The organism is Parasaccharibacter apium (assembly GCF_002917995.1).
In the GTDB taxonomy this organism is placed as follows: Bacteria; Pseudomonadota; Alphaproteobacteria; order Acetobacterales; family Acetobacteraceae; genus Bombella; species Bombella apis.
Window position 1 is genome coordinate 230686 of the sequence record NZ_LMYH01000003.1, and the last position, 56888, is coordinate 287573.

The 56888-nt window shown below is 59.1% G+C and carries 52 protein-coding genes and 2 tRNA genes (1 of these 54 running past the window's edge); 26 read left to right on the forward strand and 28 right to left on the reverse strand.

All coding sequences use genetic code 11. From position 1 onward, the window contains the following. On the reverse strand, positions 1-284 hold the 5' end (the start) of the coding sequence (gene flgG / locus ASO19_RS01740) for a flagellar basal-body rod protein FlgG (protein WP_043558144.1). 505 nt of this gene lie to the left of the window's left edge; only the first 284 of its 789 coding nucleotides appear in the window; its start codon is at positions 282-284; its stop codon lies beyond the left edge, outside the window. Between the two features lie 256 nt (positions 285-540). Here flgG and flgF point away from each other — a divergent pair, with 256 nt between their 5' ends. The 8 genes from flgF (at position 541) to ASO19_RS01780 (ending at position 8988) form a co-directional block, all read left to right on the forward strand. After that, positions 541-1296 carry a flagellar basal-body rod protein FlgF gene (gene flgF / locus ASO19_RS01745; protein ID WP_103765254.1) on the forward strand — a complete coding sequence of 252 codons (756 nt, stop codon included), beginning with the start codon at positions 541-543 and terminating at the stop codon, positions 1294-1296. Between the two features lie 162 nt (positions 1297-1458). Next, on the forward strand, positions 1459-3006 hold the full coding sequence (flgK, locus tag ASO19_RS01750; RefSeq protein WP_103765255.1) for a flagellar hook-associated protein FlgK: 1548 nt from the start codon (positions 1459-1461) through the stop codon (positions 3004-3006). Positions 3007-3106: 100 nt separating this feature from the next. Further along, on the forward strand, positions 3107-4192 hold the full coding sequence (locus ASO19_RS01755; protein ID WP_043558137.1) for a hypothetical protein: 1086 nt from the start codon (positions 3107-3109) through the stop codon (positions 4190-4192). Between the two features lie 225 nt (positions 4193-4417). Next, positions 4418-5392, forward strand: a complete 975-nt coding sequence (locus ASO19_RS01760; protein ID WP_081563408.1) for a thiamine pyrophosphate-dependent dehydrogenase E1 component subunit alpha — start codon at positions 4418-4420, stop codon at positions 5390-5392. Between the two features lie 26 nt (positions 5393-5418). After that, positions 5419-6423, forward strand: coding sequence for an alpha-ketoacid dehydrogenase subunit beta (locus tag ASO19_RS01765; protein WP_043558134.1), 1005 nt, complete (start codon positions 5419-5421; stop codon positions 6421-6423). Positions 6424-6462: 39 nt separating this feature from the next. Next, positions 6463-6894: a GlcG/HbpS family heme-binding protein gene (locus tag ASO19_RS01770; protein WP_103765289.1), complete on the forward strand. Its 432-nt coding sequence runs from the start codon at positions 6463-6465 to the stop codon at positions 6892-6894. Positions 6895-7104: 210 nt separating this feature from the next. Then, complete coding sequence (locus ASO19_RS01775) at positions 7105-7983, forward strand: glycosyltransferase (protein WP_103765256.1); 879 nt, start codon at positions 7105-7107, stop codon at positions 7981-7983. Positions 7984-8034: 51 nt separating this feature from the next. Beyond that, positions 8035-8988: a glycosyltransferase family 8 protein gene (locus ASO19_RS01780; RefSeq protein WP_081562798.1), complete on the forward strand. Its 954-nt coding sequence runs from the start codon at positions 8035-8037 to the stop codon at positions 8986-8988. Positions 8989-9075: 87 nt separating this feature from the next. Here the strand turns inward: ASO19_RS01780 and ASO19_RS01785 are convergent, their stop codons facing one another. The 5 genes from ASO19_RS01785 to ASO19_RS01805 all read right to left on the reverse strand — a co-directional run bounded on the left by ASO19_RS01785 (position 9076) and on the right by ASO19_RS01805 (position 13358). Then, positions 9076-10038, reverse strand: a complete 963-nt coding sequence (locus ASO19_RS01785) for a flagellin (protein WP_043558127.1) — start codon at positions 10036-10038, stop codon at positions 9076-9078. A gap of 130 nt (positions 10039-10168) precedes the next feature. Beyond that, on the reverse strand, positions 10169-10732 hold the full coding sequence (locus tag ASO19_RS01790) for a hypothetical protein (RefSeq protein WP_043558125.1): 564 nt from the start codon (positions 10730-10732) through the stop codon (positions 10169-10171). Continuing rightward, positions 10716-11948 carry a flagellar motor switch protein FliM gene (gene fliM / locus ASO19_RS01795; RefSeq protein ID WP_103765257.1) on the reverse strand — a complete coding sequence of 411 codons (1233 nt, stop codon included), beginning with the start codon at positions 11946-11948 and terminating at the stop codon, positions 10716-10718. The genes ASO19_RS01790 and fliM overlap by 17 nt, the downstream gene beginning before the upstream one ends. Before the next feature lie 16 nt (positions 11949-11964). Further along, positions 11965-12489: a flagellar basal body-associated FliL family protein gene (locus ASO19_RS01800; RefSeq protein WP_081562799.1), complete on the reverse strand. Its 525-nt coding sequence runs from the start codon at positions 12487-12489 to the stop codon at positions 11965-11967. Positions 12490-12506: 17 nt separating this feature from the next. Beyond that, positions 12507-13358 (reverse strand): response regulator transcription factor, encoded by an 852-nt coding sequence (locus ASO19_RS01805; RefSeq protein ID WP_166651581.1) that lies wholly within the window; start codon positions 13356-13358, stop codon positions 12507-12509. Positions 13359-13615: 257 nt separating this feature from the next. Here ASO19_RS01805 and ASO19_RS01810 point away from each other — a divergent pair, with 257 nt between their 5' ends. From ASO19_RS01810 to ASO19_RS01820, 3 genes are all read left to right on the forward strand, one after another. Beyond that, entirely contained in the window at positions 13616-14203 is a 588-nt protein-coding gene (locus ASO19_RS01810) for an NAD(P)H-dependent oxidoreductase (protein WP_043558122.1), read from the forward strand. A 46-nt stretch (positions 14204-14249) separates the two neighbouring features. Next, complete coding sequence (locus ASO19_RS01815) at positions 14250-15206, forward strand: AraC family transcriptional regulator (RefSeq protein ID WP_103765258.1); 957 nt, start codon at positions 14250-14252, stop codon at positions 15204-15206. Between the two features lie 102 nt (positions 15207-15308). Continuing rightward, positions 15309-16376 carry an NAD(P)-dependent alcohol dehydrogenase gene (locus tag ASO19_RS01820; RefSeq protein ID WP_103765259.1) on the forward strand — a complete coding sequence of 356 codons (1068 nt, stop codon included), beginning with the start codon at positions 15309-15311 and terminating at the stop codon, positions 16374-16376. Positions 16377-16419: 43 nt separating this feature from the next. Here the strand turns inward: ASO19_RS01820 and ASO19_RS01825 are convergent, their stop codons facing one another. Further along, entirely contained in the window at positions 16420-18957 is a 2538-nt protein-coding gene (locus tag ASO19_RS01825) for an excinuclease ABC subunit UvrA (protein ID WP_103765290.1), read from the reverse strand. Positions 18958-19110: 153 nt separating this feature from the next. Between ASO19_RS01825 and ASO19_RS01830 the strand changes: the two genes are divergently transcribed. Further along, positions 19111-19590 (forward strand): hypothetical protein, encoded by a 480-nt coding sequence (locus tag ASO19_RS01830; RefSeq protein ID WP_086442156.1) that lies wholly within the window; start codon positions 19111-19113, stop codon positions 19588-19590. A gap of 70 nt (positions 19591-19660) precedes the next feature. Here ASO19_RS01830 and ASO19_RS01835 read toward each other — a convergent pair. Continuing rightward, positions 19661-19746: transfer RNA gene (locus tag ASO19_RS01835), tRNA-Tyr, on the reverse strand. Between the two features lie 75 nt (positions 19747-19821). Between ASO19_RS01835 and rlmB the strand changes: the two genes are divergently transcribed. Further along, positions 19822-20625: a 23S rRNA (guanosine(2251)-2'-O)-methyltransferase RlmB gene (gene rlmB / locus ASO19_RS01840; protein ID WP_081562805.1), complete on the forward strand. Its 804-nt coding sequence runs from the start codon at positions 19822-19824 to the stop codon at positions 20623-20625. Positions 20626-20697: 72 nt separating this feature from the next. Here the strand turns inward: rlmB and ASO19_RS01845 are convergent, their stop codons facing one another. Then, positions 20698-21783, reverse strand: a complete 1086-nt coding sequence (locus tag ASO19_RS01845; protein WP_103765260.1) for an alkene reductase — start codon at positions 21781-21783, stop codon at positions 20698-20700. Positions 21784-21943: 160 nt separating this feature from the next. Between ASO19_RS01845 and ASO19_RS01850 the strand changes: the two genes are divergently transcribed. Then, positions 21944-22270, forward strand: coding sequence for an ArsR/SmtB family transcription factor (locus tag ASO19_RS01850; RefSeq protein WP_103765261.1), 327 nt, complete (start codon positions 21944-21946; stop codon positions 22268-22270). A 23-nt stretch (positions 22271-22293) separates the two neighbouring features. Here ASO19_RS01850 and ASO19_RS01855 read toward each other — a convergent pair whose 3' ends face one another. Continuing rightward, positions 22294-22719 (reverse strand): DUF6476 family protein, encoded by a 426-nt coding sequence (locus tag ASO19_RS01855; protein WP_232086369.1) that lies wholly within the window; start codon positions 22717-22719, stop codon positions 22294-22296. On the opposite strand from ASO19_RS01855, the gene ASO19_RS01860 reads away from it, so the two are divergent. Next, positions 22703-23704 carry an RluA family pseudouridine synthase gene (locus ASO19_RS01860; RefSeq protein WP_081562808.1) on the forward strand — a complete coding sequence of 334 codons (1002 nt, stop codon included), beginning with the start codon at positions 22703-22705 and terminating at the stop codon, positions 23702-23704. The two genes, ASO19_RS01855 and ASO19_RS01860, sit on opposite strands and share 17 nt — an antisense overlap. A 227-nt stretch (positions 23705-23931) precedes the next feature. Next, the gene (rpoH, locus tag ASO19_RS01865; protein WP_043558106.1) at positions 23932-24855 is read left to right on the forward strand and encodes an RNA polymerase sigma factor RpoH; all 924 of its coding nucleotides are present in this window, start codon (positions 23932-23934) and stop codon (positions 24853-24855) included. A gap of 152 nt (positions 24856-25007) precedes the next feature. Here the strand turns inward: rpoH and ASO19_RS01870 are convergent, their stop codons facing one another. Next, positions 25008-26201, reverse strand: coding sequence for a phosphoglycerate kinase (locus tag ASO19_RS01870; RefSeq protein WP_043558103.1), 1194 nt, complete (start codon positions 26199-26201; stop codon positions 25008-25010). A 2-nt stretch (positions 26202-26203) separates the two neighbouring features. Beyond that, the gene (gap, locus tag ASO19_RS01875; protein ID WP_103765262.1) at positions 26204-27226 is read right to left on the reverse strand and encodes a type I glyceraldehyde-3-phosphate dehydrogenase; all 1023 of its coding nucleotides are present in this window, start codon (positions 27224-27226) and stop codon (positions 26204-26206) included. Positions 27227-27369: 143 nt separating this feature from the next. On the opposite strand from gap, the gene ASO19_RS01880 reads away from it, so the two are divergent. Further along, positions 27370-27843, forward strand: a complete 474-nt coding sequence (locus ASO19_RS01880) for a hypothetical protein (RefSeq protein WP_081562809.1) — start codon at positions 27370-27372, stop codon at positions 27841-27843. Further along, entirely contained in the window at positions 27833-29383 is a 1551-nt protein-coding gene (locus ASO19_RS01885) for a glycosyltransferase family 2 protein (protein WP_103765263.1), read from the forward strand. Before ASO19_RS01880 ends, ASO19_RS01885 begins: the two co-directional genes overlap by 11 nt. A gap of 21 nt (positions 29384-29404) precedes the next feature. On the opposite strand, the gene ASO19_RS01890 is transcribed toward ASO19_RS01885, so the two are convergent. From ASO19_RS01890 to hpnH, 6 genes are all read right to left on the reverse strand, one after another. Continuing rightward, positions 29405-30385 carry a hypothetical protein gene (locus ASO19_RS01890; RefSeq protein ID WP_143539921.1) on the reverse strand — a complete coding sequence of 327 codons (981 nt, stop codon included), beginning with the start codon at positions 30383-30385 and terminating at the stop codon, positions 29405-29407. Between the two features lie 172 nt (positions 30386-30557). After that, positions 30558-30920 carry an arsenate reductase gene (locus tag ASO19_RS01895; RefSeq protein WP_043558089.1) on the reverse strand — a complete coding sequence of 121 codons (363 nt, stop codon included), beginning with the start codon at positions 30918-30920 and terminating at the stop codon, positions 30558-30560. A gap of 93 nt (positions 30921-31013) precedes the next feature. Continuing rightward, a tRNA-Thr gene (locus ASO19_RS01900) sits at positions 31014-31088 on the reverse strand. Between the two features lie 56 nt (positions 31089-31144). After that, positions 31145-31558 carry an RNA polymerase-binding protein DksA gene (gene dksA / locus ASO19_RS01905; protein WP_043558086.1) on the reverse strand — a complete coding sequence of 138 codons (414 nt, stop codon included), beginning with the start codon at positions 31556-31558 and terminating at the stop codon, positions 31145-31147. Between the two features lie 286 nt (positions 31559-31844). Continuing rightward, positions 31845-33137: a hemolysin family protein gene (locus ASO19_RS01910; RefSeq protein ID WP_043558084.1), complete on the reverse strand. Its 1293-nt coding sequence runs from the start codon at positions 33135-33137 to the stop codon at positions 31845-31847. Positions 33138-33202: 65 nt separating this feature from the next. Continuing rightward, positions 33203-34402, reverse strand: coding sequence for an adenosyl-hopene transferase HpnH (gene hpnH / locus ASO19_RS01915; protein ID WP_043558082.1), 1200 nt, complete (start codon positions 34400-34402; stop codon positions 33203-33205). A gap of 357 nt (positions 34403-34759) precedes the next feature. Here hpnH and ASO19_RS01920 point away from each other — a divergent pair, with 357 nt between their 5' ends. The 4 genes from ASO19_RS01920 to hpnK all read left to right on the forward strand — a co-directional run bounded on the left by ASO19_RS01920 (position 34760) and on the right by hpnK (position 39267). Continuing rightward, positions 34760-35416: an ABC transporter substrate-binding protein gene (locus ASO19_RS01920; protein WP_181005180.1), complete on the forward strand. Its 657-nt coding sequence runs from the start codon at positions 34760-34762 to the stop codon at positions 35414-35416. A gap of 172 nt (positions 35417-35588) precedes the next feature. Continuing rightward, positions 35589-36764 (forward strand): bacteriohopanetetrol glucosamine biosynthesis glycosyltransferase HpnI, encoded by a 1176-nt coding sequence (gene hpnI / locus ASO19_RS01925; protein WP_103765264.1) that lies wholly within the window; start codon positions 35589-35591, stop codon positions 36762-36764. Positions 36765-36847: 83 nt separating this feature from the next. Further along, the gene (gene hpnJ, locus ASO19_RS01930) at positions 36848-38272 is read left to right on the forward strand and encodes a hopanoid biosynthesis associated radical SAM protein HpnJ (RefSeq protein WP_043558074.1); all 1425 of its coding nucleotides are present in this window, start codon (positions 36848-36850) and stop codon (positions 38270-38272) included. 158 nt (positions 38273-38430) lie between these two features. After that, a complete protein-coding gene (hpnK, locus tag ASO19_RS01935; RefSeq protein WP_103765265.1) occupies positions 38431-39267 on the forward strand; it encodes a hopanoid biosynthesis-associated protein HpnK in 837 nt (278 codons plus the stop codon). Between the two features lie 81 nt (positions 39268-39348). Here hpnK and ASO19_RS01940 read toward each other — a convergent pair whose 3' ends face one another. Then, entirely contained in the window at positions 39349-40335 is a 987-nt protein-coding gene (locus ASO19_RS01940) for an adenosine kinase (RefSeq protein ID WP_103765266.1), read from the reverse strand. 251 nt (positions 40336-40586) lie between these two features. Between ASO19_RS01940 and ASO19_RS01945 the strand changes: the two genes are divergently transcribed. After that, positions 40587-41087 (forward strand): bactofilin family protein, encoded by a 501-nt coding sequence (locus tag ASO19_RS01945; RefSeq protein WP_258036086.1) that lies wholly within the window; start codon positions 40587-40589, stop codon positions 41085-41087. A gap of 94 nt (positions 41088-41181) precedes the next feature. Here the strand turns inward: ASO19_RS01945 and ASO19_RS01950 are convergent, their stop codons facing one another. The 6 genes from ASO19_RS01950 to tsaE form a co-directional block, all read right to left on the reverse strand. Then, the gene (locus ASO19_RS01950) at positions 41182-41868 is read right to left on the reverse strand and encodes a GcrA family cell cycle regulator (protein ID WP_103765291.1); all 687 of its coding nucleotides are present in this window, start codon (positions 41866-41868) and stop codon (positions 41182-41184) included. Positions 41869-42014: 146 nt separating this feature from the next. Further along, entirely contained in the window at positions 42015-43205 is a 1191-nt protein-coding gene (rnd, locus tag ASO19_RS01955; RefSeq protein ID WP_103765268.1) for a ribonuclease D, read from the reverse strand. Between the two features lie 121 nt (positions 43206-43326). Further along, positions 43327-43656 (reverse strand): thioredoxin TrxA, encoded by a 330-nt coding sequence (trxA, locus tag ASO19_RS01960; protein WP_043558061.1) that lies wholly within the window; start codon positions 43654-43656, stop codon positions 43327-43329. Positions 43657-43899: 243 nt separating this feature from the next. Continuing rightward, a complete protein-coding gene (gene addA / locus ASO19_RS01965; protein ID WP_103765269.1) occupies positions 43900-47613 on the reverse strand; it encodes a double-strand break repair helicase AddA in 3714 nt (1237 codons plus the stop codon). A gap of 2 nt (positions 47614-47615) precedes the next feature. Beyond that, the gene (addB, locus tag ASO19_RS01970; RefSeq protein ID WP_103765270.1) at positions 47616-50687 is read right to left on the reverse strand and encodes a double-strand break repair protein AddB; all 3072 of its coding nucleotides are present in this window, start codon (positions 50685-50687) and stop codon (positions 47616-47618) included. Next, on the reverse strand, positions 50687-51157 hold the full coding sequence (gene tsaE / locus ASO19_RS01975; protein ID WP_043558472.1) for a tRNA (adenosine(37)-N6)-threonylcarbamoyltransferase complex ATPase subunit type 1 TsaE: 471 nt from the start codon (positions 51155-51157) through the stop codon (positions 50687-50689). The genes addB and tsaE overlap by 1 nt, the downstream gene beginning before the upstream one ends. 189 nt (positions 51158-51346) lie before the next feature. On the opposite strand from tsaE, the gene ASO19_RS01980 reads away from it, so the two are divergent. After that, entirely contained in the window at positions 51347-52375 is a 1029-nt protein-coding gene (locus tag ASO19_RS01980; RefSeq protein ID WP_043558469.1) for an NAD(P)/FAD-dependent oxidoreductase, read from the forward strand. A gap of 87 nt (positions 52376-52462) precedes the next feature. Here ASO19_RS01980 and ASO19_RS01985 read toward each other — a convergent pair whose 3' ends face one another. After that, on the reverse strand, positions 52463-52756 hold the full coding sequence (locus tag ASO19_RS01985) for a putative quinol monooxygenase (RefSeq protein WP_043558466.1): 294 nt from the start codon (positions 52754-52756) through the stop codon (positions 52463-52465). A 217-nt stretch (positions 52757-52973) separates the two neighbouring features. Between ASO19_RS01985 and ASO19_RS01990 the strand changes: the two genes are divergently transcribed. Continuing rightward, positions 52974-53225: a helix-turn-helix domain-containing protein gene (locus ASO19_RS01990; RefSeq protein WP_103765271.1), complete on the forward strand. Its 252-nt coding sequence runs from the start codon at positions 52974-52976 to the stop codon at positions 53223-53225. Then, positions 53212-53955 carry a helix-turn-helix domain-containing protein gene (locus tag ASO19_RS01995; RefSeq protein WP_219811867.1) on the forward strand — a complete coding sequence of 248 codons (744 nt, stop codon included), beginning with the start codon at positions 53212-53214 and terminating at the stop codon, positions 53953-53955. Before ASO19_RS01990 ends, ASO19_RS01995 begins: the two co-directional genes overlap by 14 nt. On the opposite strand, the gene ASO19_RS02000 is transcribed toward ASO19_RS01995, so the two are convergent. Next, positions 53944-54876, reverse strand: coding sequence for a Dam family site-specific DNA-(adenine-N6)-methyltransferase (locus ASO19_RS02000; protein ID WP_103765272.1), 933 nt, complete (start codon positions 54874-54876; stop codon positions 53944-53946). The genes ASO19_RS01995 and ASO19_RS02000 overlap by 12 nt on opposite strands. 82 nt (positions 54877-54958) lie before the next feature. Continuing rightward, positions 54959-56779 (reverse strand): translational GTPase TypA, encoded by a 1821-nt coding sequence (gene typA / locus ASO19_RS02005; protein WP_043558056.1) that lies wholly within the window; start codon positions 56777-56779, stop codon positions 54959-54961. Positions 56780-56888: the final 109 nt, after the last annotated feature.

Here is a 56888-nt window from a genome sequence, read left to right on the forward strand (position 1 = left end):
TCCAGCGCATTGCCGGTCTGGGACAGGGTTCCCTGCTCGTTGATGCGGTAAATGGCCGCCGTACGCACACCAAGCCCCACCTGAGCCCCGGCAGGCACACGGTACCCCGTGTCGGAACTCATCGTCCCGACACGACGCAGGTCCTGATAGATGAGGTCCTGGAATTCAGCCCGGCGGCGCTTGTACCCGGTTGTCGTCATGTTGGCGATGTTGTGGGAGATGGTCTCCACATTGGTGGACTGGGCCTGCATGCCCGTTGATGCAACATCCAATGATCTCAGCATAAATGAACATCCTCACGACTTGCCACAACCCACGCTCCCAGAAACGCAAGGCCACCCTGATGATGGCAGGCACCGAAACATTTTGACTGTGCCCTCCCATAAACCGACACGAAAAACATTATCAAGGTTAATTATCAGAATATGATATGAATTGAGCCGTTTGTTAATGTTCAATCCCTATATTCTCTTCCAATAACCATGAACAAATGACATTATAACAAAACCTACCATGATATAGCCTTGAGGACAGTCTCCCATGGATGTGACCGGTTATCTCGCCCTTTCACGCATTGATGCGCTGACACGGGGGCTTGAGGTTACGGCCAACAATCTGGCCAACAGCAGCACGGATGGCTTCAAGGAACAGCGGGTTCTTTTCTCCGACTATCTGTCCCGCCAGAAGGGCGATCAGCTGGCCAATGGCGAGAAGACGCTCTCCTACAACCAGGACAGATCCACCTATCTGGACACGCTACAGGGTGAGCTGCGCCAGACGGGAAATCCGCTGGACCTCGCCATAAACGGGCCGGGCTATTTCATGGTCCGCAGCCAGCAGGGAATCCGGCTGACCCGCAACGGCCAGTTCCACCGCAGTGCAGATGGCACTCTTGTCGATTCCCTGGGCAATGCCCTGCTGGACGACCAGCGCCAGCCCATTACCCTGACCCCTGATGATCAGGTGCTGCCCCTTGGCATCGGCTCTGATGGCATCATCTCGACAGAAAAAGGTGACATCACCCGCCTCGGCCTCTCGACAGTCGATAACCCCAATACACTCCATGCTGAGGGGAACCATCTTTTCAGGCCAGCCAACGAGAATGACCTCCGGGCCGTTCCTGCCCAGGAAATCCGGCAGGGAATGCTGGAATCCAGCAATGTGAACCCCGTGGAGGAAACCACGGCGATGATAAAAACCCAGCGGGAATATGATCTCAACTTCCAGCTGCTCCAGACCGAATTCACCCGCCGTCTGAACGCCATCGACAAGATTGCGACGGAAGTCACAGCCTAGCTGTTTTTGATCCAGATCAAGGACAAATCATCAAATACAGGCTTTCCATTTAACTTCCTGTAAACTCATGACCTTAGGATGGCCTTAGGGTGAGGTCGCCGGACCGTCATCCAGACCTGTCTGGCCTCGGCCAGTCCCTCATTCCGGAGAAAGACTGAAACCATGGATCTTGGCCTGTCCCTCAATATCGCCACGTCCGGCCTCAAGACGATTGAGAACGAACTCTCAACAGCCTCCAACAATGTCACGAACGCATCCACCCCGGGCTATGTGTCAGAGACTGCCAACACATCCTCAACGGTCGTCTCCGGCACTGGAGTCGGTGCGACTTCAGCGGCCAACCAGCTGAACATTTCCCAGCCTCTTCAGGATGCGCTCTACCAGCAGAATGCCCGTGTCTCCGGCCTGACGGCCACCAGCAACTCCCTTGCGGCCGTCTCTGCCGTACAGGGAACGACGACAGGCTCTGATGGAGCCAATACCATCGGCACGCTGACCAACAACCTCCAGAATGTCAGTACGGCCTTCATCAGCCTCTCCAACACACCGCAGAACAGTGCTTCGCAGCAGGGCGTGGTCTCGGCTGCGCAGACCCTTGTCAGCAACATCCATACCCTCTCTTCGGTCTATCAGGCCCAGCGCCAGGGCGCACAGGATGCCATCACCAGCACGGTCTCCGGCATCAATACGGACCTGACAACCATTGGCCAGATCTCACAGCAGATCATGCTGGCACGCAGCTCCCACGCTGACACGGCAGACCTCGCCAACAAGCGCCTTGAAGCCATGCAGAGCCTTTCCAGCAAGCTGGGTGTTACCTTTACCGAAAAACCGAATGGCGACATGCTGGTCAGCACGCAGGACGGCACACGCCTGCCAACCCGCCCGGATCAGGCCGGATTGCCCAACGGACAGTTCCAGGCGCCCACGGCAACATGGCCCCTCTCCACGAAGTCCCCTGCCACACTGACACCAAGCATGTATCACGCCACCGATGGCAGCGATCAGGGTGTTGCCGGTATCATGTTGGCCGGAAAAGACATCACCTCCCACCTGACCGATGGCACGCTGGGTGCCAACCTGACCCTGCGGGACCAGAGCTATCCACAGATGCAGGCGCAGCTCGATTCCTTCTCATACACGCTGATAAACCGCTTCAAGGCGGCCGGAGTGCCCCTCTTCACCAATGGCGGGACGCAGCCCCTCTCCAGCGATCCAACCAAAACAGCACCAGCAGGGCTGGTCGGGCTCTCCTCCAGGATTGCCGTCTCCACGGACTATCAGCAGACTCCGTCCCTGCTGACAGCCAACAGCGATGGTGGACAGACCAGCGCCCTCGCCAATGCCGTGCTGAACAAAGCCATGGGCAGCGCCAGCGCCAGCACATCCGGCTCCCTGGCGGCACCCTCCACCTCTCTCGGGCCAGATGGCACACAGGCCACGGGCTATGACGGCACGCAAGGGCTTACACAGCTGGCAACCTCCCTCACCAGCAGCCAGGCCGGGGTGATCAGCCAGAACAGCAGTGACCTCTCCACGGCAACATCCATCAAGACATCCCTCACGACAAAGGTTGCCGATGTCTCTGGTGTGGATGTCAACAGCCAGATGTCCGCCATCGTGTCCCTGAAAAACTCTTACGCAGCCAATGCCAAGGTCGTCTCCATGGTGCAGTCCATGTTCAGCACGCTGCTGGATGCCGTCCACTGACGGACTGCCCCCACATGGCCGCCTGCCCGGCAATGAAACCGGGCAGGCCCTACCCTGACCTGCCCCCCTCACCCTACAGACCATCACAGGAGTGCCACCCATGAGCATGAATGTCAGCCAATATGGCGCCGCCGGTGCAAACCTGATCCTCAACACAGGCATCAGGCAGATTGAATCCGAGCAGACAGACATTGCGTGGCAGACCTCACAGGGGACGACATCGTCCAGCATTTCCGGGTTGGGCAGTGACCGGCAGACCATCCTGTCCCTCAGCCCGAAACTGGCCGAGCTGACGGGCTATCAGAGCAACCTGTCTTCGGTACAGAACCGCCTCTCTCTCAGCTCCACAGCCCTCAAGCAGGTCACTGATCTGGCACAGTCCCTCAACTCCCAACTGCTGAGCATGCTCTCCTCTGAGGGCGGAGAAAAAGCATCCACCACAACCGCAGCTGACAGCGCCCGGACAGGGCTGGGCAGCCTGGGAACGATCCTCAACACATCCGATGGCAGCAGCTTCATCTTTGCTGGACAGAACACATCCACAGCGCCCGTCACCTCCCCCTCAACACTGAATGACAGCACGCTGGCCCATACCATCTCCCAGATCGTTTCCGGCCTGAAGGACGGCAACAGCGGGACAGTCTTCAGCCAGGCCACCGCCGCCAGTGCGGACAACAGTGCCAGCATGAGCGTCTTCTCTCAGGCTCTGTCACAACCTGCCGAACAGGCAGGGGCTCTTCAGGCTTCCGCCATCATCGGGCCGGACGGCTCCACCGTCCAGACCGGCCCGGTCGCCACACAGGGCGGGCAGGCCAGCAGCACGTCCACCGGCTCCCCCATCCGGGACCTCATGCGGGACATGATGATCATGACGTCCATGAAGGGAATGGACACGACCACACCCGGCTTCACCAATCTCGTCCGCCAGCTGCATACCTCACTGGGAACAACAGCCAACCAGCTCATCGACATGAACACCAGCGTCGGCGTGACGCAGAACACCCTGACACGCCAGCAGGGCATCTATTCCAGCCTTCAGCTGATGGTGAAAGAACAGCTCTCCAACGGCCTGAACGTCAATCTGGCCGAGGTGGCCACACGCTCCTCGGACCTCAGCCTCCAGCTGAAGGCCTCCTTCTCGCTCATCGCCGACATGAAGAACATGTCTCTGGCGGACTATCTCTGACCGTACCTTCCAGCACGATACCAGCCTGATAACGGGCCGTCTTCCACCGGGAGGCGGCCCGTTCTTTATCCCAGCCTGTACGGAACGCCCCTCCATTTATGGAAAATAAGGCAAGCTTTGCGCAGGATCCTTCTACCGCTGCGCCATGATGGAACCCTAGAAAAAGACTGTAACGCCAGACCAGACGAGGCGTTGAACCGCATCAAGGTCACTATGGAGACAGTCATGCAACATACTGGAAAAACAGACATATCCCATGACATCCTTCTGTCCGCCTACCGGCGCATGAAGACGATCCGTACGTTCGAGAACCGTCTGCATGAGGACTTCAAGGCTGGCATCGTCCCGGGCTTCACCCATCTCTATGCGGGACAGGAAGCAGTAGCCGTCGGCATTTGCAGCCATCTGACCGATCAGGACCAGATCGCCAGCACCCATCGTGGCCACGGCCACTGCATCGCCAAAGGTGTCGATGTCATGGCCATGATGAAGGAAATTCACGGGCGGCAGGGCGGCATCTGCAAGGGCAAGGGCGGCTCCATGCACATTGCCGACCTGAGCAAGGGCATGCTGGGGGCCAATGGCATCCTTGGGGCCGGGGCTCCACTGGCCTGTGGTGCCGCCCTCGCCGACAGGCTGGAGGGCAAGGGCCATGTTGCCGTCGTCTTCGGTGGTGATGGCGGCGTGAATGAAGGAGCCGTGCTAGAGAGCATGAATCTGGCCAGCGTCTGGAAGCTGCCCCTGATGTTCGTCGTGGAGAACAACGGTTATGCCCAGTCCACACCACAGCACAGGACAACCTCCGTCAGCAGCTATGAGGACCGGGCCAGAGGCTTCGGCATGCCTGCCGTCACGGTGGACGGGCTGGATTTCTTCGCCGTCTACCGTGCTGCCGGGGAGCTTATCGCCAGAATGCGGGCCAGAGGCGGACCTGTTCTTCTGGAATGCCGGACCGTCCGTTTCTACGGCCATTTTGAGGGAGATACCCAGCGTTACCGCCCTGCCGGAGACGTGAAGAACGCCTGGGAGGAACGGGACTGCCTGCGCCGCTTCGCCCAGACATCAGGCCTCAGCCCGGCGGAACTGGAAGCAGTGGACCGGGACGTGGAGCAGCTGGTCGATGCTTCCGTTCAGGAAGCCCTCAAGGCCCCGCACCCTGCCCTGAATGAACTCCATGACGGCGTGTACGTCTCCTACTGAACCCATCATCTGAAGGAAAATCTGTCATGACCAGACATGTCTCGCTGAAATCAGCCATCAACGAAGCTCTGGATCAGGAAATGGCCAGAGACCCGAAACTGCTCATCTTCGGGCAGGACACCGCCGGTGGTGTCGATGCTGGGGGAGAAACGGATACATGGGGTGGCGTGCTTGGTGTCACCAGGGGGCTCTATACCCGCTATGGTGACCGGGTGATTGATGCACCCCCCACCGAGATGGCCTATGTCGGGGCTGCCGTCGGGGCCGCCCTCTCCGGCTTCCCCGTCGTGGCGGAAGTCCCGTTCATCGACTTCATGGGCGTCTGCTTCGACCAGCTGCTGAACCAGGCTGCCAAGATGCGCTACATGTTCGGCGGCACGGCCGAAATCCCGCTTGTCGTCCGCACGATGGTCGGGGCAGGCATCAATGGTGCGGCGCAGCACTCCCAGATGCTGACGGCCATGTTCACCCACATTCCGGGCCTGAAGGTCGTCTGCCCCAGCACGCCGCATGATGCCAAGGGGCTGATGATCGAGGCCATCCGGGACCGGGGCCCCGTGATCTTCTGCGAGCCGAAATATCTCTATGAGACGACCGGCCCCGTTGCCGAGGCTCCTTACGCCATTCCCTTCGGGCAGGCCCATCTCGCCAGGGAAGGACATGACGTCTCCATCGTCACCTACGGGCCCATGGTCCCCCGGGCACTGGAGGCCGCCACCCGGCTGGCGGAAACGGGAATCGAGGCCGATGTCATAGACCTGCGGACTCTCTCCCCGCTGGACATTGCCACGGTCCTGAAGTCCGTACAGAAAACAGGTCGGCTTGTAGCGGCTGATGAGGCCCATCCCCGCTGCAACATGGCCACCGACATCGTGGCGCAGGTCACCGGGCAGTGCTTCACCAGCCTGAAAGCCGCCCCGCAGATGGTCAGTGCCCCACACACGCCCGTGCCCTTCTCGCCCGTGCTGGAGAAAGCCTACATCCCCGGTGCGGAGCAGATCATGGCCGCCGTGACCCGGATCATGGCATGAACAGGCATGGGAACAGTCAAAAGCAAGGAGTCCTCAGAAATGACTACCAGACACCATGTCTCACAGGCCACCATCACCTGTGAGGCCGCCAACAGCCTCGTGCAGGCTGTCCTCAAAGAAGGAGCTGCACAGAAGATTCCCGTTTCTGTCGCCATCATGGATGCAGGCGGGCATCTCCAGGCCTTTGCCCGCCATGATGGAACAGCCTTCCTGACGGTCGAGATCGCCATCGACAAAGCATGGACGGCCTGCTCCTTCGGTCAGCCGACCCATGTCTGGAACCAGCTCGTGCAGAACCCCCACATGGCCCCCCTCGCCAGCAGACCCCACCTTGTGGCCGTAGGCGGTGGATGCCCCATTTTTGCCGGGGGGCAGCTGATCGGCGGCATTGGCGTCTCCGGCGGTACCTACGAGCAGGACCGGGCCCTGGCTGAAAAGGCCCTGAACAGTCTGGGATTCGAGGTCGCCTGAAAACCACTTCCATCCCTGCCAGACAGGCCATCTCTCCAACCGGAGGGATGGCCTGTCTGGCTGTTGCACGGCCAGGACAGCCCAAACCATCACAACGGCCTCTTTTCTCCCTCATGCATATTGGTTAATAAATAACCTACAAACTTTCTTTAAGAAAATCAGAATGTTCATGGACGTACAATCACTTTCAGCGGATCGGACGGCCCTTTCATGAAGGCCCACCTCACTGTTGCGACGGGCCTGGATGAAAACAACCTCATTCCTGCTCTGGTCACCATACAGTCCACCATCAGCAATGCGCAGGACAAGTCCCGCCTGTCTTTTGCCCTCTTCCATACGGGACTCGATGACCATGTGAAACAGCTGGTAAAAGGGCTGCTCAACTCGTATGGCGTCGCTTTCTCCCTCATCAACATGCCCGGCATCCTTTCCGGCTTCACCTACAAAGACACCATCTGCACCCACCGTCTTTATCCCCTGCTCATTCCCCAATATTTCACATCACGAAATTTCGTACTCAGCATCGGGGCAGGTTCACTCATCCGGGGGGACATTCTGTCCCTTCTGTCCGATTTCCCTACCGGAGCAAAGATCGGGGCTGTCCGCTGCATGTATCATGCCCTCATGGACCAGCCCGACTCCGGGCCTGTCAGGTCGGAGCGCCATTTCAGCCGCAACCTGCTTCTCTTCAACCGGCAGGCCATCTCCCCGGAGGAAGGGCAGGCCTGCATCCAGCTGCTGGACGAAGAATGGCCGGGACGGGACGAAACCATCCTTAACTACCTCTTCCGCCACGCACTGCACCTGTTCCCGCAGTCATGGAATCTCCAGATGCCGCTCTTCCAGCAGCCGGATGCGGCCTTCATCCCTTCCATACGGACAGCCATTACCTCCGCCCGCAACAACATGAACCTCGGCCAGTTCGCCAGCCATCTCGACCCTGATGACATGACAGCAGCCCTGGAGCAGACCAACATCCACGCCCGGGATTACAGAAAGATCGCAGCCTCCCTCATGCGTCAGATACAGGACAGGATGCCACCTCTCCTCTTCGACCCCATATGGACCGCCTTGCAGAACATTACATGATCCCTGCCACTGTCCGACCCATCCCCTGACGCACGCAAGTTGTCCCACATCATGCAGACCATTCCCATCGTCATGTCGCTGAATCAGGCGTATGTCGTCCCCGCCATCGCCACGATACGGTCCGTTCTCAACTCGATATCCGACAGGAACCGCATAGAATTCGTCATCTTCCACAAGGAGCTCTCACCAGCTGCCATCAGGATCATGACCACTCTGGTGAACGATTCGGGGGGACGGATCACCTTCATCAACGTGCAGGAGCATTTTGCAGGCCATAACCTGAAAAAAGAAGAAATGTACCATGCGCTGCTCATACCGGGACTGATGGCAGGGCATGATTTTGTCTTTTTCCTTGATGCCGACATGATCGTGACGGGCGATCTGCTGTCTCTCATCCACGCCATGCCCGCAGACAAGAAAATAGGGGCTGTCCGCTGCTTCTTCCGCAACACCATCCTGCCTCCCAACGTACCCCGCCCCCTGCATGATCAGACACTCAGGACTGGCCTGAAGGACACAAGCCGGTATTTCAATGCCGGTCTCATGCTCTTCAACATGAAAGCCATAAGACCAGAGGATGGCAGACGCTGCCTCCAGCTCATCTCCCGCAGATGGAAGGGCCATGCCGAAAGCATCCTCAATGTCGTTTTCCATGATTCCGTGCAGTTTTTTTCAGTCCGCTGGAATTACGCCATGACGCACATCGCCAAGGATGTTGTCCCCTTCCAGCCGGAGATACGGAAAGATGTCGAAGAGAGCAGACTGGACATCCAGGTCCAGCATTTCCTTTTCCTCTCCAAGCCGTGGCTACCCAAGGCCGAGCACGCCCTCTTCCTGAAGGAAGGAGACTGCCCGGAATTCAGATACCATGTGCAGAATTACAAAAACGCTCTGGCTGCCGTCATGAAGGATATTTCTCATGTGGCACCCCGCCTTCTGTGCGGGGCCTCATGGGAGATGACGGAACGCCATCTGGACCCCGAGGAGAAAGCCCTTCTGGCATAAAAAAAAACGCCACCGTAAAAATACGGTGGCGTCTGGCACATGGTCGCCCGAAGGCTCCGGCCCAACAACAGGGCCGGATACTTCCCCTTACTGGAACAGGGACAGAATGTTCTGGGACTGACCGTTGGCAATGGAGAGGGACTTGATGCCCAGGGACTGCTTGGTCTGCAGGGATGTCAGCTTGGCAGACTCGGCAGACATGTCAGCATCCGTCAGAGCGCCGGAAGCAGCTGTCAGGGAGTCGGAAGACTTCTGACCATAGGAGCTCATGGAGTCGATGGTCTGCTGGTTGGAACCGAGATCAGACGTGACGTTCGTCATGGCAACGATGGCCTTCTGAACACGCCCGATCATGTCGGCAACAGCCTTCTTCGGATCGCTGGAGCTGTCAGCCAGGGAAGCACCCGTGGCGCTGGCGTTCAGGAAGACGTTGGAGGTCGGGTCAGAACCGGCCACACCATTCGTTGTCAGGCCCAGAACGTCGGTCAGGGTCGCACCCTTGGCACCTGTCGTGGCGGAAACGAGGGCGCCATAGCCGGTCAGTGTCTGTGTATCACCCTGGAGACCCGTAACGAAGGTCAGGCTGCTGGCCGTGATGCCCAGACCATCGGCTGTACCACCTGTCGTACCACCGGCCAGCAGGTTGATCCCCTTGGTCGTGGCGTTACGGGCGATGGTGTCAATGCTCTTCATGTAACCTGTCAGCTCCTTGTCGAGCTGGCCGAGGGAAGAAGAGTTGCCCAGGTTGTTACCGACAGTGGTCACAGCGTTCTGGACGTTCTGAAGGATGTTGATGATGCTGTTGGCAGCAGAGTTTGTGGAGCTGACAATCTGGGAAGCGTAGCTCAGGCCATCATTGACAGCGCTCTGGCCGGCAATGTCACCACCGATCTGGGAGGAAATGCCAAAAGCAGCCGGATTGTCGGAAGCATTGGCGACCTTCTTGCCGGTGGAGACGGCATTTTCCGTCTTGGCCAGATCGCCCTGTGTGGTGTTCAGTGTTTCCAGAGCAACCATGGAAGACTGGTTGGTATTGATGGAAAGACTCATGGTCTTCTCTCCTTGCACATCTGTATAGAAACCAACGAACTCATCGTTGACAGATGGATAGAAACACAGAACCCTTACATGTTTCTTACAGAGGACATTTCAAAATGACAGGCATGGCAAAATGCCTGCCTTAACCATCGGCCTCATTCTGCCTCATATAAGGCCTTGGGCTACGCAGGCGGCCCGGAACAGGCATGACAATCTCATCGGAGAAATGCGGGGCAGAATCACCTTCAGCCGGGGCAGGCCCGGCGGCGGCCCTGCTCTGTTCCAGCGCCTTCTTCTGCATTTCCAGCTGTTCTTCCAGCTGTTGCAGCATGGCCTGTGCCGACTCCACGGCCTGGTTCAACCCGGCCTCCTGCTTTTCCGACCGCTCCAGAACACCAGAAAGCGAATCGGCAGTCTCCTGCGTCATCTTCTGCTGGTCCATCAGGTCCTCTTCAGCATTGCGGGCACGCTCCAGCAGGACAGACAGGCGCCTGTCCCCCTGGGTGACCTCATGCCGGACCCGCTCGAACATATGGTTCATCTGTTCTGTCGAAGCATCAAGCGTGGCCACCATCTCATTCAGTGCCGTATAGGAATCCCGGATGACCCCAAGCCGCCGGACAATGAGACGGGAGCTGACAATCCCGGCTATCAGGACGACCATCAGAAGAATCTCGATGATGAGCTGGCTATTTTTCAGAAGCATGATGTCCCCTCTGCTCTGCTGACTGCTGATCCACCGAAGCAGAACCAAGAGACGCCAGCAGTTCCGGCGTCAGATCTTCCTCCAGCGGGATGAGGCGCTGGTCTATCCGAACAGCCTGCATCCGATGCAGCCGCCCCAGCGTGCCCTCAAAAATTGGCGTTCCGTCACATTCCATCCGCACACGATGCGGCGCTTCGCCCTTGCTGGGCAGATGGAGGACACTACCTTCCTTCAGCTCCAGAATCTGGGAAAGCGGGAAAGACGCCGTCTCAAACACGGTGGAAACGGTCACGCTCGTTTCCATGATTTCGGAAATGAGATGATTCTCCCATATGGAGTCATTGCCGAAATTGTCCCCCATGAACTGCTGGGAGAGTTTCTCTCTTACCGGTTCCAGCGTGGCATAGGGAATGACGATATCCATGTCCCCGCTCCTGTCGCCCATATCAATATGGAAACGGGCCGCAATGGCCGCATTGGAGGGCCGGGCAATCACCGCCAGGCTGGAGCTGATCTCCAGCCGCTCGAAAGAGAGATCCACCTTGCCCACTGGCGCAAAAGCCTCGGAGAGATCCGCCAGCGTAATGACAATCAACTTCTCTATGAGGGCTCTCTCCAGAGCAGTGTGGGGCCGATTCTCTATGATCTTGGGTCCACCACCGCGCTCTCCGCCCATCAGGATGTCCACAATGGAATAGGACAGCGACGAATCCACAACAACCAGACCATAATTGCGCCACTGCTCTGCCCGGAAGACGGAAAACAGGGAGGAAGACGGCACTTCTCCCATATAGTCCCCAAAACGCAGGGACCGCATGTTCTCCATGGTGATGTCGACATTGTCGTTGGTAAAACCACGCAGGGTCGAAGAAAGGAAACGCACCAGCCGGTCAAACACGTTCTCCAGCATGGGCATACGCTCATAGGCCACAAAACCGGCCTTGATGATGCGCTCCATCCCGCTCTCTTCCCGCATGGCAGAACCGGAAAATGCATTGCCGAGCATGGCATCAATGGCAGACTGGTCCAGCGCATGGCCATCCGCCTCACCATTATCCCCCCCATGCGCAGCGACCCCGGAGGAGGATGTTCCTTCCTCTTCCGGGGCTTCAGTCCGTGCAGCATTGTCTTCTGTATCCGGGCCGGGCTGTTCCGCTCCCTGCCCTTCTGTCAGGTCAGGCTGGTCAGCCTGTGCCTGCTCCTCTTCATCCGCCATTGGGTCCAAATCCACCTTACTGGGTTAGAAGTTCCGTAATGTAAATGTTCGTGACATTCAGCGGGGCAAACGCCACACGCAGGCGCCTCAGCAGGGCCTCACGCAGGCGATAGAAGCCACTGCCATGCAGGTCCTGCGGGCGGCTTTCGTGCAGATAGGTCTGGAAAATGTCCTGCACCTCGGGAATACGCCCCTGAAGAGCTGCCAGTGTCTCAGCTCCCTCCACCTCGACACTGGCTGTCATCTTTACATAGACCGTCCGCCCGGCCCCGTTATCCAGATTGGCCGTGGCAGAGGGAACCGACAGAAGGAGGCGATGTGAGCCCGCCTCCCCGCCTTCCGCTGCGGCAACCTTGGGGGCAGGCTTCCCGCCACCGCCGAATGGTGGAAGGTGGGCCTGCCAGGCACCCACGCCCCCACCTATCAGCAGCAGAGGCACGGCAGCCATGATGGCCATTTTCTTCCTGGACATGCCCTTCCTGCCATCAGCCGAAGCGGCTGTACCATCACCTCCGGCGTCTGGACTGGTCTCATCACTCATGACGCTGCGCTCCGTTATCAGTCCTGATGAACCGGCTGTCTGGCGGCTTTCTCCACAGTGCGACGGCTTTCCGCCTCGCCTGCCATGGCTGTCACACCCAGACCCGCCGATACGGGCATGCTGGCCTCACGGATGGCCTGCTGGACAGGGTTGCACTCATCCTCGGCACGGGCACCCAGCGGCAGGAAGGCTTCCTCATTCAGCCGATACCCCATGCCCCAGCTCGTGATGAAGGGCTTCTGGATACCTCTTGCCCGCAGCTTCTGACGGATGCGGCAGACCATGACATCGATGGTCTTGCTGATGGGCTTCTCCCGCCCGGCATACAGGGTGGACAGGATGGCGGCCTTGTTCAGCAGGCTACCCCGACGACGCACCATGAGGGACATGATGTCATATTCACCCTGTGTCAGCGGCAGGAGGTCATCATCCACCAGCACCTCACGGGTGTCTTCCTTCACCGTCAGACGGCCGACCGTGATGATCTGGCTGGTCACGCCATGATCCATGACACGCCGGACAATCGCCTTCAGCCGGGCCAGCAGTTCTACCGGCCCTACCGTGATGGGCACGCAGTCATCAGCACCAGCGGCAAGGGCCTCGGCCACGTTGTGGGCTGTCAGATTCCGGGCAATGACCAGAATCGGCAGGCTGAAGCGGTTGTTGCGAATCGTTCTGATCAGAAGCGGATCCGGGTTGGTCTGCTGGATGACGGCCACATCGGACTGATCATTGCGCAGGGCGCTCAGCACGCCTTCCCTGCCAGAAATGCGCAGAAAGATTCCTCCTTCAGAAACCGCTTCAGAAAGAGTGGAGCAAGGCCGTCCGTCCATATTCTTTGGACTATCACCAACGCAGATCAACCTCATGGAAGTTTTCCTTTTCTTCATCGTTTCGTACTCCTCATTATCAAGACATAATGCTAACGCGACATTAAAATATCCTTCCATCTTTTAAATGCAATCAAAATATTCCTTTAAATTCGTTAAAATGCTGCCACAAAGCCCATGAGATTATGGCAATTCCATGGCCTTTTACAAAGCACTAAAGGCCATTTTCTCCCCTTGACACCAGCGGTTCCGATTAATGAACTGGACATCTTCACAACCCTCATGAAAGTCCCCCAATGACCCACATCCACCTCATCAACGGGGCGAAACCTTTTGCCCACTCTGCCGGAAAACTGAACCAGACCCTCCAGAATCTTGCCGCAACCTGCCTTCAGGAACACGGTTTGTCCGTCAGCCAGACCGTCATTGATGAAGGCTATGATGTCGAAAGCGAGATCCGGGCGATCCAGAAAGCGGACATCGTCATCTACCAGTTTCCGGGATGGTGGATGGGCACGCCGTGGCCTCTGAAAAAATATATGGATGAGGTTTTCACACAGGCACATGGCCTTTTTTACAGCAATGATGGCCGCAGCCGACACGATCCCTCAAAGCGTTATGGCTCTGGTGGCCTGCTACAGGGCAAACGCTTCATGGTATCCACCACGTGGAATGCCCCACTTGAAGCCTTCGAAGACAGGGACCAGTTCTTCGGCGGCGGTGGCATTGATGCCGTGCTTTTCCCGTTCTATCGGGCCCATGCCTTTCTCGGCATGGACCGCCTGCCCACCTTTCTGGCAACGGATGTCATGAAGAACCCGGATGTCCCAGCCATGGAGGCTGCCTACCGGCGGCATATCGAGCAGGTCATCATCATGGCCTGACCGGCTCCACGGATCAGGAACAACCGGCACAGAGAAAGACTGCACCATGCCACAGGACCGACTCGCCGCCCTCCAGGCGGCTGTCAGCCGCCACTGCCCGGAAAAAGTCACCCATACGGCTTTCGACTTCCTGACCCTCTATCGCACCGGGACCGTGACCGATCCCGTTCTGGTCGTTTACGAACCCCGCATCTACATCGTCGTGCAGGGGCAGAAAATCCTTCACCTCCATGACCAGCCCCTGCCCTATGGCGAGGGCGAATATCTGATCTCCACACTGGACCTGCCCGTTTCCGGCCAGATCACCAGGGCCTCGGCGGAAAGACCCTATCTGGCCCTGTGCATCAGCTTCTCCTCCACGGAGATGGAGCAGCTCCTCCGGGAGAGCCAGTCCGCCCTCAGCCGTCAGGCCCGGAAACTGACCCTCCGAAAAGAGAACAGCTCTCCCATATCCGCCATGGGAGTGAGCCGGATCACCGACGACCTGCTGGATGCCCTGCTGCGCCTGGTCGGGCTGCTCGCCCGGAATAGCGACCAGAAATTTCTGGCGCAGCTCTACAAGAAGGAGCTCCTCTATCTCTTTCTTCATGGCCAACAAGGCCATGTCCTTCAGGAAACGGCCCACCTCCAGAGTGACCTCTCCCGCATCAACAGGGCCATCATCCATCTGCGCCACCATTTTCAGGAACGGTTCGAGATCGGCACGCTGGTGAAGATCGCCGGGATGGGCCAGTCCAGCTTCTACAAACGCTTCGGAGAGCTGACAGGCATGACGCCCCTCCAGTACCGCACGAAGCTGCGCCTGCAGGAAGCACGCCGCCTCATGGTGCATGAAGAGATGAGCGCTGCCAGCGCAGGCTTTCAGGTAGGATATGACAGTCCCTCCCAGTTCAGCCGTGAGTACAGGAAAACCTTCGCCCGCCCGCCCCAGGCCGACCTCCAGCACATCCGCCGCATGGGCGTGGATGCCTATACGGCCCAGCATGAAGATGTGTGGTTCTGAAGCAGACCTGCCATCCCTCCTGAAATATTTAACAGAAGATTAACGTTCCATAGGCTCGCAGCTGGCCCGTTCAATCGCCGCTCTTCAGGGAAGGATGATCCCATGCGCACCATTGGCTTTGCCTGCACCTCTGCCGAGGCCCCTCTCGCCCCCCTCCATTTTGACCGCCGCAATCCCCGCCCCAATGACGTGGTGATGGAGGTCCTCTATTGCGGGGTCTGTCACTCCGACCTGCACTGGGTGCGCAATGACTGGGGCCATACGCCCTATCCGGCCATTCCCGGCCAAGAGATCATCGGCCGCGTGCTGGAGGTCGGCCCGGAGGTGACCCGCCACAGGGCCGGGGACATCGCTGCCGTCGGCTGCATGGTGGACAGCTGCATGACATGTGACCAGTGCCGCAAAGGTGAGGAACAGTATTGCCGGGAGGGCAGGAAATATCCCATCGGCATGAATGGGGTCTATGGTGGCATTGATGCCGTGGACGGAACTCCCAACATGGGCGGCTATTCCAAGCACCTCGTCGCCCGGCAGGAATTCGTCCTGAAAGTGCCAGCAGGGCTGGATGCCTCCAGGGCGGCACCGCTGCTCTGTGCTGGCCTCACCACATGGTCCCCCCTGCGGACATGGCGTGCCGGGCCCGGATCACGGGTTGCCGTCATCGGCCTTGGCGGGCTGGGCCAGATGGCCGTGAAGCTGGCTTCCGCACTCGGGGCGGAAGTCACCGTCCTTTCACGCAGCGGGAAGAAAAAACAGGAAGCCCTCGCCCTGGGGGCAGACAGCTTCCTCGCCTCTGGCGATGAAAAGGCCATGCAGGAAGCGGCCAGCCGTTTTGACCTCATCATCGACACCATACCGGTGGAGCATGACATCAACCCCTACCTGTCCCTGCTGGATGTGGACGGCACGATCTCCCTTGTCGGGCAGGTCGGCCCCATACCGGCACTCTCAACCCTGCCGCTGGTCTATGGCCGCCGCAACATCACCAGCTCGCTCGCCGGAGGCATCCGTGAAACGCAGGAGCTTCTGGACTTCTGTGCCCGCAAAAACATCCTGCCCGATACGAAGACCATCGCCATGCAGGACATCAACGAGGCCTTCCGCCAGCTGGAACAGGGCGACACGCACTACCGCTTCGTGATCGACATGACCACACTGAAGACCGACTGACCGACCACCCCCGCCGGGACCGAACCCCGGCGGGGCCACCCCGTCACGCTCCGGCCAGCACCTCCCGCAAATATGGCCCTGTCCGGCTTTCAGGGTTCCTGACCACCTCCTCCGGCGGGCCGGAGGCAATGATCCTGCCGCCCTTTTCCCCGCTGCCGGGGCCAATATCGATCACCCAGTCACTCGCCGCCGCCACACGCATGTTATGTTCGGTCACAACCACGCTGTGCCCCTGCTCCACCAATGTCTGGAGCTGGCCCAGCAGCCTGTCCGTATCAGAAGGATGCAGGCCAGTCGTGGGTTCATCCAGAACATACAGCATGGGGGCGGGCCGCCGCTTCTGCAGTTCCGTTGCCAGCTTGAGCCGCTGCGCCTCACCGCCGGACAGTTCCGGTGCAGGCTGGCCAAGACGGAGATAGCCAAGGCCGGACTGCTCCAGCGTTTCCAGCCCGCGGGCCAGTGCCCCTTCTCCAGCAAAGAAGGTACAGGCCTCCTCCACGGTCATGGCCAGCACGTCGGCAATGTTCTTCTCCCGCAGCGTGATGGCCAGCACCTCATCCCTGTAGCGTGCCCCATGACAGACCGGACAGGGAGCCTCCACACCGGGCATGAAGAGCAGACCGACCGAGACCGTCCCCAGCCCCTCGCAATACGGGCACCGTCCCTTGGCCACATTGAAGCTGAAGCAGCTTTCATCCAGCTTCGCCCTGCGGGCGGCCTCCGTTGCGGCGAAGAGCCTGCGTATCTGGTCAAAAATGCCCGTATAGGTCGCCAGATTGGAGCGTGACGTCCGCCCGATGGGCTTCTGCGTGATGATGGCCAGACGCCGGACATGCTCCAGCCCTGCCACGATACGCCCTTCCGGCTGGGCCTCCACGGCCTCGTCCGCCAGAGGCGTGGTGTCGTCACCATCCTGCGGTTCGTCCGCTTCCTCGACCTTCTGGCCCAGCGCATGCCCCAGAAGGCTCACCAGAGCCTGACTGACCAGACTGGACTTGCCGGAACCGGAAACACCCGTCACGCTCACCAGAACACCCAGTGGCAGCTTCAGGGACAGGTCCTTCATGTTCCGCCATGTGATGCCCTCAAGCTGGAGCCACCGCTCCACCTGTCGGCCAGGACCACGCTCCAGAGGCGGCGGAGCAAAGAGATAAGGCCTTGTGCGGGAGGCCTCTACCTGCCGCAGGCCATCCGGCGGGCCACTGTAAAGAACCTGCCCGCCATGGCTGCCCGCACCGGGGCCGATATCCACCAGCCAGTCCGCCCGCCGCATGACGACAGGATCATGCTCCACGACCAGCAGGGAGTTTCCGGCCCGAGGCAAACGGGCCAGCACGTTCAGCAGGGCCTCGATATCCGCCGGATGCAATCCGGCGGCGGGTTCATCCAGCACGTAGGCCACGCCAAACAGGGCGGAATGGACCTGCGTCCCCAGCCGCAGACGCTGATATTCGCCGGGGGAAAGACTGTCCACGGTCCGGTCCGTCTGAAGATAGCCCAGCCCCAGCTCCAGCAGTATCTCCAGCCGCCGGAGCAGGGCCGTGCCGATTTCCTCAATCACACGCCCCTGCGCATCATCCCGCCGCTCTCCTGCCAGCTGGTCTTTCAGCACGGCATGAAGCCGTTCCAGCGGCAGGTGGAACAGGGCCGCAATATCCTGCCCCGCAAACGTCACGGCCAAGGCTTCAGGCTTCAGACGGGCACCGTGACAGACCGGGCAGCGTGTCGCCTGCATGAAGGTCGCCGCACGGGCACGCATCTTCGCACTCTTTGAGCCGTGAAAACTCTGCATCACATGGCGGCGTGCGCTGGCGAAGGTGCCCTGATAGGTCGCCGGCTCCCCCCGCTTCATGGCCGCCTGACTCTCGGCATAGTTCAGGCCCCGGTAGATCGGTTCTGTCGGGGTTTCATCCGTGTACAGAATCCAGTCCCGTGTTTCCCTGGGCAGGTCCTGCCACGGCGTGTCCAGATCGACCCCACGCATCATGAGGATGTCCCGCAGGTTCTGCCCCTGCCACGCACCGGGCCATGCGGCCACGGCCTTTTCCCGCAGGGTCAGCGTCGGGTCGGGCACCATCTTTTCTTCCACGACATCATAGAGCCATCCCGTGCCCTGACAGCGTGAACAGGCCCCCTGCGGCGTATTGGCGGAGAAATCGTCACTCTCCAGCATGGGCGCACCAGCCGGATACGTCCCTGCCCGGGAATAGAGCATACGCAGCAGATTGGAGAGGGTCGTCACGCTGCCCACGGACGACCGGCTGCTCGTGCCCGCCTGCTGCTGAAGGGCAATGACGGGCGGCAGCCCTGCGATGCTGCGGATTTTCGGTGGAGGCAGCTGATGGAACAGCCGCCGTGCATAGGGAGCGACCGTCTCCAGATACCGCCGCTGCGCCTCGGCATAGAGCGTCCCGAACGCCAGAGACGACTTGCCCGACCCGGACACACCGGTAAACACCACCAGACAGCCCCGTGGCACCTCCAGCGAGACATCCTTCAGGTTATGCTCCTGTGCGCCTTCCACACGGATCATGTCCACTGATTTCCAGTCGTGAGAAGGCTGATTATCCGATGACACCATGGCCGTGCGCTCCTTCTGACCAGCTCCAGACATAACAATCAGAGCTGGTCGCTATCATGAAAAAAATACTAACATGACCATACGCAGCAAAATAGTTGGGGCCAACACACCCCTCTACCGAACTTTTTGAAACAGGCAACAGCATAACAGATCATGAACCAGATAACAGATAAAGCTGAATTACCCGATGATAAATGCCTTGTTCTTGGAGGAGATCTGACAGAAGCTGTCTGGACAAGCAATGGCCAGCCCATTCTTCTGGAAGACCTGCCCATAACGGACCAGCTCCGCACCAGACTAGACAAATGGATACGCCTTACCGATGATTTTGAATATTACCTGCCCAAAAAAGACCGCACCCCTTTTGACCTGAAAGGTTTTGCAGCTACCGGTCTAACCATTGCCAAAGACCTGAAAGGTGAACTCCCAGACTGGACCATACTCTATTGCGATGAATGGCTCTGGCAGAACCGGGATGATCTTTTTCTAGCGGACGATGACTGCCGCTATGAAGTAACAAAAGATACCCCAGCACAACCCCGCACACCACGCAAAGCCCCCGGCAGAAAGGGGTCGATCCATAGCTCTGAGCACCAAATAAACCGAGAGTTGCAAACTCCCAGAAGGGAATAATTTTTTGGGGCCTCGAAAAAGAAAAGCCGCCCTGTTTCTGGGGCGGCACTGCGCTTTTTCTGATTACCTGTGGTGGAGGGGGTTGGATTCGAACCAACGTAGGCGTACGCCAGCGGATTTACAGTCCGCCCCCTTTAGCCACTCGGGCACCCCTCCGAACTCAGGATGTGCGTGTGATAATATGCATTTACTGCTATGTCAATGCGAGCCAGAAAGATTATACAAAGACTTATGGCTAGAAAATCATCCTCCCGCCGTGTGGCCCTGCCCGAGGCGCAGAATCTCTCCCGCAACCGCTCCCGCCGCAGCACGACCCGGCACGGTGCCCCCGCCACGGGCAAGGGCTACTGGATCTACGGCCAGCACGCCGTGGAGGCCGCCCTGCTCAACCCTGCACGGGTCATCTACAGCCTTCTGGCGACAAAGGAAGCCGCCGACTCCCTGCCCGAGACGGCCCATCAGCCCCGCATCGTCAGCCGGGAAGAGCTGGATGCCCTCTGCGGGAAAGACGCCGTGCATCAGGGCGTCTGCCTGAATGTCGAACCACTGGAAAATCCCGCCATCGTGGATGTCATCGACCGCCCCGGCCCCATTCTGGTGCTGGATCAGGTCACGGACCCCCGCAACATCGGGGCCATCCTGCGCTCGGCCGCCGCCTTCGGGGCCGCTGCCCTTCTGGTGCAGGACCGCCATACACCTGATGAAACCGGCACCATGGCCAAAGCGGCCTCCGGCGGGCTGGATGTCGTGCCCATCATCCGGGAGACCAACATTTCCCGTGCCCTACAGGGCCTTCAAAAAGCCGGGTTCTGGGTCGTGGGGCTGGATGCAGGCGGCACAAGGCTGGACCGCAACCAGCTCGGCGACCGTCGTGTGGCTCTGGTTCTGGGGGCCGAAGGGGCCGGCCTGCGCCGCCTGACACGGGAAACCTGCGATGAAATCGCCTCCATCCACATGTCCGGCCCGATGGAGAGCCTGAACGTCTCCAACGCCTCCGCCGTTGCCCTGTACGAGCTGACCCGCCCGCTGGACTGATCCCAGACACAAAAACGGGGTGGGACCGGAGAACCCGGTCACCACCCCGCTCTCAAGCGATACTATCGGCCATCACTTGGCGAACGGATAATCCGTATAGCCCTTGGCTCCAATCGGGCCATACCATGTCGCCATGTCATCATCCTGAAGCGGCAGATCGTCCTTCAGGCGGCGCACGAGGTCCGGGTTGGCAATATAGGCACGACCAAAGCTTATGGCGTCAGCCCTGCCATCCGCCACGGCCTTCAGGGCCTCATCCCGTGTATATTCCTGATTCAGCACCAACGGACGGGTAAAGACCTTACGGATTTCCGGTGACAATTTCGGCTGTTCCGTAGCCCCAGCAAATGTGAAGGTGCTGGACGGGTTGGACTCACGGAGTTCCAACCACGCCACGCCCAGATCATTCAGCATCTTTGCCGCCGGGATGAAGACGGCCTCCGGGTTGCTATCAATCGTGCCCTGCACTTCCCCATTCGGAGAAAGACGGACGCCGACATGTTCGGCCCCAACTTCCTTGATGACAGCTTCCGTCACCTCACGCAGCAGGCGCAGACGATTCTCAACAGACCCGCCGTAAGCGTCCGTCCGGTGATTGGTGCCATCCCGCAGGAACTCATCCAGCAGATAGCCATTGGCAGAATGAATCTGCACACCATCAAAACCGGCCTTCATCGCATTGCGGGCCGCATGGGCATAGCTTTCCACAATCCCCGGAATCTCATCCAGACGCAGCGCACGGGCTTCCTCATAAGGGGCCTTGCCCTCATAAGTATGAATATGCCCCGGTGCCGTTGAGGGAGACGGTGCCACTGGCTGCTCGCCTGTAACGGAGGAATGAACCATCCGCCCCATGTGCCAGAGCTGGCAGACAATCTTGCCGCCCTTTTCATGCACGGCATCGGTAACGGCCTTCCAGCCCTTCACCTGCTCCTCATTCCAGATACCCGTGGCATAGGCCCAGCCAAGCCCCTGACGGGAAATGCCCACCGCCTCGGAGATGATCAGACCGGCACTGGCCCGCTGAGCGTAGTACTCTGCCATGATGGGTGTCGGTACGGCATCTTTGCCTGCCCGTGCCCGTGTGAGCGGTGCCATGACGACACGGTTGGCCGCCTTGATGGACCCGAAGGAGATGGGATCGAAAAGTGTTGGCATGGTGTTTTCTCCTGAAAAACATGACCAGACAGATGACGGAGACAGGGACACATGGTGTCACCGCCCGTTCTTCTCAAACGCTAACACTTCCTTTTTGTTCTATCAACATAGAACAATGAAACCTTGACAAACGGCCCCCCGACTCCCGATACACGATCTCATGGCTGCGCTGTATCATCACCCCGCCCCGGAAGACATCACCCTCCTGCTCCTTCTGCGGGCCGTGGCGGACCCTGTCCGTCTGGGCATCATCTGCCACCTGCACGGCCTGAAGGAAGCCAACTGCACGACCCTTCTGCGTGGCAGGCCAAAATCAAGCATGTCGCACCATTTTCAGGTCCTGCGGGAGGCCGGCATCCTGCATACCCGTGTGGAAGGGGTCCAGCACCGCAACACGCTCCGTCTTGACGTGCTGGAGGACCGCTTCCCCGGCCTGATGGCCTCTATCCTGCGGGAATGTCCGACAGAGTTTCCAGAGAAAGACTGACCCTCCAACGAAGGCCGTCCCCATCAATGAGCGGCAGGCCCCGTCAGGTCCAGCTCCGCCACAAGGCGGGCCTGCTCCGGCTGCCAGAGCAGGATGCGGGCATCGCCCTGCCCTGTCTTGAGCGTGACGGCCAGAAGGCCATCAGGGCGGGCCGTGACGGCCATGACCTGCTCATCCGCCTGCCTGGGCAGTTTCAGCAGGGCTGGCCCTGCCAGAGAAGCAGGCCCTGCCGCTGCCCGTGAAAGCTCGGAAGCCGCCGGAGCGGGTGAAGCCGAAGAGTGGTTCATCATCCGATGAATGATGATCCCCACCAGCAGGACCGTCCCCAGAATAATCATCACCCCCATGATGATGACAGCCGCCACCAGAGCCCTGGGCGTGCGTGGCGGGTTCGACTCGCTGTTTTGTCCCGGCTCGACTAGATTGGGGGCCATGTCCGACTCACTCATCTCCGATTCTCTCCCTGCGGATGCGCCCGCTCTCTTCTCATTCACCATCACGCCCGAGCAGACAGGGCAGCGGGCCGACCGTATGCTGGCAGACGCCATCGGTACCCTCTCCCGCTCCCGTGTCAAAGCCCTGATTGAGACGGGCCACCTTACCTGCAACGGCACGCCCCGGCGAGACCCCGCCTTCGCCCTGCGAGAGGGAATGACGCTGGAGCTGCGCCTGCCCCCGCCAGAACCGGCCCGCCCGCAGGCCGAAAGCATCCCGCTGGACATCCTCTTTGAGGACAGGGACCTCATCGTGCTGGACAAACCAGCCGGGCTGGTCGTCCACCCCGCCCCCGGCAATGAAACAGGTACACTCGTCAATGCCCTTCTTGGCCATTGCGGGCCGGACTTTGAAGGGATTGGCGGGGAAAAACGCCCCGGCATCGTCCATCGGCTGGACAAGGACACATCCGGCGTGATGGTCGTTGCAAAAACCCCCCTCGCCCATGAAGCCCTGTCCGAAGCCTTTGCGACCCGCACGATGGAACGGGCCTATCTCGCCCTGGCGTGGGGCCTCCTTCCGCCTTCAGGCGAGTTTGAAGGGGCGATCGGACGGGATAAGCGGGACCGCAAGCGCATGGCCGTCGTCCCTAATGGCGGCAAACACGCCCTGACACGCTTCACGACGAAAGAAACTTTTCATGCGGGGGTATCGCTCGTGGAGTGCCGGCTGGCCACGGGACGGACGCATCAGATCCGTGTCCACCTGTCCCATAATGGCCACCCCCTGCTGGGCGACCCGGTCTATCTGCGTCGTGTCCCGGCAGCGGCCCGCAAACTGCCCGTGAACGTGCGCCATCAGGCTCTCGACTTCCCCCGTCAGGCCCTTCATGCCGCCACTCTGGGTTTTACCCACCCACGAACAAAGGAAGAACTGCTTTTTTCCGCCCCTCTCCCTGATGATCTCCAGACCCTGATTGAAGCTCTCTCGGAAGGGTGAAGCACCTGACTTTTTATTAAGTTTGACTCTCGGCAGGAATCAATTAAAGAATAATAGGACGAAAAAAGTCCTATAAAGAATGGACATGTCTCTATTGCCTTATTTGCGATGGAGATACGGCCTGACCGGCGTTAAGATGCAGGCGCTGGTCTCATCGTTCCTGTAAGGGATAGGCTGGTATGATCTGCCCGCCTCTTCCCCAGTCGGGTGCAAGGAGTCGAAGTCGCATGAAGTCTCCCTCAACTCTTCCCGCCATCGGCCCGGAGACCAACCTTTCCCGTTATCTTCAGGAAATCCGGCGGTTCCCCCTTCTCACCTCCGAGCAGGAACTCGCTCTTGCCCGCCGCTGGCGTGACAAACACGACAGCACGGCGGCTCATGAACTGGTAACATCCCACCTGCGCCTTGTTGCCAAGATTGCCATGAGTTACCGGGGCTATGGCCTGCCTGTCAGCGAACTGATCAGCGAGGGCAATATCGGCATGATGCAGGCTGTCCGCCGTTTTGACCCGGAGCGAGGCTTCCGGCTGGCGACCTATGCCATGTGGTGGATCAGGGCAGCCATTCAGGAGTACATCCTGCACAGCTGGTCTCTGGTGAAAATGGGCACGACCGCTGCCCAGAAGAAGCTCTTCTTCAACCTCCGCCGCCTGAAAGGGCAGATGCAGGCTTATGAGGAAGGCGACCTGCAGCCAGAGCAGATTGATCATATTGCCAAAACACTGGGCGTGCCGGAGCAGGATGTCATCTCCATGAACCGCCGCCTTACGGCACCTGACCATAGCCTGAACGCCCCGCTCCGTGCAGATGGCGAGCAGGAATGGCAGGACTGGCTTGTGGACCAGAACGAGAATCAGGAAGATACACTGGCCGAAAGCGAGGACATGAGCGGGCGCAAGGCTCTGCTTGCCGAAGCCATGCAGACGCTCAATGACCGTGAGCGCCACATTCTGACAGAACGCCGCCTGAAGGAAGACCCCTCCACGCTGGAAGAACTCTCCCATCATTACGGTGTCTCCCGTGAGCGCATCCGTCAGATTGAAGCCCGTGCCATGGAAAAATTGCAGAAAGCCATGGCCTCCGCCGTCAAGGAACGCCGCAGGGAACAGGGCTTCTCCGAAGAAGAGGTGGCCGAAAAAGTCAAAGCCTGATCCCCACCTCCTCCTTCAGAACTGCACTGAACAGAACGCAGCGGGGCCATACCCTGGCTGCGTTTTTTCATGCAACAGGAAGAAACAGTAGACACAAAAAAGGCGGCGTCCCGAAGGACACCGCCTCTTCCGTAAAACCAGCGAAACCGATCTTACTTGGCGCGCAGCACCTCAACACCCGGAAGGGTCTTACCCTCCAGCCATTCGAGGAAGGCACCGCCAGCCGTGGAGACATAGCTCATACGGTCAGCCACGCCAGCGTGACGCAGGGCAGAAACGGTGTCACCACCGCCAGCCACTGTCAGCAGCTTGCCTTCTTCGGTCAGCTTGGCAGCGGCACGGGCCACTTCCACGGTTGCCTTGTCGAAAGGCTCGATCTCGAAAGCACCCAGCGGACCGTTCCAGACAAGAGTCTTCAGGTCAGCAAGATGTTTGGAGATCAGCTCAGCTGTCTTCGGGCCAGCATCAAGGATCATGGTGTCTTCCGGCACCTTGTCCACCGGCACAACCTCGGAGGCGGCACCTGCCTTGAACTCACGGGCCACGACGGCATCCACCGGCAGGACCAGCTTGCAGCCTTTTTCCTTGGCGCGGGCGGCAATCTTGCGAGCCGTCTCATGCATGTCGGATTCCTGGAGGGACTTGCCAACCTTCACGCCTTCAGCAGCGAGGAAGGTGTTGGCCATGGCCCCACCAATGAACAGAACATCCACCTTGTCCAGCACGTTGCCGATCAGGTCCAGCTTCGTGGAAATCTTGGACCCGCCAATCACGGCGCCGACAGGGCGCTTCGGGCTTTCCAGCGCAGCGGAAAGAGCCTTCAGCTCAGCTTCCATCAGGCGACCAGCATAGGCCGGCAGCAGATGGGCCACGCCCTCTGTGGAAGCATGGGCACGGTGGGCAGCAGAGAAAGCATCATCCACATAGATATCCCCGTTGGCAGCCAGTGCCTTGGAGAATTCGGGATCGTTCTTCTCTTCCTCAGCGTGGAAACGTGTATTCTCCAGCAGGAGAACCCCGCCATCCTTCAGCGCATCCACAGCCTCTTTGGCCTTGGGGCCCACGCAGTCCGCAGCGAAGGCGACCGGGCGGCCAAGCAGCTCACCCAGACGTTTGCCAACCGGTGCCAGCGACATCTCGGGAACGACCTTGCCCTTGGGCCGGTCGAAGTGGCTGAGAAGGATGACCTTGGCCCCCTTCTCAGTCAGCTCACGGATGGTCGGCAGCACACGCTCGATACGGGTCGTATCGGTAATGGCACCCTCATGCATGGGGACATTCAGGTCAGCGCGGAGAAGTACGCGTTTGCCACGTACCTCCGCCTTATCAAGCGTGCGAAAAGCCATGATCAGAGTTTCCCGAACAGAGATGCCGTGTCGGACATACGGTTGGAGAAGCCCCACTCATTGTCGTACCAGGCACAGATACGGACCAGCTCACCACCATCAACCAGCGCTGTCTGCGTGGCATCAAAGGTGGAGGAGAACGGAACGTGGTTGAAGTCATGGCTCACCAGCGGCTCCGTGTTGTAGCCGAGGATGCCCTTCAGGCGGCCTTCGGAAGCCTCACGGATGGCCTCGTTGACTTCCTCGACGGAGGACGGCTTGCGCTTCGGCACGAAGTCCAGGGAGACGAGGGAGACGTTCGGCGTCGGCACGCGGATGGCCGTGCCGTCCAGCTTGCCCTTGAGCTGCGGCAGAACCAGACCAACGGCACGGGCAGCACCCGTGGATGTCGGAATGATGTTGACAGCAGCGGCACGGGCACGACGGGGATCCTTGTGCAGCGTGTCGATGGTGCGCTGGTCACCTGTGTAGGAGTGGACGGTCACCATGTAACCACGCTCGATGCCGAACTTTTCATCCAGCACGGAAGCAACCGGGGAGAGACAGTTCGTCGTGCAGGAAGCGTTGGAGACGATCTGCATGCCCGGCTTCAGGGCGTCGTTGTTCACGCCGTACACGATCGTGGCGTCGGCATCCTTGCCCGGAGCAGAAACCAGCACATGCTTGGCACCAGCCTTCAGCAGGGCAGAAGCCTTGTCACGGGCCGTGAAGAGGCCTGTGCATTCCATGGCCACATCAACACCCTGGAGCGGAATCTCTTCCGGGTTGCGCTGGGCTGTCACCTTGATCGGACCGATGGTGCGGCCCTGGTGGGTCTTGATGAGCAGATCACCATTGACGACCTCGACCTCAGCCGGCAGACGACCATGAACGGTATCGTACTTCAGAAGGTGAGCGTTGGCCTCCACGGAGCCGAGATCGTTGATCAGAACCGGCTCGACGTCAGTGCGCCCGCTTTCGATGATGCCACGAAGAACCAGACGCCCGATACGTCCGAACCCGTTGATTGCAATTTTAACGGCCATTGGTCGCTTCCTCCGTAATTGGTAGCTAAAGGACTCCTTATCCATAGCACCACTGCCAGAGAGCAACAGAGGGAAAATGAAGTTTTTGAAGCAGCCCTGCTTCCCTCTTGCGTCATGCCCGGCTTCCTGTAACCTGTTGTTTTATGATGGCTCTCTCTGTCCCCCGCTCTCTTCTGCGATTCCGCTCCACTGCCCTGCTTCTGCTGACGGCGTCCCTCTGCGGCTGCAATCCCATCGATCAACGCACGTTCGATGCGCAGGCTGGCAGGCCTCCCAGAACGGCCACCCCGGCCCTGCCTGCTCCCGCCCCGGAAAAACCGGCCTTTCTCCAGATTGCTGGCGGCACGCCAGAACGGGATTACGGGCCAGCGGTGGAGAAAGCCACCAAACTTGCACTGGGCCGCAAGAGCAACATTCTGTTCATCATCCAGGGCATGGCTCCCATGCAGCAGACGCCTGAGGCCGAGAGGCAGTCCCTCCAGCAGCTGACAGAGACGCTCGTCAACCCGGTCGCCAGCCATGTTCTGGCAGCCGGTGCCCGCCCCATCCAGCTGGAGATGAAAGTCGGCTCCAGCCCGACCGTCCAGAACAACATGGTCCGTATTTATGTCCGATAGGCACCCCCGTCTCACATGTGCCGTCCTTCTCAAGCAGGCAGACCATACCCTGCCGGGGTGGCTGGCATGGCACCTGGCCCTCGGGATTGAGCATATCGCCATCATTGATGCTGGCGCTTTTGATAATGTGCGGCAGATTGTCCAGAGTCTCCAGCAGGACTGGCCCCTCTCATGGCACCCGGTGGAGCTCCGGGAAGAGCTGAGCCCGGAAGGACGGCGCCTTGAGCTGACCCGGCAGGCCATCACCCACCTCCGGCAGATCACCCAGAACATGCCTCGGGACGTCCAGGAGGAAGCGGAGGGCGACACCATTCCCGTAGAGGACTGGATCATCATTCTGGATGCGGATGAATATCTGTCTCCTACTCGCGAACTGGCACGCCTGTTCCCCCCATCCACGGATGAAATCGCTGCCATGGCCATACATTGGCGGATTTATGGCAGCGCCGGGCATGTTCAGCCTCCTCCGGGGCATGTGGTGGCCAACCATCTCTGGCACGCCATGCCCTCTTTTGCCGATCACCGGTTCGTCCGGCTCATGGCCCGGCTGGACCAGCTGCCCACCCCAGCCAGACTGACCGATGCGCATATGCTGGGCCTGCTGCCGGAGCAGATCATCCGGGCAGATGGAGAGCCCTACCAGCCCGACAGGGAAACCCTTCCAGAAAAACCCTGGGCCGGTGGCTGCATCCAGCATTACATCTGCGCACTGGCCCATGGTGAGGACGAACTGCCTCCACCCATGCGGGCCCACTACAACCGCAACGAGCAGGTCACCCCTCCACAGGAACGTGACCTCCGGGCCATGCGCGTGCTCTCCAACCGGATGCGGGAAAGCACACTGAAGGCGGGGCTCTCCCGTTTGCAGAAGCTCGTGGAGCCGCAGCTTGAAGAAGCACGTCTGCATTATCAGGAAGATGCCACAGCACTGGGCATCCGGGACCTTGTGCAGCACGGAACCTTCCAGTACGAGCGGATACGCCCCTCCACCCAGAGTGGCCTGCTGCTGAACAACCAGTTTTCAGCCCGCTATGAAGCCGGACAGACCGTCCTTCTCCGCTTCCCTGAGGGCAGACTCCTGACGGGGGACCAGTCGGACCACCACGAACCACTCATCGGATTCTGGCTGAAGAGCACTCCGCATCTTCTCACTCTCCATGAGCAGGACAGGTCATCCTTCACACTTGGAGATGCACCCTGCCCGTTTGGCATGGCCAGCCTGCGCATCACCTTCAACACACAGAGGCAGGCCATCCATCTGCCACACGAAACAGGCCATGCCAACATGCCGCTGGAGCTGATACCGACCAGCACAGCGCCTGCCTGCCTCTTCACACCGCTACCCCCCGTTGATGAGCCGGAGGGCCTGAGCGTGCACGGGCTGCTCACATGGCTTGCCGGGCACCCCGGCCTTCCACCACATGACCTGGCACGGGCACTGCTTCTGCTATCTCCGGATTCTGCTCAACATTTGCACAATCTGGCTCCCATGCTGGGGGAATTTCTTCCATTACGGCCCCGGCCTGAATTCCTGCCCTGAGGCCCCACAGGAAAGGGGGGCTCAGCCCCCCTGAAAAAGATGGTGCAGGCCCCACAGGCTGGCTGCAACCAGCCCCCCGCCGAGACACAGCCCTGCCAGAAACAGAAAAAGTGGTGATGGGGAACTGGTCTCCCCGGGACGCTCTGCCAGGGCAGCAAGACTGGCCCGCAAGGCTGCCAGCTCTTCCTGATGTGCCCGCTCTTCATCCTGATGCTGCCGCACCACGCTGCTCTGCTGCCTTATGAAGGTCGCCGCCTCCACAGTCGTCCGGAAAAAACAGTCGACCATATGCGGCAGAATGGCAGAAGGCAGCCCATCATCTGCTGCGGCATCATAGACCAGAACACGATAGGCCGGACAGTGCAGCAGCGCCTTCATGAACATGGCGGACTCCGTCTCCACCGCCTGTGCACCGGCAATGACCAGAAAAACGATATCCTCTTCCACCCCATGCAGAGACTGACCCGCTGCCCCATCACCCTGCACGGCACGGAATGTCACGTTCCGTTCTGTCCAGAAACCACCAAGGGCCTGCTCCATGCTCTTCAGCCGGTCCACCCCGACACCAATACCCAGCAGCAGCATCCGCGCCCCTTCACGGGTTGGAAAGCTGCGCCGCTGGGGCGGCGTCCCTCGCAGAAACTGCAACAGCTCTTCCCGCTGCCTGTCGGCCTTCTCTTCTGCATCCCGCCCGACGGCCAGAACCTCAAAACGGGGCATGACCTGTCCCTGATGCAGATGCGCCCTCAACAGGCCGCAGACACGCACACGTTCTCCCGCATGAAGCCCGTCTCCCTCCAGCAGGGAAGGGGAGATGTCCAGCAGAATGGCCGTGCCCGTCTTTTCATCCAGCAGGGGCGTACTTTCCCGACGGCGCCAATGGTCCGGCCGCACCTCCCCAATCACCCCTCTGACAGTAACGGGCATCTGCCAGTCTTCAAAACGGGCGCATATCTCCGAAAGGCGGCGTCGGAACAGGAGCTGTACCTGCTCGGGCGCCATGACAGGAAAACCCTTTTCCGGCCTCACCGAAGGAGCCACAGAGGACCGCCGTGAAAACACCTCCATAACTGCACCTCCTTCTCAAAAATAAAGGCCCCGAAACTGGAGCCTTCTCTATCATCTCATGAACGGAACGGCGAAGAGCCTTCCCTGCATGCCTGAAAAACCATGGTCAGGCTGTCGGAGCGAACAGCCCTTCATAAAGCTCGGGCCGGAACCCCACCGTAACGGTCTTTCCGCTCTCAAGCACGGGGCGACGCACCAGGGTTGGATGCTCCAGCATCAGCGCCACGGCACGGGCTTGTGTCAGGTCCTGCTTCTGTGCCTCATCAAGACGGCGAAATGTCAGGCTGGAACGATTGAGCAGCTTCTCCCACCCTACAGCCTCAACCCAACCTTCCAGCAGGGCAGCTGTCAGCCCGTCCTTGCGAACATCATGATAGCGGACGGGAATCCCCCGGTCCTCGAGCCACTTCATGGCCTTCTTCACCGTAGAACAGGTCTTGATCCCGTACAGGACAACCGTATCAACCATAATGACCGTGCCTCTCCAGCAAGGAAACAGAAGACATCATATTATCAGGAGAAAACAGGAGACAGATAAGAGGCTTCATCAAAAACTGAAGAATGGTGCTGCTGGCGAGGATTGAACTCGCGACCTCTCCCTTACCAAGGGAGTGCTCTACCACTGAGCTACAGCAGCACTGCTGTCCCATGGCGGGTTAACTAACCTGTTCGCCCCCGCCATGCAACCCCTAATCAGTCGTCCCGATAAATCTTTTCGTGCCGCTCGTGCCGTTCCTGCGCCTCCAGCGACAGGGTGGCAATCGGACGGGCCTCCAGACGCTGGAGCCCTATCGGCTCACCCGTTTCCTCACAGTAACCGTAAGAACCATCCTCAATCCGGGCCAGAGCCATGTCGATCTTGATGATGAGTTTGCGGGCACGGTCCCGGGTCCGCAGCTCGAAAGCCCGGTCCGTCTCCACGGTGGCACGGTCTGTCAGATCAGCCTCACGTATCCCACCCTCGGAAAGGCTGGCCAGAGTTTCCCCCGCCTCCTTGAGAAGGTCCATCCGCCAATGCAGCAGCTTCTGCCGGAAATAGGCAAGCTGCCGTTCATTCATGAACTCTTCATCATCGGAAGGGCGATAGTCAGGTGAAAGCGTGATCATGCAGAACTCCCTCTCGCAGAGCTTCCCTCACCTCACCGCTCCAAAGCGAGACGGGCAGAGAAGTCGGATGCCCGGGTTATATCGACCCCACCAGATAACGCCAAGACAGAGAACCGCTTTTTTTTAAATGGATACTCCCTGTCATCCCCAGAATATTGACAGATTCCTCCTTCCCCTATTTTATGAAATATAATTCACAAGAGATATTCATTGTGAATTTACAAAAATTATACTTGTAATTTAATCCATGTTAACTGATTTTCCCCAGCATATTAAGGGGGATTTTTCAGTTCTTCGCCAAGGCCCAACGGCTGGCCCGGACCCGCAGAACACGCCGCCGCTCCATTTCCAGCACCTCAAAAAGCCAGCCAGAGAAAACCACCTTGTCCCCCTTGGCAGGCACCCGACGCAACAGGGCCATGAGAGCCCCTCCCAGAGTATGATAACGGCCATCATCCGGTGGTACGGCGATATCCAGACGGACACAGACATCATCAATCGGCATGGTGCCATCAAGGATATATTCCTCCTTGCCACCGGATTCAGAATTTTTCTGTGCGGCCACGTCCAGCGCCTCATCACCAATAATGGCCTCGAACACATCAGAGGGGGTCACGATCCCTTCGAAAGAGCCATACTCATCAAAGACAAACACGATCCCGAGGGAAATCCCCTTGAGGCGCTCGATCATCCCCTGTGCGGTCAGACTGTCCGGAATGGCAGGCGGGGTCCGCAATACAGCGTCCACGGACAGGGGCAGACCCAGCAGAAGCCTGTCCATCACATCCTTGGCCAGCATGACACCGACAGGATGGTCCACATCACCATCACAGACCACAATGCGCCCGTAAGATGACTGGCGCAGTTTCCTGGCCAGTGTTTCCTCATCAGCATTGCGATCGACCCAGAACAGCTCGTTGCGAGGAGTCATGATGGCCCGGACGGGGCGATCCGCCAGACGGAGCAGACGCTCGATGATGGCCCGCTCCTCCGTTTCCAGTATTCCGGCCTGCATCCCCTCCTGGAGGACAGCCTTCAGCTCTTCCTCCGTCACCGTCACACGGGGCATGGAGCCGAGGCCGATCAGCCGCAGGACCATGTCCGTCGTTTTGCTCAGCAGCCAGACGACCGGCCTCGTACACCAGGCCAGCACCACCAGGGTGGATGAAAGATGGATGGCAATGGTTTCCGGGCGCCGCAGGGCTATCTGCTTCGGCACAAGCTCACCAAAGACGAGCATGGCAAAAGTGATCGCCGCCACGACACTGATGATGGCCAGCTCCCCCGCAAAAGGCTGTGGAATGGCCAGATGTTCAAAAAAATGCTGAACTCCCTCCTCCAGCTGGCTGCCCCCGAAGGCACCTTCCAGAATGGAGACAAGGGTCATGCCGATCTGCACTGTCGGCAGGAAATTCTGAGGGTTTTCAGCCAGCTTCAACGCCCGCTCCGCACCGGCAACCTTTTTCTGTGCCAGATTGGAGAGCCGGGCCCGCTTGGCCGAAATAAGCGCAAGCTCCCCCGTGGCGAAAACGCCATTAAGGAAAATCAGAAGAACAATTGTCAGGACAGGAATCATCATGAGGCCATCCTGCCCTGATCTGCCCCATGCCACAAGGACAGTCAGGGCAGGAAGACAGGGGTGCCTTACTTGGCAGCCGGAGCCGCCGGGCCTTCCATACGGCCATTGATGCGGACACGCGGCCCACGAGCCGGCTTCTTGCCGCTTTTGGCTTCTTCGCCTTCGATACGCTCAAGCTGGCGGGCCACTTCATCATCGTAGCCATAAGAGGCCGGACGCTGGTTGGCCAGAGAGATTTCCGGAGCCATCGGCTTTTCCGTCTCCGGTCCCTGAAGAGCCACCTTGATGAAGTGCAGCGGGCGGCGGACCGCGTCCATCACGGCCGTGGACTCGTACCCGGAATGGACCATGCAGTCGGCGCATTTTTCATAAGCACCTGTGCCGTACTGGTCCCAGGCCGTGTCGTCCATCAGCTCCTTGAAGGTCTTGGCATAGCCTTCACCCAGCAGGTAGCAGGGGCGCTGCCAGCCAAACACGGTACGCAGCGGCTTGCCCCACGGCGTGCAGTGATAGGTCTCGTTCCCGGCCAGGAAGTTCAGGAACAGCGGGGACTGCGTGAACCGCCATTTGTGGCCCTTGCCAAGGCGGAAGATATCACGGAACAGCGTCTTGGTCTTCTGGCGGTTCAGGAAGTGTTCCTGATCCGGCGCACGCTCATAGGCGTAACCCGGAGCCGTCATCACGCCATCCACGCCCAGCTTCATGACCTCATCAAAAAAGGCAGCCACACGCTCGGGCTTCACACCATCAAAAAGGGTGCAGTTGATGGAAACACGGAAGCCCTTGGATTTGGCAAGCTTGATGGCCTTGACCGCACGCTCGTACACGCCTTCCTGACAGACGGACGAATCGTGCATCTGCTGGTCACCGTCCAGATGGACATCCCATGAGAAGAAAGGAGACGGCTTGTAGTCGTCGATCTTCTTCTCCAGCAGAAGGGCGTTGGTGCAGAGATAGACATACTTCTTGCGGGCCACCAGACCTTCAATGATCTGCGGCATCTCCTTGTGCAGCAGCGGCTCGCCACCGGCCACGGCGATCACAGGGGCGCCCGCCTCGGTATCAGCATCCATGCACTCCTGATAGCTCATGCGCTGATTGAGGATCTTTGCGGGGTAATCAATCTTGCCACAACCTGCGCAAGCCAGATTGCAGCGGAACAGCGGCTCAAGCATCAGCACCAGCGGATAGCGCTTGCGTCCTGTCAGGTGCTGCTTGAGAACGTACCGTCCAACTCGGACAGCCTGCATCAATGGTACGGCCATTATAATCCTCTGATCATTCTCTCCATCGGGGCTGCATCACGGTATCAGGACACCCGTGCCCAGCCATGGAACATCCCTCCATGACCGGGACCCACCACGAAACCTGCCGGTTCCTTCGCAGAAGCAGCCGGGAATTGCAAGCACAAGAGAAGCTCCCTCCCCTGGTTGTCACAGGCTCCCGGCACCACATGCACCCGCTATAACGCCGACAGACTCGTTCATTCAATGATAATGCGCTATACTGCCGCCCCGACTGTAGCAGATTCACCACAGTGACGCGGCATCCTACAGGGACCCCGTGCCAAGAGTCTCATGGCCTCTTGCATGGACAGGAACATAGGAGGAAAGAACATGCACATGAAACGTTGTCTTATGTTTTCCATCAGCATGATGGCCTTGCTGGCAGGCGTCCCCGCCGCCATCGCCCCTATCTCCGCCCATGCGGCCGGGCGCACCCCCGCCGCCGCCCCGGCAGGGGCAGCCACACCACAGGCCCCGATCAGTGGCCTCTACAAAGCACTTGAGCAGTCCGAACAGTCCGGGGCTGGCATCGGCAAGCGCAGCGCCATGATCGCCCCGCTGGTTGACCAGGCCTTCGACATGGATGCCATCCTCAAGCGTTCGGTCGGCCTGCATTATGACCAGCTCTCCGCTGATGAACGCAGTGCCCTCATCAATGCTTTCAAACGGTTCACCGTGGCCCGCTATGCCTCCACGTTCAAGCCTGGGACGAATGCCGTTTTCACTGTCAGCCAGACTACGGAAGAAGATGGACGCACCATCGTCCACACGACCATCGGCAACAGGAATGACTCCGCCGAATCAGCCACACCCATTGACTATGTGATGGTCAAAGGCCCGAATGGCTGGCGCATCGTGGACATCCTGCTGGATGGCCATATCAGCCAGGTTGCCGCCCAGCGTTCCGACTTCAAGACCATTTTCAGCCAGAGTGGCGCCAATGGCCTGGCTCGTACGCTGACAAAGAAAGCGGATGATTTTCTACAAGACTAAAACCGGATTGCATGGCTTTTTCCTTTCCAGCTCTCTCTGACAACGTATCAGGCCATCAGAAACGTCATGACATGGCTGGCAGAGCTGTTCTGCCAGCCAGGCAGACGACCATGATGCCCCTCTGCGGAGCTCTTCCACACCAGTTCCATCATTCCTGCGGACACTCCTGCTGATGCCCTCACTGCTTGCGATCGCCTCTGCCGTAAGCGGCATCTTTTCACTGGCTGGGCATCTCCAGGGGGCCATCGGCACCGGGCTGCTGCACCGTTTCCGCCGGACAGCCCATATTCCCGATGAAACATTGAGCCCCCTGCACCATGATGGCACCCTGCCAGCCGTAACCATCATGAAACCCCTTCACGGGGACGAGCCGCTGCTGGAAGAGGCTCTGGAAAGTTTCTTCAGGCAGGATTATCCGGCGCCCCATCAGATCGTCTTCGGCCTTCAGGATGAACACGACCCGGCACTGGCCGTCGTCCGGCGCCTCCAGAAGCGCTACCCCGAACGGGACATATCTGTCGTCATCGACCAGACAGAGCACGGCCCCAACCGCAAGGTGGGCAATCTCATCAACATGTTTCCTGCCTGTAAACATGATGTCCTGATCATTTCTGATTCCGACATCCATGTCAGCGCAGACTACACGGCCAGCATCGTACGGGCACTCCAGCAAGACGGCGTGCAGCTTGCCACAACCCTCTATGCAGGCCTGCCCGCCAGCAATACGCTCGTCCGCAAGCTGGGGGCATGTGGCATAAATACAAACTTCCTTCCCGGTGTCATGATGTCCCGCCTCATGGGGCGGCAGGACTGCCTGGGGGCCACCATGGCCCTGCGGCGCAAGCATCTGGAAGACATCGGCGGACTGGAAGCTCTTGTCCAGCATGTGGCTGATGACGCCGTGCTGGGGCAGCTCATCCGCCACAATGGCGGCAGAATTGCCCTAGCACCCACCATCTGCCAGACAACCGTTGCCGAAACGGGCCTGGGGGCCCTCTTCCAGCATGAACTGCGCTGGGGACGGACTGTCCGCAGTGTGGAGCCTGTCGGTTATGGTCTTTCCGCCCTCCAGCTGCCGCTCTTCTGGGGCAGTCTCTGTGTCCTTTTTGCACCAGCCCGGTTTTTTTCCTGGGCACTGCTGGGCGGGGGGCTGCTCTGCCGCAGTGCCATGACATGCCACATCGGACGGCTGACAAACTGCGCCATGCCCGGCCTTTTCCCCCATCTCATCTTCCGGGACTGGCTGTCGGCCGCTGTCATGGTTGGCAGCGCCCGTGGCACGCAGGTGACCTGGCGGGGACAGTCGCTGCACATCTCCCGTGGCAAAAAACTTCCGAAGTCCCTATAACAAGCTCAATTAACCTTGTGTGCCCCTTTTCCCGTCAACGAAACCGGCGTTGACAGGCCCGACATTATCAGGAGTGTCCGTTCATGTTGAGAACACTGTTTCTGCAGCCCCCATCTTTTGATGGCTTTGATGGCGGTGCTGGCTCACGCTACCAGGCAAAGCGGGAAATCCGCTCCTTCTGGTACCCCACGTGGCTGGCCCAGCCTGCAGCAATGGTGCCTGGCTCACGCCTGATCGACGCTCCCCCGGCCAAGATGGGCATGGGCCCCATCCTTGAGGATGTGAAGAATCGTGATCTGGTGATCATGCACACCTCCACGCCGTCCTTCCCGTCTGACGTCCGTGTGGCCAAGATGTTGAAGGAAACCAACCCGAAGCTGAAGATCGGCATGGTCGGAGCCAAGGTGGCTGTCCAGCCTGACGAAAGCCTTGCACAGGGCAGCCCGATCGACTTCGTGGCCCGCAATGAATTCGACTTCACCATCAAGGAAATTGCCGAAGGCAAGCCCCTTGCCGAGGTGGATGGCATCACATGGCGCAATGAGAATGGTGAGATCATCACCAACAAGGACCGCGCCATGATTGAAGACATGGACAGCCTGCCTTTCGTGACGGAAGTGTACAAGCGTGACCTGAGAATTGAAGATTACTTCATCGGTTACCTGAAACACCCGTACATCTCCATTTACACGGGCCGTGGGTGCAAGTCCCGCTGCACCTTCTGCCTCTGGCCGCAGACAGTGGGCGGGCATCGCTACCGCACACGCAGCCCGGAGCATGTGGCAGCCGAGATCAGGCTTGCCATGAAATATTTCCCGCAGGTGAAGGAATTCTTCTTTGATGATGACACCTTCACCGATGACCTGCCCCGTGCCGAGGCCATCGCCCGGGAGCTTGGCAAGCTGGGCGTGACGTGGTCCTGCAATGCCAAGGCCAATGTGCCTTACGACACGCTGAAGGTGCTGCGGGACAATGGGCTGCGCCTGCTTCTTGTCGGGTATGAAAGCGGCAACCAGCAGATCCTGCACAACATCAAGAAGGGCATGCGCATCGAAACGGCCCGTGAATTCACGAAAAACTGCCACAAGCTGGGCATCAAGATTCACGGAACATTCATCGTTGGCCTGCCGGGTGAGACAAAAGAAACCATCCGTGAGACCATCGAATATGCCAAGGAGATTGACCCGCACACCATGCAGGTGTCTCTGGCAGCTCCCTATCCGGGGACCTTCCTGCACAAGCAGGCCTCTGAAAATGGCTGGCTGAATGAAGACGAAGCTGAGCTGATTGATGAGAACGGCGTGCAGATCGCCCCGCTGCATTACCCGCATCTCTCCCATACGGAAATCTTCAAGAGCGTGGAAACCTTCTACAAGGAGTTCTACTTCCGCCCCTCCAAAATTTTTGCCATCGTCAAGGAAATGATTACGGACCCACAGATGCTCAAACGCCGCCTGCGTGAGGGTGTGGAATTCTTCCAGTTCCTCCGTCAGCGTCACTCCTCCTGACACTGGCCTGAAGCGACTGAACAGGGAAAAGGCGGCCTCACCAGAGGCCGCCTTTTTCATGACATGCCCTGACATTCACATAAGAGCCTGATTGAGGCATCATGCGGGCCCACTGCCACACAGGGCCACCCTCTCACCTTCCTCCCACGAGCCAGACCATGACAGTTTCCTCCCCCCGCCGCGTCATTTTCTCTGCTGATGATTTCGGCATGAGCGTGGAAGTCAATGAAGCAATCGAGGAAGCCCACCGCAATGGTCTCCTCAGCACAGCCAGCCTCATGGTGGCCGCCCCTGCCTTTGAGGATGCCCTGCGACGGGCAAAAAGACTGCCCAACCTGCGGTTGGGGCTTCATCTGGTCGTCATTGAAGGGGATTCCCTGCTGCACCTCCCCATCATTACGGACCAGAAGGGCTGGTTTGGCAGCAATCAGCTACAGCTGGGCCTCCAGTATTTTTTCTCGCCCACCACACGTGCTGCCCTGAAAAAGGAAATCCATGCCCAGTTTGAGCAGTTCGCCCGTACAGGCCTGCAACTGGATCATGCCAATGCCCACAAACACATGCACCTGCACCCAACCATCGGGCAGATGATGATCCAGACGGGCAGAACCTACGGACTGCGAGCCATCCGCACTCCCATGGAACCTGCCGACCCACTGGGGGAAACGCCCAGTCTTGGCGACCAGGCCCTGGAGCAGTGGACCCGTGTCCTGCGCCACCAGATTCGCCGCACTGGCATGAAAACCAATGATTCCTGCTTTGGCCTGCGCTGGTCCGGCCATATGACACCAGAACGCATCCACAGACTGATCCCACAACTGCCACCTGGTATCAGTGAAATCTATTTTCATCCGGCAAAAGGCCAGAACAGCCAGATGGCAAGCCTCATGCCCGGCTATCAGCCCGAACAGGAACTCGCCACACTCACGAGCCCTGCGACAAGAGAGCTGCTCGCTGCCCACAACATACAGACCACCACATGGGGTGCTCTCTGACCCTCCCCATCCACAACCTGCAAAAAAGGCCAGCCCTCGAACCGCAGGGCTGGCCCTTTCTCTATCCCGGCTGCATGAGCCTCAGGCTTTCAGGGCGAAGCCTTCATCAGGGCGGCCTCCAAGACGGGCAATGACATGGCCTGCGGCCTCATTCCCCAGCGTGGCGCACTCCACCAGAGACCGCTTCCGGCCATATCCAGCCAGAAAGCCAGCAGCGAAAGCATCCCCGGCCCCCGTCGTATCAACAACCTTCACAGGCTTTGTCGGAACATCATGCCGTGTAGCACCAGCCTGCACGACAGCCCCTTTCTCACCCCGTGTCACGACACCCAGCGCCACATCCCCAGAGAGAGCCTTCAGTGCCTCATCAAAATCTTCCGTCTCGTAAAGGGCCAGGATTTCCCCTTCATTGGCAAACAGGATATCAACCGATTCCGACACAAAAGAACGGAACGCCGCCTGATGACGCTGGATGCAGAACGCATCTGAGAGTGTCAGGGCCACTTTGCGCCCCGCCTCATGGGCCAGACGGGCAGCCTGATAGAACGCCTCCTGCGCCTGCGGACGATCGAACAGATACCCCTCCAGATAGGTGATGGCCGAGCCAGACACGACATCGGCCATCACATCCTGCGGGGTGAACTCCACACAGGCGCCCAGATAGGTGAACATGGTACGCTGACCATCCGGCGTAATCAGCACAATGCAACGGGCCGTCGGGATTCCCTCTTCACCGGCGAGCGGAACAGACGGAAAGGCAATGCCCTGCGCCTTCATGTCAGACGTGAACTCTTCACCAGCCCTGTCAGCAGCTACCTTGCCCAGATAGGCCGTTTTCGTTCCCATACGGGCAGCCACAACGGCACTGTTGGCAGCCGAGCCCCCACCGGCCACCTGCTCGACACGAATACGCTGTTCGATCCGTGCCATCGTGGGGGCATCAATCAGGGTCATGCTGCCCGGAGTGGCACCAAACTCGGCCAGCATCTCGCTGCTGACGGTGGCCAGCACATCCACAATGGCATTGCCAATGCAGAGAAGGTCATATCTGGGAGCAGTGGAAGACATAAACGGCGACTTTCTTTCGTTTTCAGGCGATCAGCCTGATACCATAACGCCCGTGGCGGGCATATCAATGCCTCTTTGCCACCCGGCATTGACAGGTTATGAAAAAGCCCCCTTTACTGGTCCCGCCACCTGGCCAGAAACATCTTCTGGCTCTATCCGGGTCGTACACCTGCTGGAACGGTGTTCCGGTATCATGTTTCAACCGCTCTGCCGTGATGCAGCCCACTCCAACCACCCGACCAAAGGAAATCATGTCTCTTCCCACGCCTCCCTCCCCCATGCCCGGTTCTGCGCCCCGCCAACGGGCTTCCTCCAGCCGCTTCAGTGGTCAGGACAAAGGCGGCTACACCGATAATGCCCGTACGCTGGTTGTCCATAATGGCATCACCATCCGTGGTACTGTCGAAAACATCGAACGCCTCATCATTGAAGGCACGCTTGAGGTAGACCACCTCACCGTCAAGGAGCTCGCCGTCGCCCCAGACGGCTGCTTCCGTGGCAAGGTCGAGGCAGGAAGTGCAGAAGTCTCCGGTACGCTGGAGGGCGAACTGACCGTTCGCAACACGCTCACCATTCGGGCCAGCGGACGCCTGCTTGGTGATGCGGAATGCCGTCGCCTGCAGGTGGAAGAAGGCGGGCAGATCACCGGCAAGCTGGGCATGATCACCGCACCACTGCCTGGCACGAAAGACCATCCCCACAACCACCCCCATGAAACGGCCGAGGCCCCAGCAGGCAAGCCCAAGAGCTGACCTGCCCCCTCATCATCTGGAAACGGAAAAGGCTGCCATTCCTGCACGGGATGGCAGCCTTTTTCATGACAGCCCGCAAGCCGCAGTCACGCTCTCAGTGACGACGATCCCGAATCTTCACATAAGCAATGGCGGCATGTTCCGCACAATAAGGCTTGCCGGGCAGTGGTGTGGCACCGCAGAAATGGAAGTCTGGCGTGCCGGGATCTCCGAGAGGCCACTGGCATGTCGGCCCCTGCCGCAAGGTGCGATCGATCGTATCACGCACACGCCGCGGCGGAGCCACCTTACGCTGGGCGACCGGCGCTGCCGGACGTGCCGCTGGCTCGGCTGCTTTGGGATTTTCAGCAGGAGCCGCTGCAGCTGCTTTCGGAGCTGATGCCTTGGCTGGCTTTTCGGCTCCGGCCGGTCTGTCCGCCTTGACACTGGCTGGTTTTGCCGGCTCCTCCGCAGCAGCAGGAGACACTTTCACCACCTTGGGAGCCGCAGCCTTTTTCTTCTCCGCAGGCTTGGCAAGCGCTGCGGAGGCGGCCTTCTCCTCCACAGCCTCAGATGTGGCCTCGGCCTTGCGGGTCCGGGTACGTGCCGGTTTGGCAGAGCCCTCCGCTGCGGCCTTGTTGCGGATGGGAGACGGACGAGGCGGCAACCCAAGGCGATGAGCCTTGCCAACGACCGCATTCTTCGTAATAGAAAGCTGACGGCCAATCTCAGCCGTTGAGAGACCCTGCTCCCAAAGCTCCTTGAGCCGCGCGATCAGCTCATCTGTCCATTCCATAGCCATCCACGTTTTCTCCACTCGTTCCCACAGCACACAGCCATGGCGGTCTCCCACCATGCTTAGCAGAAACCGGGCCAACCCAAAACCGGCCCCATCTCCTCACCTGCCGTGTGGCTCATCCACCAGCGCAGTTTCCGGGCAACAGGGCTTCATCCCCTGTCCACGACCTGCAACTGGCCTTTACTGACAAACAGAACCTTCTCCCCCCGGAGCAGGGCCTGCGCCTCATGCCCGAACAGTTCGGCCCGCCATCCTTTGAGAACCGGCAGGTCCGTCTCCCCCTGCGCCAGACGCTCCAGCTCATCCGAGGAGGCAATCAGCCGGGCTGCCACGCGCCCTTCCTCACTCCGGGCCGTAAGAAGAACCTTGAGCAGAGCCAGCACACCGGAAGGCGCACGGGGCCGCTCCGCCTTGCGTTTGTGCGGCAGTTCCGGCCGCTCGCTCTCCGGGCACTGCTCCCCCTGCTGTACGGCAGCCAGCAGATCACGCCCCAGATCACTTCTGGCAAAATCAGCCGTGACACCACGGATCCGTGCCAACGTCCCGCTATCATGCGGACGGGCCACGGCAATCTCCAGCAGGCTTTCATCACGAATGATTCGCTGGCGGGGCATATCCGCCTGCTGGGCCGCTTCTTCCCGCCATGCAGCCACCTCCCGCAGGACGGCCAGTACCTTCCTGTTGCCTGTGCGGGGTTTCAGCTTCATCCAGAGCCCTCTGGGATCCGGCCGGAAGAGGCTGACTTCCCCCAAAGCCGCAAGCTCATCCTTCACCCAGGGCAGGCGGCCCTGTTCCTCCAGCTGGCCCAACAGCTTTTCATAAATGACCCGCAGATGGGTCACATCCGCACTGGCGTAGGCGATCTGCGCCTTTGAAAGAGGCCGGGCTGCCCAATCGCTGAAACGGTGTGACTTGTCGATGCCCTGGCCTGTCATGGCAGACACGAGATTGTCATACCCGACCTGCTCACCAAACCCGGCCACCATGGCTGCTACCTGCGTATCAAACACATTGACGGGCAGCTGGTCGAATAAATGGAGGAAAATCTCAAGGTCCTGCCGGGCAGCATGAAAAACCTTCACGCACGCAGGCTCTGCCAGAAGAGCCGCCAAGGGAGACAGGTCAATGCCCGGCACACAGGCATCAATCAGGGCAACATCCTCACAACCACCAAGCTGGACAAGGCACAGGCGGGGCCAGTAGGTTCTTTCCCGCACAAACTCCGTATCCACCGTCACGAACGCTTCGTGACGCAGCTTCTCACAGAGGGATGCTACCCCAGCCGAGGTAGTGATCATGACAGGGGCAGGAAAATCGGGCTTTTTTGACATGGCGGCCATTCTACACCGTCTGCCGGAAACTGACCATCTCCCTCATGCGCTCCCCCTTTATGAAAACGGCCCGGCAGCAGGGTAACCCCCGCCATCCGGGCCTCATGCCATCCGCCATAGCAAAACGGCATCAATCGATATGGGCCTCCAGCCATGCCTTGAGCTGGCTCTTCGGCAGGGCGCCCATCTGCTGGGCAACCGGCTTGCCCGCCTTGAAGAGGATCATCGTCGGAATGCTGCGCACACCGAAGGTCGTCGGGGTCTCCGGGTTGGAGTCGATATCCACCTTTGCCACCGTGACACGGCCCTTGTAATCCCTGCCGATCTCATCCAGCGCCGGGGCAATCATACGGCAGGGACCGCACCATTCTGCCCAGAAATCCACCAGAACAAATCCCTCAGCCTTCAGGACATCCGCCTCAAAGCTCTGATCCGTCACAGCTACTGTATGCTCGCTCATGATATGATCCTTCCCCACACAAACACGATCTCACCTGTAGTGTCTCTGCCATAGATCAGACGCAGTGACCAGCAGCACACCCCACCATGACCGGGGCCTCATACGCCCTCATGAAATCATGACTTCTCCGGTACTGTTACCTTCGCAGATGGACCATCTACTTGAGAAACAGGTATTGCCGTGCAGCGTAATATGTTTTCTCTATGATAAACAGAGGGTAACAGACATCATGCCATGCCCCGGTCATCGGGGGAGGTTTTCCTGTACATCCAGCAGAGACTCCGGCAGCGCCGTCACGGCAGGCCCATCCACCCAGACAATGAAACACCGCACGGGACAATGGGGATACAGCCCCTGCATGACACGCCGGTAGCTGGCCATCTGCCCCAGATAGGCCGATGGTACACGCTCCGGCCGGGATGGGGGGCGGCCCGTCTTGTAATCGCAGAGCCAGACCGTCTGTCCATCAAAGCGGAAGCGGTCCACCTGCCCCAGCACGACCCGACCCGACCCGTCCCCCGGGCGGCCCAGCGTACCGGACACACCCTGCTCGGCCCGGCTCCCCGGCCCGAAAAGCGGCGCAAGAACATCCATCTCCACGACAGAAACCACATGCCCTGCCAGACTGGTCACGTCCTCCTCCGCCAACCCCGGCATGGTATGCCGCAGCCATGCTTCGGCCTTCAGCCGCCGCTCTGATGCGGGCAGGTCCGGCAGGAACTGGAGCAGCCTGTGGACCAGCGTCCCCCGCTCCATGGCATCCTGACGGCGACGGGCCGGCTGTGGAATGACCAGCCCCTCCCGCATGATCTCCAAAGGGGACCGGGCCGCAGGCAATGGCCCATAGGCCGCCGCTTCCGGTCGGCTTGGGGCCAGAGGACGGGCCAGGGCATCCTCATGGGGGGCAGGGGTCACCTGCCAGTCCGGTGCCTGCCCCATCCAGGCAGGCAGAGCAGGCCGGACCGGCGCCGCATCGGGACGTATCCCCGCTACTGCCGAAGCCATGACGGGCATCTCCAGCACAAGACTTTCCCCCTCCCAGTCTCCTGCGAAAGGTTCATCCTTCACCGTCAATCCCATCCGGAAGAGACTCTCCAGATCATCATGCCCATCCCCGGACGAACCGACAGCCTCCTCTCCCAGTTGCTCTTTCAGACGGTTCATGCCAGCCAGACAATGATCATACCAACAGCTCTGACTGCTGTTCTTCTTGGGCTTCCAGCCACAGATGAGCAGCGCATCACTGGCACGTGTCAGAGCCACGTAGAGCAGACGGTTCTTCTCCTCCTTCTGGCGGGCCTGCTGGTGTGCCAGAAGCTCCCGTGTCCGCTCCGTCCCCATCTTGACCTGTGGTATCCAGAGCGGCCCATGTAACGCATCATCCGCAAGGCCACCCTCCGGCATATCGGCATCCAGCTCTGTCCAGAGCAGAGGGTCAGGCCGGCCAGCCGTACCTGTCATATCAGGCAGAATGACCAGACGGGCCTGCAACCCCTTGGACCGATGGACCGTCATGATGCGCACGGCATCAATCTCGGCCTCCACCTCACGCTTGCTCTCCACCGTACTGGCACGCAGCCAGTGCAGGAAACCCTGGAGGGATGGCGGATGCTGGGTTTCATATGTCAGGGCGACCGTCAACAGTTCATCCACCGGTTCGGCAGCTTCAGCACCAAGACGGGCCAGAAGGCGGGTCCGTCCCCCCTGCACACCCAGCGCCTGCATGAGAATCTCGTAGGGTGAATCATAATCCACACGTTTGTATAGGGCCTGCAACCGCTCCCATGCCGCCCGCCATTCCGGCCGCTCCTCATGCCGCCGGGCCAGAAGACTCCAGAGCGGCATCCCGCCCCGCCCCAGCTCACGCCGCTGCCCATCCGCCGTGGCCAGGGCCATGAGAGACTCATCACTCAACCCACCAAGGGGGGATGTCAGCACGCTGGCCAGGCTGAGATCATCCTGCGGCAGAAGCAGCGCATCACAAAGGGTCATCAGGTCCTGCACGGCTGGCTGCTCCACCAGCCCGCTGCTGATGAAGCTGGCCACCGGCACACCCCGTGCCTTCAGAGCCCGAATCAGCGCCCGCAGGAAGGCGGAGCGCTTGGGCACCAGAATCATCACCTCTCCGGCCTTCAGCGGGGCCGTGTCCGACTGGAGCGGACGGCCGATCTGCGCCCGTATATGCGTGGCCAGCGCATCGGCCAGACGCTGCTGGGTGCTACGCTGATCCTCGTTCTTCTCCGGCGCACGCCATGGATCAGGCACTTCTCCGACTGTACCATCCACAGGTACCAGAGGCCACAGCTCCACACGCCCCCCACCGCCGGACCGGGCCGAACGGTGGATGAGCCTGCCATCTTCCCCCGGCTCCCGCAGGCCGTCCCGTGCAGCCTCTCCCGCAAAAACGGCATCAACAAATTTCAGAACCGGCGAGAGGGACCGGAACGACACATTGAGCTGAGGTTCCTCCCAGAGAAGACCGGCATTCTTCACACGGCGAGCGAATTCCTGCCGCCATTTGTGGAACTGTTCCGGCTCTGCGCCCTGGAAACTGTAGATGGACTGCTTGAAATCCCCCACCGCAAAGATGGTCCGGGGACGGGGCATGTCCTCCCGCACGCCGGAACCAGAGAAAAAATCTGTCGTCAGGGCCCCGGCAATTTCCCATTGCAGGCCGGAATTGTCCTGCACCTCATCCAGCAGAAGATGGTCGATACCGCCATCCAGCTTGTACAGCACCCATGCTGCCCCCGGCTCCCGCAGGACAGCCCTCGTCCGGGCGATCAGATCATTATAATCGACCGTGCCACGGTTTCTTTTCTCATCGGCAAAACGCCCCATGACCGGCAGGGCAAGGGACAGAAAAGCCGTGTTGATCTCCAGAAGCCGCTGGATACGGATACGCTCCTGCATCTCCTGCTGGCGTCTGGCTTCATCCAGAAGACGCTGTACCAAATCGGGGGCCGCCTTGCGGGCCTTGGCCCCCAGATGGCGGCTCATGTCCATGACCCCGCCTTCCTTCGTGAACAGGAGCGACAGCAGGAAGGCATCATCCCGCTCGGCAGGATTATCACACTCCAGCCATCTCAGGAACGTTTCGAACTTTTCCCTTTTGGAAGGCGCCAGCTGCGGCAAAGCTGCCTGAATGTCCGCCCGCCATGCCGCTTCATCTTCCAGCTGGCAGGCTTCGACCTTCAGAACCTCTGAAAACTCGCTCCCTACATCAAGAAGCCCCTGATAGGCCTCTTGCACCCGCTCCGGCCACATCTCCCAAAGCCGCAACAGGGGCTGAAGCAGACCTGACTGAGCATTGAACTGCCCAAGCAGGCCCATCAGCCTGTCAAAACCGGTCAGGCCTGCCAGAACCTGCACAGGGTCCTGATTCTGCGCCAGACTGTCCTCCAGCGCACGGCGAAGGGCCATCTGTCCGTCCGCCTCTTCCATCAGGACGAAATGCGGGTCCAGCTCTGCCTCCAGTGGGAAGCGCCGCAGAAGGGACTGGCAGAAGGCATGAATGGTTTCAATCTGCAAACCGCCCGGCGCATCCAGCACTTTCAGGAACAGCCCACGGGCACACTCCCGTGTAGCAGCCGTGTTGGGCACATCCAGTGCAGTCAGTGCCTCTCCCAGTCTTTCATCTGAAAGAGACACCCAGCGACCGAGATGGCTTTGCAGACGATGCGCCATCTCAGCGGCAGCGGCTTTCGTATAGGTCAGGCACAGGATGCGGGAAGGCTCCGACCCGTCCAGAAGGACAGGCTGCCCATCCTCACCAATCTGTTCCAGTGGCAGCATGAGACGTAACAGCCGGTCAATCAGCAGCTTTGTCTTCCCCGACCCTGCCGAGGCCGACACAAAGACGGAAGCCATGGGATTCGAGGCCTTTTTCTGTGCCGTATTGGCCTCTTTCAGGGCCCGCTGATGGTTATCCTGTCCCTGTGATGCAAGCTGGATCATTCTTAATCGTCTCCTGCCAGACGCCATTCCGCCACACGGGCAAGCTGGGTGTAATCGCTGTAACGGTGCTCTTTCCCTGCCCATGGCTGAGACCGGTAAGGCCGGGATGGATCGTCATAATCCGTCAGAAGAGTCCGCAGCTGCTCAAGAGCCGGGCCAACCAGATCACCCAGCGTCACTTCTGCCCTCACGGAGGGAATGACCACTTCCTTGCCGGGTTCCTCTCCGCCGCTCAGTTTCCAATAGGCCAACGCGTCCGTTTCCACGGCAGGCAGGCCTTCGAAAGCACCCTCCTTCAGAAAGGCAGCCTCCAGCACCAGCTGGGATGACCAGCCTGCGATCACCTCGTTGCTTTCAGGGGGTGTTCCTGTCTTGTAATCAAGGATGCGCCCCGTGGTGTCCTCCTGCCCCGGCGTATTCCACAGATCAATCCGGTCGGCCCGTCCTGTAATATGGAAGTCACCACCCGGCAGGCCCCGTAGCGTATAGGCCAGAGAGACCTCTGTATGAGACGTACAGTTCAACCGCCCTACACGACGCCACTCCTCCTGCGCCAGTACCCAGTCGGCAATACGATGCAGGCGAGGCCGCCACCAGCTGGCAAGAGCCGGATTCACCAGAGCCTCATCAAGGGCATCATCAAAATGACGGTGCAAAATCTGTGCCGCATGGGCCGGCCATGTACCGGGATGCTCCCTGATCATGCGCTCCAGAGCCGTATGGACGATCTTCCCGTAATCGGCGTGTTCCGCCCCTTCTTCCAGCGGGGCCAGAACCTTCAGCCCCAGCACATGACGGGCATAGATGGTGTAGGGGTCCAGCTTGAGCGTATCCAGCTGGGTAATGCTCAGCCGCCGGGGGCGCAGAGACAGGGGAGGCCGTGGCTTGGGGGGAGCTACGGGCTTTGCCTCCCCGGCAGGCATGTCCAGCATGGTCTGCCACGCCAGTGCCGGGTGAACGGGAAGCGTGATCTGCCTCCCTTCCAGAAACGCTGAAAGGCGCATCAGCCACCGGGCCGGGACGGCGGGTGACCCTTCCCGCCGCTGGGCATTGGACAGGATGACCTGCTCCGACGACAGGGCAGCAGATACAAAGTCATGCGCCTGTGCACCAATCCGCCGCTCCGGTGACGGCAGGCCGACACGCTGGCGCATCGGGCGGCTCATCCACGGGCCGGATTCCGCTGCGGGAGGCCAGCTGCCTTCATTCAGCCCTCCCAGAATGACGGTATCAAAAGCCAGCAGGCGGGCTTCCAGCACGCCATAGATGGAGATTCGGGGATGGGCGAGTTCCACACCCCCCTGGTAGCCCCGCAGCCCTGTCAAAGTCTTGCCCGCCATGCTGGCCGTCAGAAACCCCTCCAGTGCCCTCAGGGGCTGGGGTGGCAAGTCCCCCGTATGGCTCATCAGCTCCACGAAATGCCGGGACAGGGCCCCGCCATCTTCCCCCAGCCAGAGGCGGGACCCAGGGCGGGGCTGGTCAGCCCCGTACCCCTCACCCTCCACCGCTGCGAGCTGTTCGGCTGTCTCCAGAAGGGCAGCCAGAAGCTCTGGCACACGGGCGGTTGACTCCAGCCCCAGCAGGGGCCTGAACGCTTCTTCCATCCTGTCCAGAAATATTGCGAGGCGTTCCGGGCTGTCTGGTGCATCAGCCTGATAGCCATTATCCGTCTGCTGCGCCTCCTGCAAAGCCTCAAGAGCATGGCGCAGTCCATCCAGCCCCGGCTGGGGAGCCGGCCCCCGTAGCAGCCGCCTTTCCAGAAGGCGGGCACTGGCCCGGGCACGGCCGGGACTCCCCCCCAGAGCTGCCAGCGGATGCTTGAGAACGGACAGCAATGCCACCGGGCTGAACCGGGCCGTCACGGCCTGGGCGATCAGCCGCAGGAATACGGCCGCAGGGGTACGGACCAGCGGCTCTCCTGCACTATCATCCGCATGGATACCAAAACGCAGAAGCTCCGCCCGGACACGGTCGGCCAAACCACGATCCGGCGTCACAAGAGCACCGGAGCGCCCCGGCTGGCTGGCCACGTCCCGCAGGATCAGGGCAATGGCCTGCGCTTCCTGCTGCGAATCCGCTGCTGGCAGCAGACTGATGCCAGAAGGACGGACATCACCCACCGGCTGCCCCCAGCAGGCAATGCCTGCCTCTGGCAACATGACATGCTGGAAAAGATTTTCCCGCTCCGGCCGCAGCGGATATCCCCATATGGCAATATCCGCCCGATTTATCCCGGCCCGGGACAGGAATTCACGAAACAGGGCCTGTGGATGGGTGGGAGGAAGCTGGTTCCACCACTCATCCTCCATGCCGCAATCCAGCCCCTGAAAGACCACCATGCCTCGTGGCAGGGCCGCCACAGCCTCCAGCGCCGTGGCCACCCCGGCAGACCCATCCACAAAGCCTACGGCCCAGAGCGGATAATCCGGCGGCATATCCGCCCAGAGGCGGGCCTGCGCCTCAATCAGGGCGACCTGACGGGCCATGATGTTGCTACGCTCTTCCTCCCGTAGAATGGCAGGCCATGCTTCCGTGACGATCCGAAGGAACTCCAGCGTCTTCTGCCAATGTCCGGCAAAATCATCAGCCACGGCTTTCGGCAGGGCTTCATATAAGTCCACACCATTCCGCTCGGCATCATCCATCAGCTCTGCCAGAGCCTGCGCCAGCGGCCAGACCCGGTCGATCGTACCGCCGTCCCGGCCTGATACGGTCGTGAAAAAAGGTGCCGCCAGAATCAGCCGGGCCAGAATGGCCAGCCGGAAAACCGGCCCCACAGAAGGCGGAACAGTCTCATCAACCGTCATGGGAAACAGGCTCTGCTGCTCCACATCTCCCAGAGCCACGATGGCAGGCAGCAGGGCCGGACGGCCATCCAGAACCCGCAGGAAGGCTTCCATCAAGGCACGGGCCACACGGCGGCCAGGCACCAGAATCGTGCCATTGTCACCACCGCTGCGCCCGTCCGGGCCAGCCTCCACCCCCACACGCTCCAGCCAGTTCTGCACGACCGTATCCAGAAACGGACAGGATGCCGGAATGGTTGCAATATTGAGCGGATGTGCCTGTCCCATCAGCCTCTCCTCCCTTCAGAAAAAGAGGACAGGGCCTTCAACCGTTCCTCCGGCCAGCCATGCAGGGTCACGATGCGGGCCTCCTCGCCGGTCCCCTGCGCAAATGTCAGATGCAGGGCCCCGGCTGGCAGCATATCCTCAGCACGATCGGGCCACTCCACCAGCATGATGCTTTCACAGGCATCATCCCATGAGAGTTCATAAAGTTCATCCGGCCCGGAAAGTCGCCAGAGGTCATAATGGAACACCGTTCCGGCTTTCGTCTCGTAAGGCTGGACAAGCGCAAAGGTCGGGCTGGGGACCTCCAAAGCCTCATCACCAGCCATATGGCGGATCAGTGCCCGGGCAAACGTACTTTTGCCGGCTCCCATCTCACCCTGAAGGGCCAAACAGTCCCCCTGTCGCACCATGTCCGCAAGATGCCGTGCCAGAAGCACTGTCTGCTGCTGAGAAGAAAGATGCACGTCCATCAGACACAACGCCCCGTATCGCTACCCGTAACAGGCGCCAGCATTGCTGAAGCCTCCCCCGGACACAAGAGGGAGCCCCACAACCCCCGGCCGTTTCTCTCAGCAGACCAGCCAATGGAGCCTGTTCCGGGCTCACATGGCCAAACAAACCTCTACTCGAGCGGCAAAAAAATGCTTATGAATACCAGCATGACACATGCAGCTTCTTCCCACACGACAGATGTCGCCATCATTGGCGCAGGCCCCACGGCACTTTTTGCCGCCTTTGAATGCCGGATGTTACGCTTGGACTGCATCCTGACGGATGTTCTGGACAGTGTGGGCGGGCAATGTGCGGCCCTGTACCCGGAAAAACCGATCTACGACATTCCGGCCCATCCCTCCATCACCGGAGGTGACCTGATTGCCGCCCTTGAAGAGCAGATCGCTCCCTTCAACGTGCCCCGCCTTCTCGGCAGCCGGGTCAGCCATCTGGAAGGTGGGCCGGGGGCCTTCACCCTGAAGAATGAGCGTGGCGATACTATCCATGCCAAGGCCATCATCATCGCTGCCGGTGCTGGTGCCTTCGGGCCAAACCGCCCTCCGCTGGACGGGCTGGACGCTTATGAGCGCAGCGGGGCCGTGCAGTATTATGTAAAAAAACGGGCCGACTTCACCGGCAAGCGCATCGTTGTGGCCGGGGGCGGAGATTCTGCGCTGGACTGGGCCCTCTCCCTCTCCGACATTGCCGAAAAGGTCTATCTCGTCCACCGGCGGGACCGCTTCCGTGGGGCACCGGAGACACTGGCGCAGATCGAGGCCAAGATCACCGCCGGGGCCATCGAAAAAGCCGTTCCCTACCAGCTGCACGGCCTGAAGGGCGAAAACGGCCAGCTGACCCATGTGGACCTCATCGCCATGGATGACACGGTCCGCTCTCTGGAAGCGGACGTGCTGCTGCCTTTCTACGGTCTCTCAACCGACCTTGGCCCGGTGGCCGCATGGGGGCTGGAGACACAGCGCAGCACCATCCCCGTGAATCCCGCCACCATGCAGACCAGTCTGGAAGGCATCTTCGCCATTGGCGACGTGGCCCAGTATCCCGGCAAGATGAAGCTGATCCTTCAGGGCTTCTCGGAGGGAGCCGTGGCCGCCCATGCGGCCCACCATGTCGCCCATCCTGACAAGGCCCTGCGCTTTGAACATTCCACAAGCCGGGGCCAGCCGGGCACGCCCTGATACGGCTCCCCCACCCACCGCCCATGAAAAAAGCAGGTGCCCTATGACGGGACACCTGCTTTTTTTCGTCTGTCGGGTGATCCCCGTTCAGGCAACGCCCTTCAGGAACACGACCCTGGAGGCACCACCTTCAACAAGGGTTTCGATGGCCTTGTTGAACACACGGCCATGCTCGGTCCCCATATGGGCCTTGAAGGCCGCCTCATCCCGGTAGCTTTCCTCGACATGGAACAGGTCCGGCTCATCTTCCAGCGTGTACACCACGAACCGCACGCAACCCGGCTCGGCCCGCACGTTCTCGGCCAGAGCCGTCAGCAGGCTGGCCACCTTTTCCCGATGGCCGGGCAGGGCTTTCATGGTCGCATAGAGACTCTTGGTCATGACATTTTCCCCTTTTCTCTAATAGAGTAACCTTATTATAGTGAAGATGAGTTAGAAATTAAAATGATCGTATAAATAATTAGTACCTATTGATTGTTTTTGGATAAAAATCTCTCCTTTATAAAAAAATTCAAACAGTGAAAATTATACTTTCAAAGATAATGATACTTAAAGTCTGTAGACTTAAAGTAACCTCTAAAATAAAAGAAAAAGCATCATGAATGGGAAGTATACCAAGAAAGACAGCAAGTCATTAAGAAATGTAGTCGCCTATAACATCAGGAGATTGCGATTGAATATGGACTTATCTCAAGAAGAGCTTGCTGATATCTGCGGGTACCACAGGACTTATATCAGTTCAATTGAACGATCTGAACGAAACATAACGCTTGCAACATTGGAAGCTCTTTCTAATGCTTTAAATGCTTCGCCATCAGATTTACTTGAGATGAAACATGAATCACATTGAAAATATCAAAAAAACGCCCGCCTCATCACTAAATCAGACTATGCTTGATCTGTGCAACAATATTCAAGCAAAACGCGCCAGAACAGTAATAAAACACATCTTAGAATATGGATTCATAACCACTGAAGAATTGAAAGAAAAATACGGTTATGATCACCCACCTAGAGCTATCAGAGACGTACGAGAAAATGGCGTCCCTCTGAATACTCACAAAATTACTTCTCTAAAAACCAACCGAAGGATAGCAGCTTATACTTTTGGAGATCCATCAAAAATTATCAGGGGCCGCATTGGTGGAAGAAAAGCTTTCCCCAAAAAATTAAAACAGGACCTTATTAAACGATATGGTTCTCGTGATGCAATTTCTAATACACTCTTGCCAGAAGCATATTTACAAATAGACCATCGAATCCCCTATGAAATTTCTGGTGATAACGACAGTCCGCTCAATTTAGCATCATTCATGCTTCTAGACTCTTCATCTAATCGACAAAAAAGTTGGGCCTGCGAACACTGTCCCAATTTCTTGGAAACACGCTCCATAGATTTCTGTAAATCGTGCTATTGGTCTTCACCTGAAGAATACACACACATCGCAGGCTCTCCATTCAGACGCATCGATATAACATGGAGCGAACAAGAAGTAGACATATACGATCGTCTTTTCCAACAAGCAAAGAAAGCTAAACTTTCTCTCCCTGATTTTATAAAGAAAAAACTAGAAAAATAACTGACCTTGTTGTCCCTGAATACGACATATATCAGCCTGTTTCACTTTCAGAGAGCGAGAAACATAAAGGCTCTCAATAGTCTCTGCACAAATTCCACTTATAGTCGCTTGAGATGAACGACCTGCATGAATAGCTAAACGATCAGCCTTAATGGTAGAGGGCAAAGGTTCCCCATACACCTTATTTCCTACCTGACCATCATATGACAAAATGTAAGGGATAAATTTTTCATCCAAATAGTGCAGACCTTCTATAAGGCGCTCTCGTTCCAGCCCGGCGGCATACCTCTTATCAGCCCCATAAGTTGTTCCATGATATGGCGGGTCCATATAAACTAGATCGTCCTCCGAGACCCCATCCAAGCAATCTAAAAAATCACCATGAAATATAATCGTTCGTCCCTTAAGTAATCCACTCACATCACGAACAACTCGTGACAAACGATCAGGCTTCATACCAGTACGCCTTTTATCTACAGACTGAGTAAATTTTCCTTCTTTATTAAATCTAACTGCATTCTTGACACATCTAGCAATTAAATACAAAAGAAAAACTGGATCATTATTCTCATTATACTGAGTCCGAATGTCCTTAAAGTGAGACGGTCCCACATCAAACTGAGCTTTCCAAAGCTCAGTATATCTTTCCGAAAGCTCTAACGGATTTTCAATTATCAATTTCCATAATTTAGTCAAAGGACCGTAGCAGTCACCAATAACAAAACTCTCTGCTAGATCATGCGCTGCAGCGAACAGCGTAACTGCTGAAGATCCAGCAAACGGTTCATATAATGTCTTCACCCCTTTAGGAAATAAACTGCAAATACGTGGAGCCAAGGCACGTTTGCTACCTTGATATGGAATTGGTTGAATAGACAAAGGCTTCCTAAGCATGGAAGTCAGTATGATACTTAAAGTCATCAGAAATCAAGCCTTACCTTAAACAAAAAGGCCGGAGCAGACGCCCCGGCCTTTTTCATGACCCAAAACGGAAGTCCGGGCCTCAGCCCTTCGCACCACGGGCGGCACGCTTGCGCTCGTGCGGGTCCAGATAACGCTTGCGCAGACGGATGGCAGACGGCGTGACCTCCACCAGCTCGTCATCCTCGATGTAGGCAATGGCCTGCTCGAGGCTCATCTTGCGGGGCGGAACCAGCACGACGGCATCATCCTTGCCGGAGGCACGCATGTTCGTGAGCTTCTTCTCACGCACGGCGTTCACTTCCAGATCATTCTCACGGGAATGCTCACCGAGGATCATGCCGGTGTAGATCTTCTCACCCGCATCCACGAAGAGCGTCCCACGATCCTGAAGGGAGAAAAGCGCATACGGAGTCGTCGCACCATCCTCGGCAGAGATCAGGGAGCCGTTGCGGCGGCCTTCAATCGCACCAGCATGCGGCTGGTAGGAGTGGAAGAGACGGTTCATCAGACCGGACCCGCGGGTGTCGGTCAGGAACTCGCCGTGATAGCCGATCAGACCACGGGAGGGGATCATGAAGGTCAGGCGGACCTTGTCACCGCCGGACTGACGCATGTCCTGCATCACGCCCTTGCGCAGGGACATCTTCTCCACGACCACGCCAGAATACGGCTCGTCCACATCGATGACGACTTCCTCGAACGGCTCTTCCTGCTCACCCGTTTCCGGATTCTCACGGAACAGCACACGGGGACGGCCGATGGTCAGCTCGAACCCCTCACGGCGCATGTTCTCGATCAGCACGCCCAGCTGCAGCTCACCACGACCGGCAACCTCGAAAGCCTCGCTTTCCGGGCTGTCCGTCACCTTGATGGCCACGTTGCCTTCCGTCTCCTTGAAGAGACGGTCACGGATCTGGCGGGACGTCACCTTCTTGCCCTCACGACCACCCAGCGGACCATCATTGATGCGGAAGGTCATGGAAAGGGTCGGCGGGTCGATCGGTGTGGAGGGCAGCGGCTCCTCGATGGACGGCTCGGCCAGCGTGTCGGGAATGGTGGCCTCGGAGAGACCGGCAATGGCCACGATGTCACCCGCTTCGGCTTCCTCGACGGGCACACGGTCCAGACCACGGAAGGACAGAAGCTTGGTGATGCGGCCTGTCTCGACCACGCTGCCATCAGCCCGCAGGGCACGGATGGGCATGTTCACCTTCGCACGGCCCTGCTCGATGCGGCCTGTCAGGATACGGCCAAGGAAGTTGTCGCTCTCCAGAATGGTGGAGACCATAGCAAACGGCTTGTCCTTGTCCAGGCCCGGGCTGGGCACATGCTTCAGGACGAGGTCGAACAGCGGGTGCAGGTTCTCACGGGGGCCTTCCAGCTCCGTATCCGCCCAGCCCTGGCGGCCGGACGCATACAGCATCGGGAAGTCCAGCTGCTCGTCATTGGCACCGAGGGCGGCGAAGAGGTCAAACACCTCGTCATGCACCTCGTCCGGGCGGGCATCGCCACGGTCCACCTTGTTGACGACAACCATCGGGCGCAGACCACGGGCCAGGGCCTTGCCCAGCACGAACTTGGTCTGCGGCAGGGCACCTTCGGCGGCATCCACCAGAATCACGGCCCCATCGACCATGCTCAGGATGCGCTCCACCTCACCACCGAAGTCGGCATGGCCCGGGGTGTCGATGATGTTGATACGGGTGTTCTTCCACACGACGGAAGTACATTTGGCCAGGATGGTGATCCCGCGCTCACGCTCGAGATCATTGCTGTCCATCGCACGCTCGGTGACGGCCTGATTCTCACGGAAAGTGCCGGACTGCTGGAGCAGCTGATCCACGAGTGTTGTTTTCCCATGATCGACATGGGCAATAATGGCAATGTTACGGATGTCCATGGACGATCTTTCAGGAAGTGACAGATTGGGACAGAATGGTGCCCTTACTGCACCGAAACTGATTTTTTTGCAAATCCGAACCGTGTATCAAGCCATGCAGCATCGTATT

Excerpts from the sequence above, each read along its gene's own strand:
- flgF (WP_103765254.1), top strand. The coding sequence starts at position 541 with ATGGATGTGACCGGTTATCTCGCCCTTTCACGCATTGATGCGCTGACA.
- flgK (WP_103765255.1), top strand. The coding sequence starts at position 1,459 with ATGGATCTTGGCCTGTCCCTCAATATCGCCACGTCCGGCCTCAAGACG.
- ASO19_RS01755 (WP_043558137.1), top strand. The coding sequence starts at position 3,107 with ATGAGCATGAATGTCAGCCAATATGGCGCCGCCGGTGCAAACCTGATC.
- ASO19_RS01760 (WP_081563408.1), top strand. The coding sequence starts at position 4,418 with ATGCAACATACTGGAAAAACAGACATATCCCATGACATCCTTCTGTCC.
- ASO19_RS01765 (WP_043558134.1), top strand. The coding sequence starts at position 5,419 with ATGACCAGACATGTCTCGCTGAAATCAGCCATCAACGAAGCTCTGGAT.
- ASO19_RS01770 (WP_103765289.1), top strand. The coding sequence starts at position 6,463 with ATGACTACCAGACACCATGTCTCACAGGCCACCATCACCTGTGAGGCC.
- ASO19_RS01775 (WP_103765256.1), top strand. The coding sequence starts at position 7,105 with ATGAAGGCCCACCTCACTGTTGCGACGGGCCTGGATGAAAACAACCTC.
- ASO19_RS01780 (WP_081562798.1), top strand. The coding sequence starts at position 8,035 with ATGCAGACCATTCCCATCGTCATGTCGCTGAATCAGGCGTATGTCGTC.
- ASO19_RS01785 (WP_043558127.1), bottom strand. The coding sequence starts at position 10,038 with ATGAGTCTTTCCATCAATACCAACCAGTCTTCCATGGTTGCTCTGGAA.
- ASO19_RS01790 (WP_043558125.1), bottom strand. The coding sequence starts at position 10,732 with ATGCTTCTGAAAAATAGCCAGCTCATCATCGAGATTCTTCTGATGGTC.
- fliM (WP_103765257.1), bottom strand. The coding sequence starts at position 11,948 with ATGGCGGATGAAGAGGAGCAGGCACAGGCTGACCAGCCTGACCTGACA.
- ASO19_RS01800 (WP_081562799.1), bottom strand. The coding sequence starts at position 12,489 with ATGAGTGATGAGACCAGTCCAGACGCCGGAGGTGATGGTACAGCCGCT.
- ASO19_RS01805 (WP_166651581.1), bottom strand. The coding sequence starts at position 13,358 with ATGAGGTTGATCTGCGTTGGTGATAGTCCAAAGAATATGGACGGACGG.
- ASO19_RS01810 (WP_043558122.1), top strand. The coding sequence starts at position 13,616 with ATGACCCACATCCACCTCATCAACGGGGCGAAACCTTTTGCCCACTCT.
- ASO19_RS01815 (WP_103765258.1), top strand. The coding sequence starts at position 14,250 with ATGCCACAGGACCGACTCGCCGCCCTCCAGGCGGCTGTCAGCCGCCAC.
- ASO19_RS01820 (WP_103765259.1), top strand. The coding sequence starts at position 15,309 with ATGCGCACCATTGGCTTTGCCTGCACCTCTGCCGAGGCCCCTCTCGCC.
- ASO19_RS01825 (WP_103765290.1), bottom strand. The coding sequence starts at position 18,957 with ATGGTGTCATCGGATAATCAGCCTTCTCACGACTGGAAATCAGTGGAC.
- ASO19_RS01830 (WP_086442156.1), top strand. The coding sequence starts at position 19,111 with ATGAACCAGATAACAGATAAAGCTGAATTACCCGATGATAAATGCCTT.
- rlmB (WP_081562805.1), top strand. The coding sequence starts at position 19,822 with ATGGCTAGAAAATCATCCTCCCGCCGTGTGGCCCTGCCCGAGGCGCAG.
- ASO19_RS01845 (WP_103765260.1), bottom strand. The coding sequence starts at position 21,783 with ATGCCAACACTTTTCGATCCCATCTCCTTCGGGTCCATCAAGGCGGCC.
- ASO19_RS01850 (WP_103765261.1), top strand. The coding sequence starts at position 21,944 with ATGGCTGCGCTGTATCATCACCCCGCCCCGGAAGACATCACCCTCCTG.
- ASO19_RS01860 (WP_081562808.1), top strand. The coding sequence starts at position 22,703 with ATGTCCGACTCACTCATCTCCGATTCTCTCCCTGCGGATGCGCCCGCT.
- ASO19_RS01855 (WP_232086369.1), bottom strand. The coding sequence starts at position 22,719 with ATGAGTGAGTCGGACATGGCCCCCAATCTAGTCGAGCCGGGACAAAAC.
- rpoH (WP_043558106.1), top strand. The coding sequence starts at position 23,932 with ATGAAGTCTCCCTCAACTCTTCCCGCCATCGGCCCGGAGACCAACCTT.
- ASO19_RS01870 (WP_043558103.1), bottom strand. The coding sequence starts at position 26,201 with ATGGCTTTTCGCACGCTTGATAAGGCGGAGGTACGTGGCAAACGCGTA.
- gap (WP_103765262.1), bottom strand. The coding sequence starts at position 27,226 with ATGGCCGTTAAAATTGCAATCAACGGGTTCGGACGTATCGGGCGTCTG.
- ASO19_RS01880 (WP_081562809.1), top strand. The coding sequence starts at position 27,370 with ATGATGGCTCTCTCTGTCCCCCGCTCTCTTCTGCGATTCCGCTCCACT.
- ASO19_RS01885 (WP_103765263.1), top strand. The coding sequence starts at position 27,833 with ATGTCCGATAGGCACCCCCGTCTCACATGTGCCGTCCTTCTCAAGCAG.
- ASO19_RS01890 (WP_143539921.1), bottom strand. The coding sequence starts at position 30,385 with ATGGCGCCCGAGCAGGTACAGCTCCTGTTCCGACGCCGCCTTTCGGAG.
- ASO19_RS01895 (WP_043558089.1), bottom strand. The coding sequence starts at position 30,920 with ATGGTTGATACGGTTGTCCTGTACGGGATCAAGACCTGTTCTACGGTG.
- dksA (WP_043558086.1), bottom strand. The coding sequence starts at position 31,558 with ATGATCACGCTTTCACCTGACTATCGCCCTTCCGATGATGAAGAGTTC.
- ASO19_RS01910 (WP_043558084.1), bottom strand. The coding sequence starts at position 33,137 with ATGATGATTCCTGTCCTGACAATTGTTCTTCTGATTTTCCTTAATGGC.
- hpnH (WP_043558082.1), bottom strand. The coding sequence starts at position 34,402 with ATGGCCGTACCATTGATGCAGGCTGTCCGAGTTGGACGGTACGTTCTC.
- ASO19_RS01920 (WP_181005180.1), top strand. The coding sequence starts at position 34,760 with ATGAAACGTTGTCTTATGTTTTCCATCAGCATGATGGCCTTGCTGGCA.
- hpnI (WP_103765264.1), top strand. The coding sequence starts at position 35,589 with ATGCCCTCACTGCTTGCGATCGCCTCTGCCGTAAGCGGCATCTTTTCA.
- hpnJ (WP_043558074.1), top strand. The coding sequence starts at position 36,848 with ATGTTGAGAACACTGTTTCTGCAGCCCCCATCTTTTGATGGCTTTGAT.
- hpnK (WP_103765265.1), top strand. The coding sequence starts at position 38,431 with ATGACAGTTTCCTCCCCCCGCCGCGTCATTTTCTCTGCTGATGATTTC.
- ASO19_RS01940 (WP_103765266.1), bottom strand. The coding sequence starts at position 40,335 with ATGTCTTCCACTGCTCCCAGATATGACCTTCTCTGCATTGGCAATGCC.
- ASO19_RS01945 (WP_258036086.1), top strand. The coding sequence starts at position 40,587 with ATGTCTCTTCCCACGCCTCCCTCCCCCATGCCCGGTTCTGCGCCCCGC.
- ASO19_RS01950 (WP_103765291.1), bottom strand. The coding sequence starts at position 41,868 with ATGGCTATGGAATGGACAGATGAGCTGATCGCGCGGCTCAAGGAGCTT.
- rnd (WP_103765268.1), bottom strand. The coding sequence starts at position 43,205 with ATGGCCGCCATGTCAAAAAAGCCCGATTTTCCTGCCCCTGTCATGATC.
- trxA (WP_043558061.1), bottom strand. The coding sequence starts at position 43,656 with ATGAGCGAGCATACAGTAGCTGTGACGGATCAGAGCTTTGAGGCGGAT.
- addA (WP_103765269.1), bottom strand. The coding sequence starts at position 47,613 with ATGATCCAGCTTGCATCACAGGGACAGGATAACCATCAGCGGGCCCTG.
- addB (WP_103765270.1), bottom strand. The coding sequence starts at position 50,687 with ATGGGACAGGCACATCCGCTCAATATTGCAACCATTCCGGCATCCTGT.
- tsaE (WP_043558472.1), bottom strand. The coding sequence starts at position 51,157 with ATGGACGTGCATCTTTCTTCTCAGCAGCAGACAGTGCTTCTGGCACGG.
- ASO19_RS01980 (WP_043558469.1), top strand. The coding sequence starts at position 51,347 with ATGACACATGCAGCTTCTTCCCACACGACAGATGTCGCCATCATTGGC.
- ASO19_RS01985 (WP_043558466.1), bottom strand. The coding sequence starts at position 52,756 with ATGACCAAGAGTCTCTATGCGACCATGAAAGCCCTGCCCGGCCATCGG.
- ASO19_RS01990 (WP_103765271.1), top strand. The coding sequence starts at position 52,974 with ATGAATGGGAAGTATACCAAGAAAGACAGCAAGTCATTAAGAAATGTA.
- ASO19_RS01995 (WP_219811867.1), top strand. The coding sequence starts at position 53,212 with ATGAATCACATTGAAAATATCAAAAAAACGCCCGCCTCATCACTAAAT.
- ASO19_RS02000 (WP_103765272.1), bottom strand. The coding sequence starts at position 54,876 with ATGACTTTAAGTATCATACTGACTTCCATGCTTAGGAAGCCTTTGTCT.
- typA (WP_043558056.1), bottom strand. The coding sequence starts at position 56,779 with ATGGACATCCGTAACATTGCCATTATTGCCCATGTCGATCATGGGAAA.